49 protein-coding genes and 1 tRNA gene (2 of these 50 running past the window's edge) are annotated in these 56,937 nt (G+C 71.2%); 26 read left to right on the top strand and 24 right to left on the bottom strand.

The genetic code is table 11. The features are described 5' to 3' along the window. Positions 1 to 18 carry the final stretch of a hypothetical protein gene (locus ACFQQJ_RS02155; RefSeq protein WP_377103601.1) on the top strand. The gene continues 534 nt to the left of window position 1, outside the view, so the window shows 18 of its 552 coding nt (coding positions 535-552); its start codon lies beyond the left edge, outside the window; it ends in the stop codon at positions 16 to 18. A gap of 237 nt (positions 19 to 255) precedes the next feature. After that, positions 256 to 1,302: an NAD(P)-dependent alcohol dehydrogenase gene (locus ACFQQJ_RS02150; RefSeq protein WP_377103599.1), complete on the top strand. Its 1,047-nt coding sequence runs from the start codon at positions 256 to 258 to the stop codon at positions 1,300 to 1,302. A gap of 476 nt (positions 1,303 to 1,778) precedes the next feature. On the opposite strand, the gene ACFQQJ_RS02145 is transcribed toward ACFQQJ_RS02150, so the two are convergent. Both ACFQQJ_RS02145 and ACFQQJ_RS02140 read right to left on the bottom strand, forming a co-directional pair. Continuing rightward, the gene (locus tag ACFQQJ_RS02145) at positions 1,779 to 4,025 is read right to left on the bottom strand and encodes a 6-phosphofructokinase (protein ID WP_377103597.1); all 2,247 of its coding nucleotides are present in this window, start codon (positions 4,023 to 4,025) and stop codon (positions 1,779 to 1,781) included. A gap of 70 nt (positions 4,026 to 4,095) precedes the next feature. After that, positions 4,096 to 4,860 (bottom strand): M15 family metallopeptidase, encoded by a 765-nt coding sequence (locus ACFQQJ_RS02140; protein WP_377103595.1) that lies wholly within the window; start codon positions 4,858 to 4,860, stop codon positions 4,096 to 4,098. A 78-nt stretch (positions 4,861 to 4,938) separates the two neighbouring features. On the opposite strand from ACFQQJ_RS02140, the gene ACFQQJ_RS02135 reads away from it, so the two are divergent. Then, positions 4,939 to 6,120: a hypothetical protein gene (locus ACFQQJ_RS02135; RefSeq protein ID WP_377103593.1), complete on the top strand. Its 1,182-nt coding sequence runs from the start codon at positions 4,939 to 4,941 to the stop codon at positions 6,118 to 6,120. A gap of 7 nt (positions 6,121 to 6,127) precedes the next feature. On the opposite strand, the gene ACFQQJ_RS02130 is transcribed toward ACFQQJ_RS02135, so the two are convergent. Next, positions 6,128 to 7,033 (bottom strand): DUF4031 domain-containing protein, encoded by a 906-nt coding sequence (locus ACFQQJ_RS02130; protein WP_377103591.1) that lies wholly within the window; start codon positions 7,031 to 7,033, stop codon positions 6,128 to 6,130. Between the two features lie 7 nt (positions 7,034 to 7,040). Beyond that, on the bottom strand, positions 7,041 to 7,508 hold the full coding sequence (locus ACFQQJ_RS02125) for a YbhB/YbcL family Raf kinase inhibitor-like protein (protein WP_377103589.1): 468 nt from the start codon (positions 7,506 to 7,508) through the stop codon (positions 7,041 to 7,043). A gap of 83 nt (positions 7,509 to 7,591) precedes the next feature. Here ACFQQJ_RS02125 and ACFQQJ_RS02120 point away from each other — a divergent pair, with 83 nt between their 5' ends. Then, positions 7,592 to 8,194, top strand: coding sequence for a hypothetical protein (locus ACFQQJ_RS02120; protein ID WP_377103587.1), 603 nt, complete (start codon positions 7,592 to 7,594; stop codon positions 8,192 to 8,194). 24 nt (positions 8,195 to 8,218) lie between these two features. Here ACFQQJ_RS02120 and ACFQQJ_RS02115 read toward each other — a convergent pair whose 3' ends face one another. Beyond that, the gene (locus ACFQQJ_RS02115) at positions 8,219 to 8,545 is read right to left on the bottom strand and encodes a hypothetical protein (protein ID WP_377103585.1); all 327 of its coding nucleotides are present in this window, start codon (positions 8,543 to 8,545) and stop codon (positions 8,219 to 8,221) included. A 163-nt stretch (positions 8,546 to 8,708) separates the two neighbouring features. On the opposite strand from ACFQQJ_RS02115, the gene ACFQQJ_RS02110 reads away from it, so the two are divergent. The 6 genes from ACFQQJ_RS02110 (at position 8,709) to ACFQQJ_RS02085 (ending at position 16,898) form a co-directional block, all read left to right on the top strand. After that, positions 8,709 to 9,638, top strand: coding sequence for a hypothetical protein (locus ACFQQJ_RS02110; protein WP_377103583.1), 930 nt, complete (start codon positions 8,709 to 8,711; stop codon positions 9,636 to 9,638). A gap of 79 nt (positions 9,639 to 9,717) precedes the next feature. Next, complete coding sequence (locus ACFQQJ_RS02105) at positions 9,718 to 11,559, top strand: CDP-glycerol glycerophosphotransferase family protein (RefSeq protein WP_377103581.1); 1,842 nt, start codon at positions 9,718 to 9,720, stop codon at positions 11,557 to 11,559. 4 nt (positions 11,560 to 11,563) lie between these two features. Further along, on the top strand, positions 11,564 to 13,243 hold the full coding sequence (pgi, locus tag ACFQQJ_RS02100; protein WP_377103579.1) for a glucose-6-phosphate isomerase: 1,680 nt from the start codon (positions 11,564 to 11,566) through the stop codon (positions 13,241 to 13,243). Positions 13,244 to 13,334: 91 nt separating this feature from the next. Next, entirely contained in the window at positions 13,335 to 14,183 is an 849-nt protein-coding gene (locus ACFQQJ_RS02095; protein ID WP_377103577.1) for an ABC transporter permease, read from the top strand. Continuing rightward, entirely contained in the window at positions 14,176 to 14,991 is an 816-nt protein-coding gene (locus ACFQQJ_RS02090) for an ABC transporter ATP-binding protein (RefSeq protein ID WP_377103575.1), read from the top strand. The genes ACFQQJ_RS02095 and ACFQQJ_RS02090 overlap by 8 nt, the downstream gene beginning before the upstream one ends. Further along, a complete protein-coding gene (locus ACFQQJ_RS02085) occupies positions 14,988 to 16,898 on the top strand; it encodes a CDP-glycerol glycerophosphotransferase family protein (RefSeq protein ID WP_377103573.1) in 1,911 nt (636 codons plus the stop codon). The genes ACFQQJ_RS02090 and ACFQQJ_RS02085 overlap by 4 nt, the downstream gene beginning before the upstream one ends. Positions 16,899 to 16,924: 26 nt before the next feature. Here the strand turns inward: ACFQQJ_RS02085 and ACFQQJ_RS02080 are convergent, their stop codons facing one another. Genes ACFQQJ_RS02080 through ACFQQJ_RS02065 form a run of 4 tightly spaced genes read right to left on the bottom strand, consistent with a single transcriptional unit; the run spans position 16,925 to position 23,118 of the window. Further along, positions 16,925 to 17,599, bottom strand: coding sequence for a glycosyltransferase family 2 protein (locus tag ACFQQJ_RS02080; RefSeq protein WP_377103571.1), 675 nt, complete (start codon positions 17,597 to 17,599; stop codon positions 16,925 to 16,927). Between the two features lie 40 nt (positions 17,600 to 17,639). Then, positions 17,640 to 20,042 carry a hypothetical protein gene (locus tag ACFQQJ_RS02075; RefSeq protein ID WP_377103569.1) on the bottom strand — a complete coding sequence of 801 codons (2,403 nt, stop codon included), beginning with the start codon at positions 20,040 to 20,042 and terminating at the stop codon, positions 17,640 to 17,642. 26 nt (positions 20,043 to 20,068) lie between these two features. Next, the gene (locus tag ACFQQJ_RS02070) at positions 20,069 to 21,757 is read right to left on the bottom strand and encodes a fibronectin type III domain-containing protein (protein ID WP_377103567.1); all 1,689 of its coding nucleotides are present in this window, start codon (positions 21,755 to 21,757) and stop codon (positions 20,069 to 20,071) included. Continuing rightward, a complete protein-coding gene (locus ACFQQJ_RS02065; RefSeq protein ID WP_377103565.1) occupies positions 21,748 to 23,118 on the bottom strand; it encodes a phospholipase D-like domain-containing protein in 1,371 nt (456 codons plus the stop codon). The genes ACFQQJ_RS02070 and ACFQQJ_RS02065 overlap by 10 nt, the downstream gene beginning before the upstream one ends. 263 nt (positions 23,119 to 23,381) lie before the next feature. Here ACFQQJ_RS02065 and ACFQQJ_RS02060 point away from each other — a divergent pair, with 263 nt between their 5' ends. Then, the gene (locus tag ACFQQJ_RS02060) at positions 23,382 to 24,056 is read left to right on the top strand and encodes a copper resistance protein CopC (protein ID WP_377103563.1); all 675 of its coding nucleotides are present in this window, start codon (positions 23,382 to 23,384) and stop codon (positions 24,054 to 24,056) included. A 53-nt stretch (positions 24,057 to 24,109) separates the two neighbouring features. Here ACFQQJ_RS02060 and ACFQQJ_RS02055 read toward each other — a convergent pair whose 3' ends face one another. Next, positions 24,110 to 25,264: a hypothetical protein gene (locus ACFQQJ_RS02055; protein WP_377103561.1), complete on the bottom strand. Its 1,155-nt coding sequence runs from the start codon at positions 25,262 to 25,264 to the stop codon at positions 24,110 to 24,112. Between the two features lie 103 nt (positions 25,265 to 25,367). Then, positions 25,368 to 27,032 carry a glycosyltransferase gene (locus tag ACFQQJ_RS02050; RefSeq protein ID WP_377103559.1) on the bottom strand — a complete coding sequence of 555 codons (1,665 nt, stop codon included), beginning with the start codon at positions 27,030 to 27,032 and terminating at the stop codon, positions 25,368 to 25,370. A gap of 120 nt (positions 27,033 to 27,152) precedes the next feature. Between ACFQQJ_RS02050 and ACFQQJ_RS02045 the strand changes: the two genes are divergently transcribed. Next, on the top strand, positions 27,153 to 28,490 hold the full coding sequence (locus tag ACFQQJ_RS02045) for a Gfo/Idh/MocA family oxidoreductase (protein ID WP_377103557.1): 1,338 nt from the start codon (positions 27,153 to 27,155) through the stop codon (positions 28,488 to 28,490). Between the two features lie 53 nt (positions 28,491 to 28,543). After that, entirely contained in the window at positions 28,544 to 31,054 is a 2,511-nt protein-coding gene (locus ACFQQJ_RS02040) for a CDP-glycerol glycerophosphotransferase family protein (RefSeq protein WP_377103555.1), read from the top strand. Positions 31,055 to 31,078: 24 nt separating this feature from the next. On the opposite strand, the gene ACFQQJ_RS02035 is transcribed toward ACFQQJ_RS02040, so the two are convergent. Further along, entirely contained in the window at positions 31,079 to 32,974 is a 1,896-nt protein-coding gene (locus tag ACFQQJ_RS02035) for a fibronectin type III domain-containing protein (protein WP_377103553.1), read from the bottom strand. 145 nt (positions 32,975 to 33,119) lie between these two features. After that, on the bottom strand, positions 33,120 to 34,628 hold the full coding sequence (locus ACFQQJ_RS02030) for a fibronectin type III domain-containing protein (protein WP_377103551.1): 1,509 nt from the start codon (positions 34,626 to 34,628) through the stop codon (positions 33,120 to 33,122). A 208-nt stretch (positions 34,629 to 34,836) separates the two neighbouring features. Here ACFQQJ_RS02030 and ACFQQJ_RS02025 point away from each other — a divergent pair, with 208 nt between their 5' ends. Beyond that, positions 34,837 to 35,478 carry a vancomycin high temperature exclusion protein gene (locus ACFQQJ_RS02025; protein WP_377103952.1) on the top strand — a complete coding sequence of 214 codons (642 nt, stop codon included), beginning with the start codon at positions 34,837 to 34,839 and terminating at the stop codon, positions 35,476 to 35,478. 43 nt (positions 35,479 to 35,521) lie between these two features. Then, positions 35,522 to 37,156, top strand: a complete 1,635-nt coding sequence (gene argS / locus ACFQQJ_RS02020) for an arginine--tRNA ligase (RefSeq protein WP_377103549.1) — start codon at positions 35,522 to 35,524, stop codon at positions 37,154 to 37,156. Between the two features lie 25 nt (positions 37,157 to 37,181). Here the strand turns inward: argS and ppgK are convergent, their stop codons facing one another. After that, positions 37,182 to 37,958, bottom strand: a complete 777-nt coding sequence (gene ppgK, locus ACFQQJ_RS02015) for a polyphosphate--glucose phosphotransferase (RefSeq protein ID WP_377103547.1) — start codon at positions 37,956 to 37,958, stop codon at positions 37,182 to 37,184. 152 nt (positions 37,959 to 38,110) lie between these two features. On the opposite strand from ppgK, the gene galE reads away from it, so the two are divergent. After that, positions 38,111 to 39,088 (top strand): UDP-glucose 4-epimerase GalE, encoded by a 978-nt coding sequence (galE, locus tag ACFQQJ_RS02010; RefSeq protein WP_377103545.1) that lies wholly within the window; start codon positions 38,111 to 38,113, stop codon positions 39,086 to 39,088. Here the strand turns inward: galE and ACFQQJ_RS02005 are convergent. Genes ACFQQJ_RS02005 through ACFQQJ_RS01995 form a run of 3 tightly spaced genes read right to left on the bottom strand, consistent with a single transcriptional unit; the run spans position 39,022 to position 41,637 of the window. Then, the gene (locus tag ACFQQJ_RS02005; protein ID WP_377103543.1) at positions 39,022 to 40,521 is read right to left on the bottom strand and encodes a PH domain-containing protein; all 1,500 of its coding nucleotides are present in this window, start codon (positions 40,519 to 40,521) and stop codon (positions 39,022 to 39,024) included. The genes galE and ACFQQJ_RS02005 overlap by 67 nt on opposite strands. Next, positions 40,518 to 41,003 (bottom strand): PH domain-containing protein, encoded by a 486-nt coding sequence (locus ACFQQJ_RS02000; protein ID WP_377103541.1) that lies wholly within the window; start codon positions 41,001 to 41,003, stop codon positions 40,518 to 40,520. The genes ACFQQJ_RS02005 and ACFQQJ_RS02000 overlap by 4 nt, the downstream gene beginning before the upstream one ends. 10 nt (positions 41,004 to 41,013) lie before the next feature. After that, on the bottom strand, positions 41,014 to 41,637 hold the full coding sequence (locus ACFQQJ_RS01995) for a DUF1707 domain-containing protein (RefSeq protein ID WP_377103539.1): 624 nt from the start codon (positions 41,635 to 41,637) through the stop codon (positions 41,014 to 41,016). 142 nt (positions 41,638 to 41,779) lie between these two features. On the opposite strand from ACFQQJ_RS01995, the gene ACFQQJ_RS01990 reads away from it, so the two are divergent. After that, positions 41,780 to 42,169 (top strand): hypothetical protein, encoded by a 390-nt coding sequence (locus tag ACFQQJ_RS01990; protein WP_377103537.1) that lies wholly within the window; start codon positions 41,780 to 41,782, stop codon positions 42,167 to 42,169. 24 nt (positions 42,170 to 42,193) lie between these two features. Here ACFQQJ_RS01990 and ACFQQJ_RS01985 read toward each other — a convergent pair whose 3' ends face one another. Continuing rightward, the gene (locus ACFQQJ_RS01985) at positions 42,194 to 42,883 is read right to left on the bottom strand and encodes a response regulator transcription factor (protein ID WP_377103535.1); all 690 of its coding nucleotides are present in this window, start codon (positions 42,881 to 42,883) and stop codon (positions 42,194 to 42,196) included. Positions 42,884 to 43,077: 194 nt separating this feature from the next. Between ACFQQJ_RS01985 and ACFQQJ_RS01980 the strand changes: the two genes are divergently transcribed. From ACFQQJ_RS01980 to arr, 3 genes are all read left to right on the top strand, one after another. Next, positions 43,078 to 43,151: transfer RNA gene (locus ACFQQJ_RS01980), tRNA-Gly, on the top strand. A gap of 331 nt (positions 43,152 to 43,482) precedes the next feature. Further along, the gene (locus ACFQQJ_RS01975; RefSeq protein ID WP_377103533.1) at positions 43,483 to 46,428 is read left to right on the top strand and encodes a hypothetical protein; all 2,946 of its coding nucleotides are present in this window, start codon (positions 43,483 to 43,485) and stop codon (positions 46,426 to 46,428) included. A 334-nt stretch (positions 46,429 to 46,762) separates the two neighbouring features. Then, entirely contained in the window at positions 46,763 to 47,224 is a 462-nt protein-coding gene (arr, locus tag ACFQQJ_RS01970) for an NAD(+)--rifampin ADP-ribosyltransferase (RefSeq protein ID WP_377103531.1), read from the top strand. Here the strand turns inward: arr and ACFQQJ_RS01965 are convergent. Next, entirely contained in the window at positions 47,221 to 48,516 is a 1,296-nt protein-coding gene (locus ACFQQJ_RS01965; RefSeq protein WP_377103529.1) for an MFS transporter, read from the bottom strand. The genes arr and ACFQQJ_RS01965 overlap by 4 nt on opposite strands. An 86-nt stretch (positions 48,517 to 48,602) precedes the next feature. Here ACFQQJ_RS01965 and ACFQQJ_RS01960 point away from each other — a divergent pair, with 86 nt between their 5' ends. Both ACFQQJ_RS01960 and ACFQQJ_RS01955 read left to right on the top strand, forming a co-directional pair. Further along, positions 48,603 to 49,487, top strand: a complete 885-nt coding sequence (locus ACFQQJ_RS01960; RefSeq protein ID WP_377103527.1) for a LysR family transcriptional regulator — start codon at positions 48,603 to 48,605, stop codon at positions 49,485 to 49,487. A 90-nt stretch (positions 49,488 to 49,577) separates the two neighbouring features. Beyond that, positions 49,578 to 50,096, top strand: a complete 519-nt coding sequence (locus ACFQQJ_RS01955) for a hypothetical protein (RefSeq protein WP_377103525.1) — start codon at positions 49,578 to 49,580, stop codon at positions 50,094 to 50,096. Positions 50,097 to 50,103: 7 nt separating this feature from the next. Here ACFQQJ_RS01955 and ACFQQJ_RS01950 read toward each other — a convergent pair whose 3' ends face one another. Beyond that, positions 50,104 to 50,397: a putative quinol monooxygenase gene (locus ACFQQJ_RS01950; protein WP_377103523.1), complete on the bottom strand. Its 294-nt coding sequence runs from the start codon at positions 50,395 to 50,397 to the stop codon at positions 50,104 to 50,106. An 87-nt stretch (positions 50,398 to 50,484) separates the two neighbouring features. Continuing rightward, entirely contained in the window at positions 50,485 to 51,156 is a 672-nt protein-coding gene (locus tag ACFQQJ_RS01945) for a pentapeptide repeat-containing protein (protein WP_377103521.1), read from the bottom strand. Between the two features lie 59 nt (positions 51,157 to 51,215). On the opposite strand from ACFQQJ_RS01945, the gene ACFQQJ_RS01940 reads away from it, so the two are divergent. Then, the gene (locus ACFQQJ_RS01940; RefSeq protein ID WP_377103519.1) at positions 51,216 to 52,139 is read left to right on the top strand and encodes an NADP-dependent oxidoreductase; all 924 of its coding nucleotides are present in this window, start codon (positions 51,216 to 51,218) and stop codon (positions 52,137 to 52,139) included. Positions 52,140 to 52,145: 6 nt separating this feature from the next. On the opposite strand, the gene ACFQQJ_RS01935 is transcribed toward ACFQQJ_RS01940, so the two are convergent. Beyond that, the gene (locus ACFQQJ_RS01935; RefSeq protein WP_377103517.1) at positions 52,146 to 53,015 is read right to left on the bottom strand and encodes a 3-hydroxyacyl-CoA dehydrogenase; all 870 of its coding nucleotides are present in this window, start codon (positions 53,013 to 53,015) and stop codon (positions 52,146 to 52,148) included. 459 nt (positions 53,016 to 53,474) lie between these two features. On the opposite strand from ACFQQJ_RS01935, the gene ACFQQJ_RS01930 reads away from it, so the two are divergent. Both ACFQQJ_RS01930 and ACFQQJ_RS01925 read left to right on the top strand, forming a co-directional pair. Continuing rightward, positions 53,475 to 54,791, top strand: coding sequence for a PocR ligand-binding domain-containing protein (locus tag ACFQQJ_RS01930; RefSeq protein ID WP_377103515.1), 1,317 nt, complete (start codon positions 53,475 to 53,477; stop codon positions 54,789 to 54,791). Then, positions 54,748 to 55,878, top strand: a complete 1,131-nt coding sequence (locus ACFQQJ_RS01925; protein WP_377103513.1) for a 1-propanol dehydrogenase PduQ — start codon at positions 54,748 to 54,750, stop codon at positions 55,876 to 55,878. Before ACFQQJ_RS01930 ends, ACFQQJ_RS01925 begins: the two co-directional genes overlap by 44 nt. 9 nt (positions 55,879 to 55,887) lie before the next feature. On the opposite strand, the gene ACFQQJ_RS01920 is transcribed toward ACFQQJ_RS01925, so the two are convergent. Next, on the bottom strand, positions 55,888 to 56,313 hold the full coding sequence (locus tag ACFQQJ_RS01920; protein ID WP_377103511.1) for a EutP/PduV family microcompartment system protein: 426 nt from the start codon (positions 56,311 to 56,313) through the stop codon (positions 55,888 to 55,890). Beyond that, positions 56,310 to 56,651, bottom strand: a complete 342-nt coding sequence (locus ACFQQJ_RS01915; protein WP_377103509.1) for a BMC domain-containing protein — start codon at positions 56,649 to 56,651, stop codon at positions 56,310 to 56,312. The genes ACFQQJ_RS01920 and ACFQQJ_RS01915 overlap by 4 nt, the downstream gene beginning before the upstream one ends. A 278-nt stretch (positions 56,652 to 56,929) precedes the next feature. Here ACFQQJ_RS01915 and pduA point away from each other — a divergent pair, with 278 nt between their 5' ends. Further along, positions 56,930 to 56,937 carry the beginning of a propanediol utilization microcompartment protein PduA gene (pduA, locus tag ACFQQJ_RS01910; RefSeq protein WP_377103507.1) on the top strand. Its footprint extends 271 nt past the window's final position, so 8 of the gene's 279 nt are visible here — the first part of the coding sequence; its start codon is at positions 56,930 to 56,932; the stop codon falls past the right edge of the window.

Here is a 56,937-nt window from a genome sequence, read left to right as displayed (position 1 = left end):
GCGGGGGCGCGGGGATAGGACGCACGCAACGTCGGCGCCACACACTGTTCAAGCGATCGTGGCTGGTGGCAGAGTAGTCCCGCCAGGAAGCTCAGCGGGCGACCGTGACGGTCCCCATCCTGTCCGCTGCGGAGGCCCCGAAGAGGGGGCGGTCGGCCGTGTCCAGGGGAGCGGACGCGGCCGACCGTTTTTCGCCCCCGGGCCGGTGGCAGAATGCGCTACGGACACACACCCACCATCTCGAGGAGTTCCTCCATGCCCCACGCACTCGCGTACGCCATCGACGGGCCGACCGGCCGCTTCTCCCGCACCACGATCGAGCGCCGCGAGCCCGGGCCCACCGAGGTGCTGTTCGACGTCACCCACGCGGGCATCTGCCACTCCGACATCCACACCGCCCGCGGGGAGTGGGGGCCCGCGACCTACCCGCTCGTACCCGGCCACGAGCTGGCGGGCGTCGTCCGCGAGGTGGGTGCGCAGGTGACGAAGTTCTCCGTCGGCGACCGCGTCGGCGTCGGCTGCTTCGTCGACTCGTGCGGCACCTGCGACTCCTGCCGCGCGGGGGAGGAGCAGTTCTGTGACGGCCCCGGCGGCACCGTGTGGACCTACAACGCGACCGGCCGCGACGGGCTGCCGACCGCCGGCGGCTACTCGACCTGCATCACGGTCGAGCAGGACTACGTGTGCTCGATCCCCGACGCCATCGAGCTGGCCAACGCCGCGCCCCTGCTGTGCGCGGGCATCACGATGTACTCCCCGCTCAAGCGGTGGGGGGCCGGCCCGGGCAAGCGGGTGGCGATCGTCGGCATGGGCGGGCTGGGGCACATGGGCGTCCAGATCGCGGCGGCGATGGGCGCGGAGGTCGCGGTCATCAGCCAGACCCGGTCCAAGGAGGCGGACGGGCGCCGCTTCGGCGCGTCCGAGTACCACGCGATCTCCGAGCCGGGGACGCTGCGGTCTTTGCGCAAGCGCTTCGACCTCATTGTCAGCACGGTCTCCGGCGCCCAGGACCTCAACGGCCTCATCGGTTGCCTGCGGACCGGTGGCGCCCTCGTCGACGTCGGACTGCCCGAGCACCCAGTGACCCTCAGCCTGTCGGGGCTGGTCGGCCAGCGGCGCGTCCTCGCCGGTTCGCAGATCGGCGGCATCGCCGAGACCCAGGAGATGCTCGACTTCTGCGCCGAGCACGGCCTGGCCGCCGAGATCGAGCTGATCGGCGGGGAGGACATCAACGACGCCTATGACCGCGTCGTCGCCTCCGACGTCCGCTACCGCTTCGTGATCGACACGTCCACGTTCTGACGGCCCGCACGGGCCGAGGGCCAGCCCCCCACGTCGAGGGCCAGCCCCCCACGTCGAGGGCCAGCCCCCTACGGCGAGGGCCAGCCTTACGGCCGAGGGCCAGCACCAGCGGTCGAGCCCTCGGCCACAAGGCTGGCCCTCGCCGATGGAGGGTGGTCGCCGTCGGGCGTACGGCGACGGTCTCGTCCGCGCAAGGCGACGGCACGCGTCGCGGACGGGGCCGGCACTCGTGCTGGAGAGCGGCACCACGTGTGCTGGACGCGGGCCGCGTTCCGCCGCCGTCGAGCGGAGGCATTCGTCGTCGAGGGCCAGCGTTACGGCCGAGGGCCAGCACCAGGGGTCGAGCCCTCGGCGACAAGGCTGGCCCTCGACGCAGGGGGCTGGCCCTCGGTGTGGGGGCTGGCCCTCGGTGTGGGGGGCTGGCCCTCGACTGGGGTCGGCATCGGGACGACGAAGGCCGACCGGCGGGGACGCAGCTACACGGCGGCGTCCGCGACGGCCTTGAGGACGGGGCGGAGGGCGAGCCACCACTGGTCCTTGGGACGGCGGTAGCGCAGGTCCATCTCGGTCATCATCTGGCTCATCGGGAACGCGGTCACCTTCGACTGCACCAGGCCGAGGTAGTGGCTCTCGCCGGTCTCGGCGGCGAACTCCGTCCCGATCAGGTCGAGCGCCCGCGACACCAGCCGGACGGCGAGCAGCCGGTCGAACGGCGTGGGGCAGCCGCCCTGCTGGATGTGGCCGAGGATGTTCTGCCGCACGTCGTAGAGCCCGCCGCCCTCCTGCTCGAGCAGCCGGGCGAGGAAATCGGTGGAGTACAGCGGGTTGGCGTTCTCGTTGCGGATCGCCAGGAACAGCTTGCGGCCGGACGCGAAGCTGTGGCGCAGCCAGTCCAGGTCCTGCTCCAGCGCGCCCAGGCTGATGCCCTCCTCGTGGAGGTACACCCGCTCGGCGCCACCGGAGAGGGCGCTCATCAGGGCGAGGTAGCCGCAGTAGCGGCCCATCGTCTCGACCACGAACGCGCGCTTGGCCGCGCTGCCCGACATCTTGATCCGGTCCAGCGCCTCGGTGATCACGTTCAGGGCGGTGTCGGCGCCGATCGCCAGCTCCGACCCCGGCAGGTTGTTGTCGATGGACGCCGGGACGCAGACGATCGGCAGCCCGCACGCCGGGAAGCGCGTCCGCTCCCGGTGGAGCAGTTCGGCGGCCTGGTAGCCGTTCCAGCCGCCGATCATCAGCAACGCGTCGATGCGGTTGTCCTCGATCGAGCGGCTGATCCGGTACAGCTCCTCCTCGGTCGGGATGGTCCGCCGCACGCCCAGGTCGGCGCCGCCGTCGGTCAGCCAGCCCTCGACGTCGCTCCAGGTGAGTTCTGTCACCCGGCCGTCCCGCAGCCCGGGGAAGCCGTCCTGGACGCCCAGCATGATGTGGCCGCGGCTGATGCCGAGGCGGACGGCGTCCCGCGCGGCGGCGTTCATGCCCGGTGCGAGGCCTCCCGCGTGGATGATCGCGATCCGCTTCGCCTCCTCGGGCGCGTCGATGCGGCTGGGCTCGACCAGTTCGGCGAGGATCCGCGCGGCCTCGCGGAACGAGCCGCCCCGGATCGCCATCGCCGCCTCGTAGTCGCCGGCGGCGATCAGGTCGGGGACCGAGCGCGTCTGGGCCACGGCCTCCACCAGCGGAACCCGGGTCACCCGGTTGCCGCGGAAGCCGATCACCGGGCCCGCCGTGTCGGGCGTCGCGGCCAGCACCTCCTGCACGGCCTCGTACCCGAGCCAGGTGGACGCCCACCGGTCGTAGGCGCTGGGCGCCCCGCCGCGCTGCACGTGGCCGAGGATCGTCACCCGCGCGTCCTCGTGCAGCGTGTCCTCGATCACCTGCCGCACGTACGCCGACGTGATCGGACGGCCCTCGCGATCCTTCGCCCCCTCGGCCACCACCACGAGCGAGTCGCGGCGTCCGGCGGCCCGGCCCCGGCGCAGCGCGGTGCACATCCGCTCCTCCCAGCCGGCCTCGGGCGGGTTCTCCGGAAGCAGGACGTAGTCACAGCCGCCGGCGATCGCGCTCATCAGCGCGAGGTAGCCGCAGTGGCGTCCCATCACCTCGACGACGAAGCTGCGCTGGTGGCTGGCGGCCGTGCTGGCCAGCGCGTCGATCGCGTCCACGATGCGGTGCAGGGCGGTGTCGGCGCCGATGGTCATGTCGGTGCCGACGAGGTCGTTGTCGATGGAGCCGACCAGCCCGGCGAACATCAGGGCCGGGTGGGCGTTGGCCACGTCCTGGCCGATCTCCCCCGTCGCGACGAGCTCGGCGAGCAGTTCGGGCCACTCGGCGCGGAACTGGTCCAGTCCCGACAGCGACCCGTCCCCACCGATCACGATCAGCCGGTCGATGCCGTGCTCGAGCAGGTTGCGCGCCGCCTTCCTGCGGCCGTCCCGCTCGCGGAAGTCCTTGGACCGGAACGTGCCGATCATCGTCCCGCCCCTGTGCAGGATGCGGCCGACGTCCTCCCAGGCCAGCTCGCGGATCCCCGCCCCGCCGTCGACCATCCCCTGGTAGCCCTCGTAGACCGCGAAGACCCGGGCGCCGAGCGACACGGCCGTGCGGACCGCGGCGCGCACCGCGGCGTTCATCCCCTGGGCGTCGCCGCCGCTGGTCAGGATCCCGATCCTCTTGCCCAGGCCCGGAAGCGCGGCCGGCTCCACCTGCTGCTCGCTGGTCATGGCGACATTCTGTCGCGCCGGGTGGCCGCGCGGGGCGGGTCGCGGCGAAGCGCGGGGTGATCGCCCGGGCTCAGGCGAGGCCGAGGTACTCCTCGAGGGTCGTCGTGTTGCCCCGGAACTTCAGCGCGTCCTCGCGGCCGATCCAGCGGTAGTGCCAGGGCTCGTAGTGGTAGCCGGTGATCTTCGACTTCCCTTCGGGGTAGCGCAGGACGAACCCGTACTCGTGGGCGTGCCGGAACAGCCACTTGCCGGTCGCGGTTCTCGCCATCGGCAGGCTCCACGTGACCCCGTCCCAGAGGTCGACGGCCAGCCCGGTCTGGTGTTCGCTCGCGCCGGCGGGGGCGTAGAAGCTGATGCTCTGCGGGTAGTTGCGCAGGGCTCTCTGGTAGATCGCGTTCTGCGTCGCCCAGTTGCGGTAGCCGCTGCGCACGCGGATCCGGACGCCCGCCTTCGCCGCGGCGGACGTCATCTTCTTCAGCGCCGCCGCGACCGGCGCGTCCAGCCCATAGGGCCCGGTGGGCCGCGGGGGCGCGTAGCCGGCGGAGATCCGATGCTTCTTCGACACCACGATGATGCCGTCCACCTCGTACGGCGTGCGGAGTTGGCGCCCCTTGCGGGTGTCCTTCGGCGGCGTGGTTCGCGTCGGCTCCGCGGTGGTGGTGGGGGTCGGCGTCGGCGTGGCGCTGCTCGCGGCGGGCGTGGGCGTCGGTGTGGGCGTCGGCGTCGGGGCGGACGTGCTCGGGGCGGTCGGCACGGCCGCGGGCGGGGCGATGCTGCACCCGGCCAGCAGGGCCGCAGCGAGCGTCACGCAGGACAGCGCGTGGCGAACCCTCACGAGCGCGGCGATCCGGAGGCTTCGTGCTTCCCGTGGTGCCGGTCGCCCTCGTGCCGGTCGTCGTTGTTCCCCGCGGCGGTGGACGGGTTTCCCGCCGGCCGCTGCGACGACTGGACCGAGGTGGACGCCGTCCGGCCCTTCGCTCCGGACCCGGCGGCGCTCTCGCTGTGCCGGGTGGCCTCGGCGGATGCGCGCCGCGCGGGCTCGGCGGGCGGCTGCTCGGGCTTGCCCTGCTTCGGTGCCGGCGCCTTCCTGCCGTCGGAGGACGAGGTGGTGCTCACCACGGCGAGGGTCGTCGTCCCCCCTGTCGACCAGGGACGGATGGTCGGCCGGGTCGGCGAGGGCATGGGCTTCGGCGTGTGCGTCGGGGACGGCGTCGGCGTCGGGCTCTGCGTCGCCGTCGGGGTGCTGGACGGGGTCCCGCTGGCCGTGGCGGTCGGCGACTCCGTCGCGGTGGGCGTGCCCGTCGCCGTGGCCGTCGCCGTCGGAGTCCCGGTCGCGGTGGGCGTCCCCGTCGGCGTGGGGATGCCGGTCGGCGTGGTCGTCGGGCTCGGCGACTCGGTCGCGGTCGGCGTCGCCGTCGGACTCCCGGTCCCGGTGGGCGTCCGGGTGGGTGTGGCGGTTGCGGTGGGCGTCCCGGTCGGGGTCGCGGTTGCGGTCGGGGTGCCGGTGGGTGTGGCGGTTGCGGTAGGGGTGCCGGTGGGTGTGGCGGTTGCGGTAGGGGTGCCGGTGGGTGTGGCGGTTGCGGTAGGGGTGCCGGTGGGTGTGGCGGTTGCGGTAGGGGTGCCGGTGGGCGTCGCGGTCGCGGTGGGCGTCGCGGTCGCGGTCGGCGTCGCGGTGGGCGTCACCGTGGGCGTGGGCGACAGGGTGATCGTCGGCTTGCCCGTGGGCGGCTCGAACGGCGGAATCGTGTGCGTCGAGGTCGCCGTCGGGGTGGGCTCCGGAGCCGTGGTGGCCGTCGGCGTCGCGGTGGCCGTGCTGGTCGCCGTCGCGGTGGCGCTGGGCGTGGGCGCCGCGGTGGTCACGGTGACGGTCGGCGTCGGGCTCACCGTGGACGGGCTCTGCGTCGGTGCTGTCGGCCCCGCGGAGGGGCTGGACGCGCTCGCCGTGGGCTGCACCTGGTCGCCGGTGGTGATGAGGGGGGCGCCGGATCGCGGGGGCGCCACGAGGGCGCCGGCGGCAACGCATGCTGCCGCGGCAAGCCAGATACCTGCCTTCGCCATCGCGTACCCCCCGCAAGCAGTGGCTCGTGCTTCTTGAGACAACCTTACCTGTGCCGGTCGGCGATTCTCGACCAGCGTGTTCGCTCCACGGCGAGGTTCTGGTGGGCCTGCCGGGACCACGTCCGCTCGGCGACCGGCAGGCCGAAGAGCGGTGCCCTCGAGGATAGACCCTCCAGCGCCGCGGTGCGCCCCGCCGCGAACACGTCGTCCGGCAGTCCCGGGTACTCGAGCCGGACGCCGCGTGAGTACATGTGATAACGCCCCGGGGGCAGGCCGAGCACCGAGAGGTCGGCGTCCACCAGCAGCAGGCCGTCCGCGTCGTCGCCGGCCGGCGTGTGGGTGGCCGTCAGCCGCACGAGCCTCGCCACCTCGTCGGCCTCCGCCCGTCCGACTCCCGCCCCGGGGAGTTCCGCGGCGGCCAGCAGCGCCGACTGCTCCTCGTCCGCGCCGGCCCGCCCGTCGTGCACGGCGTCGTGAAACCACGCAGCGAGGGCCACTGGACGGGGCACGCGTCCGGCGGCGAGGAGGTCGAGGGCGTCCAGCATCTGCGCGAGGTGCCGCACGTCGTGGTAGTGGCGGTGGGGCTCGCGCCAGCGCCGCAGGAGGTCGCCGCCGAGGACAGGAGCCCGCGGCAGGAGGTCGTGCCACCGACCCTCCAGGACGCCCACCACCTGCTCCGGCTTCGGCGTCCGCAGCGGCGTCCGCACGCGCAGCCCGGACGCGACCAGCCGCCGCACCAGCTCCGTCCCCTCCACCGGCCGGGCGCCGGCCGCGACGAGGTCGTCCCACCGGCGCTCCGCCACGTCGTAGTGGTCGTGGTCGAAGGCGCGCAGCGGCACGTCGTTGGCGTCCGCGAACGCGAACAGTTCCGCCAGGCTTTGGTCGGAAACCAGGTGCGAGAAACGCGTCCCGTGGGCCGGCCAGCGGGGCGGGTCGATCAGCACCGCCACCGGGGGGCTAGCCCGCCGGGTTCTGGAACAGCGCCGTGAACGTGCCCGTCCCGAGCACGTGGAAGCTCAGGGTCAGCCGGGCCACCGCGCTGCTCGCCTCGTCGGGAACGTCCAGCCGGTCGACGCCGACGGCGAACACGGTGAACACGTAGTGGTGCGCCGGTCCGGGCGGCGGCCACGGCCCGCCCCAGCCCGGGTAGCCGTAGTCGTTGGTCCACGTGCGGGAGCCCGCGGGCAGTTCGGCCCCCTCGGCCAGCGCGGTGACGTCGGCCGGGATGTCGGTCACCACCCAGTGCCACCAGCCGCTGCCGGTCGGCGCGTCCGGGTCGAAACAGGTGATCGCGTAGCTGCGGGTGCCCTCCGGGGCTCCCGACCAGGCCAGCCCCGGGGAGATGTTCGTGCCCCCGACGCCCGGCTCGGCGAAGCGCTGGTCGATGTACGAGTCGGCAGGGATGCCGTCGCTGGTGATCTCCATCGGTCCTCCTCGGCGTGGCTGAGCCCAGCTAACCACTCGGCCCGTGCACGTGTCACCGGCTGCGATCGGGCAGGATGGGGCCCGTGGTTCCCCAGCTCCCCGACCTGGGCGTGCACGCCGTGGTGGTCAGCCTGCCCGACCTGGACGCCGACGAGCTCCTGCCTGCCTGCGAGGTGCTGTGCCAGGAGGGCTTCACGGCGTGGGGCGTACGGATGGTGCAGCTGCCGCAGCTGGCCGCGCTGCTGCGGGTGTTCGGACGCCGCGCCCGGATCGGCGTCCAGGACGCGACCACCCCGGACGACGCCACGGCCGCCGCGCGGGCGGGGGCGGCCTTCGTGGCGTCCCCGTACCTGCTGCCGGAGCTCGTGCCGGCGGCGCAGGGGCTGCCGGTCATCCTGGGCGGCATGACGCCCTCGGAGCTGCACGCCGGCATGGTGGCCGGGGCGGCCGCGGTGCAGCTCGTCCCGTCCGAGGCGTTCGGCACGAGCTACGCCCGCACCCTCCCCGCGCTCGTCGAGCACCCGCTGATCGCCAGCGGGCGCCTCGAGCGCTACCAGGCAGACCTGTGGCTGGAGTCGGGCGGGATCGCGGTGTGGCCGCGCCAGCTCGTCGAGCCCGACGCCGTGCTGGGCGACAGCCTGGACGAGCTGCGGGTCACGCTCCAGCAGTGGCGCCTGGGCGACTGAGCCGCCGGTCCGGGGCGGACGCGGTCACCGGCGACGCCGTGGACCCCGCCGCAGGAACGCCCCGAGCGCGAAGAACACGAGCACTGCGCCGAGGATCCCGCCTCCGGCGATGACCGCCAGCTGCACCCACCGCTCGCCCTCGAGCTGGGCGGCGGTCTTGGCCGTGGAGACCGGCGTCGGCGGGACGATGGTCTTCGACGGCGTCACGGTCGGCTTGGGCGTCTTCTTCTTCGTCGCCTCGGGGACGGGTTGCGCGCCGCCCGCGAACGCCGGCGTCGCGACGGCGGCTGCTCCGGCGACGGGCACCCCCAGGCACAGGGCGAACACGACCACCGCGACCAGTCCCGGCACCGACCTCATCGTCCCCCCGATCACCCACGCGCCCCGACGCGCTCCTGCCAGTATCGCCAGAGCCGGGCCGGAGCGCAGCCTTCAGGGGCGCAGAAGGGTTGTTCGTACGGCTTTCCTTAAGGTAGCCTGAGAATCCACCTCAGGATCTTCAGGACGGATGCGCATGTACCAGCCCCGACGGGTCGCTGACCCGGTCGCCCCGGCTGGCCCCGCCGTCCCCACGCCTGAAGCGCCGCACACGCCCCGTTACGCGGCCCCGACGCTGGCCGACCGCATGGTCTCCCGTGGTGGGATCGCCCTGGCCGTCGTGACGGCCACCGCGACGGCCGGAGCCGTGGTCGTCGGCAGCAGCGGTGGTTCCGCCGCCGCCCTCGGCACCTCACCGGCGGCAGCCCCCCTCGCTCGTGCCGCCGCCGCGCAGGAGGACGTCGCTCCCCCCACGCGCACGCTGCTCGCAGAGGAACTCGCCGTGCCGGCGGTCAGCAGGGCGAAGGAGGCCGTCGCGCTGGTCAGCCTGACGCCGCTGTACACGAAGGCTTCGCTCAACGTGCGCAAGAAGGCCGACGAGAAGTCGGCGCTGCTCGGTCGGCTCGAACTGGGCGTGCGGGTGAGCGCCACCTCCGACATCGAGGGCTCCTACCGCAAGGTCGAGTTCGACGACGGCTACGGCTGGGTCCTGGAGGACCAGCTCTCGGACGCGGCCCCGATCGAAGCCGCGGGCACCACCTGGAACCCCTGCAACCGGGGTTCCGCGGTCGAGAGCAAGCTGCGCAAGGACACCGTTCACATCTACCGCTCGGTGTGCGCGCTGTTCCCCGCGGTGAACTCCTACGGCGGCTGGCGGGCCGGTGGCCTTCCGTTCCACAAGAACGGCCGCGCCCTCGACATCATGCTCACCCCGCACGCGGAGAGCGCGCTGGGCCACCGGATCGCGAACTACCTGATCAAGCACGCCAAGGTGTTCAACATCGACCACATCATCTTCGAGCAGCACATCTGGACGCCGCGCACGCCGCACTGGCGCAAGATGGCCGATCGCGGCAGCCTGAACGCGAACCACTTCAACCACGTGCACGTGGCGATCCGCGCCTGATCCGTCCCGCGCCCGGCACGACCGGCGGCCGTCGCCGCGCGCCCGGAGCCGGCGCGCCCCGACCGTTAGGCTGAGCCGCGTGAAGCGTGGCGCAGGCATTCAGACGCTGGGCAGGGCGCCCGTCCCCGAGTGGGAGGAAGTGGCCAGGTCCGCCTGGCCCGGACGCCTGCCCGCCCCCCTCGCGTCCCTCGCCGCGCGCGCCTACCTGCCGGTGCTGGTCGGCTCCCTCCTCGTGGCCGTCGTCGCCGCCTGGCTCGGGTTGCCCTGGCTGGGGCTGGCCGCGTGGGTGCTCGGGGCGGGCACCGACTGGCTGGCCACCCCCGCAGACCCGGCCGTGACGCGGCTGCTCGACCTCGTCGGGTTGCGGGGCCAGGTGCGCGCGCTGCTCCGGACCCTCCCCTCCGTCGCGCTCGTCCTCTCCGCCGGCGGGGACGCCGTGTCGGTGCTCGCCTACGTCACCGCCGTCCTGTTCGTGCAGCTCGCCTGGACGGCGCAGCCGGTGCTCGCCACCTGGCTCTCCCGCTCGGCACCGCCGCTGCGCTACGTCCCCGGCGCGGCCGTCCAGCCGCGGCCCTTCGCCGACTCCGCCCGGGCCTACGCCCGCGCGGTCGGCACGCCGGGGACGGTGGTCGCCCTGGAGCTCGTGGCGCTGGCCGGAGCACTGGCCGCCGCCACCGGGACGGGCGGACCGGCCCTCGCGCTCGGCGCGGGCGCGGCCGGGGCTCTGGGCGCCCTGGCCTGGCTCGTCCGGTCCGGCCTCGCGGTCGTGGCACTGCGCCGCGCCCAGCCGGGCTGGGCCACCGACCTGCTCTCCGCCCTGGCCGGGGGCCGTCCGTCGTTCCTGGTGTACATCTCGCTGGCGGCCCGCCAGTCGAAGTACATCGCCAACCAGTGGCTGCCCGCCCTCGACGCGCTGCCCGCCGACGGCCTGCTGGTCGTGCGCGAGGCCAGCCAGCTCACCCCGCTCGCGGCGACGCGCCACCCGGTGGTCTACGCCCCGGGGCAGAGGGACGTGGAACGCCTGCTGCTGCCCGGCGTGCGCGCGGCGTTCTACCTCGCCTACGGCGAGCGGAACGGCCAGTTGCTGCGCGAGCCGCGCCTACGGCACGTGATGCTGCTGCACGGCGACTCCGACAAGGCGACCAGCGCCAACGGCATGGCCCGGGCGTTCGACGAGGTGTGGGTGGCCGGGCCGGCCGCCCGGGAGCGGTACCGGGCCGCAGGGGTGGACGTGCCGGACGAGGCTTTCGTCCACATCGGGCGCCCCCAGGTGGCCGGGCTGCCGGTCGGTCCGAGCGGCCACGAGCGTCCCGTCGTGCTGTACGCCCCGACGTTCGAGGGCTACTACGACCAGACCTCCCACAGCTCGCTGGACACGATGGGCGTCGACCTCGTCCGCCGGCTCCTCACGGACGGCCGGACGCAGGTCTGGTTCCGGCCGCACCCGGCCAGCGGGGTATCCCGCCCGGCCATGCTGGCGGCCATCGGCCAGATCGAGGCGCTCCTGCGCGGCACCCCCGGTGGGCACGTGGTCGCCGCCGACCGCGCCCTGACGCTGCCCGAGTGCCTGGCCGAGGCGGACGTCCTGGTCTCCGACATCTCCAGCGTGGCCACCGACTACCTGTTCACCGAGCGCCCCATCCTCACGTGCGACCCGGCCGGCCTGCCGCCGGCCGACTTCGTGGCGGCGTACCCCACCGCTGCGGCGTCCTACCTGCTCCGGCCCGGGCTGGCCGACCTGGACGCGGTGCTCGACGACGTCTTCGGCCCCGACCCGCTGCGCGCGGCGCGAGTGGCCATGAAGCGGTACGTGCTGGGCGACCCGCCCGGCGGCCCGCAGGCGGCGTTCGCGGCCAATGTCGCCCGTATCACTGCTGCGGCGGAAAGGGGGGCCAACCGCGGCGACGAACTCATAGGCTGACACCATGAGTGCACCCGTGGATCCCACCGCCACCGCTGCCTGGGAGCAGCTGACCGAGCTCGCCGCGTCCCTCGAACCCGACCTGCGGGGCTGGTTCGCCGACGACCCCGGACGGGCGGAGCGCTTCAGCTTCACCGCGGCCGACCTGTACGTCGACCTGTCCAAGAACCTCATCGACGACGACATCCTCGCCGCCCTCGTCGCGCTCGGCGAGGAGGTGGGCCTGGAGGCGAGGCGGGACGCGATGTACGCCGGCGAGCGCATCAACGTCACCGAGAACCGGTCGGTGCTGCACACCGCGCTGCGCCGTCCCCGGGGCGACAGCCTCGTGGTCGAGGGCACCGACGTGGTCGCCCAGGTGCACGAGGTGCTGGACAAGGTCTACGCCTTCGCCGACCGCGTCCGCAGCGGGGACTGGAAGGGCGTCACCGGCGCACCGATCACCACCGTGGTGAACATCGGCATCGGCGGCTCCGACCTCGGCCCGGTGATGGTCTACGAGGCGCTGAAGCCGTACGTGAAGCCCGGCCTGGAGTGCCGGTTCGTCTCGAACATCGACCCCACCGACGTCTACGAGAAGACCGTCGGGCTCGACCCGGCGACCACGCTGTTCATCGTCGCGTCCAAGACGTTCACCACGCTGGAGACCCTGACCAACGCCCGGATGGCCCGCGACTGGCTCCTCGCGCAGCTGCGAGCGTCGGGCGCGATCGACGCCTCCGACGAGCAGGCGAGGGACGCGATCAGCAAGCACTTCGTCGCGGTCTCGACCGCGCTGGACAAGGTCGCCGACTTCGGCATCGACCCCGCGAACGCCTTCGGCTTCTGGGACTGGGTGGGCGGACGCTACTCCGTCGACTCCGCGGTGGGCACCTCGCTGGCGGTCGCGCTCGGGCCGGACAGCTTCGCCGACTTCCTGGCCGGCTTCCACGCCATCGACCGGCACTTCGCCGAGGCGCCGCTGGCCGCGAACGTCCCGGCCCTGATGGGCCTGCTGAACGTCTGGTACGTGAACTTCCTGAAGGCCCGCAGCCACGCCGTCCTCCCGTACGCGCAGTACCTGCACCGCTTCGCGGCCTACCTCCAGCAGCTCACGATGGAGTCCAACGGCAAGGGCGTGCGCACCGACGGGTCGGACGTCGTGACAGACACCGGGGAGATCTTCTGGGGCGAGCCGGGCACCAACGGCCAGCACGCCTTCTACCAGCTGATCCACCAGGGCACCCAGCTGATCCCGGCCGACTTCATCGCCGTCGCCACCCCCGCCCACCCGATCACCGACGGCGAGGCGGACGTGCACGAGCTGTTCCTGTCGAACTTCTTCGCCCAGACCAAGGCGCTGGCGTTCGGCAAGACCGCGGACGAGGTGCGCGCGGAGGGCACGAGGGAGGAGATCGTCCCGGCGCGGGTGTTCCCGGGGAACCGGCCGACCACCTCGATCATGGCGCCGGCGCTGACGCCGTCGGTCGTCGGGCAGCTGATCGCCCTCTACGAGCACATCACCTTCACCCAGGGCGCGGTGTGGGGCATCAACAGCTTCGACCAGTGGGGCGTGGAACTGGGCAAGCAGCTGGCGCTGCAGATCGCGCCGGCCGTGGCCGGGGACGCCGCGGCCCTCGCCGCCCAGGACCCGTCCACGCGGGCGCTCGTCGGCTACTACCTGGCCAACCGAAAGCGCGCCTGACGTACCCGGTGCGGGCTGTGGACGGCGGGTCCGGTAGAATCTCGGCGTCCACAGGCCGCTCCGGCCGCGTAGCGATGGGAATGCACACCGCATGAGTCTGGCCGACCTGGCCGCCGAACACGGCCTGCACCGGGTGGGTGCGAGGCCACCCTTCTGGCAGTACCTGAAGCAGGCGTGGGGACGCCGGGAGTTCGTCTGGGCGATGTCCCGCTACCGCATGCGCGCGGACCTCGAGGGCAACCGGCTGGGCATCATCTGGCTGGTGCTCCAGCCGATGATCAACGCCCTGATCTACGGCGTCATCTTCTACTTCCTGGTGGGGGAGAGGGGCCGCGGAGCCGACTACCCCGCCCACGTCGTGATCGGCGTCTTCCTCTTCCAGTTCTTCTCCAAGAGCCTCTCCCAGGGCGCGAAGTCGATCACCGGCAACCAGGCGCTCGTGCAGTCGCTCGCCTTCCCGCGGGTCACGCTCCCTGTGGGGGAGGTGATCGAGCAGTTCCTCTCGCTGATGCCGTCGATGGCGCTCCTGGCGGTCGTGCTGCCGCTGATGGGTCACCTGCCGAGCGTGGAGTGGCTGCTGATGGTGCCGCTGCTGGTGCTGTTCACCCTGTTCAACACCGGGGTGGCGCTGATCGCCGCGCGGCTCACCGTCCACGTGCGCGACCTGACCCAGCTGCTGCCGTTCATCTCGCGCATCCTCTTCTACACCTCCGGCGTGCTGTTCAACGTGAACGGGGTCCTGGCCGGAAACCCGACGTTGCTGAGGCTCTACGACTTCCACCCGCTGTACCAGGTGCTCGAGATGGCCCGCGCCGCGCTGATGGGTGGCCACACCTACGACCCGATGTACTGGGTGTACTTCAGCGCGTGGGCGGTCGTCACCTTCGTCGTCGGCCTGCTGTTCTTCTGGGTGGCGGAGGAGAGGTACGGCCGTGACTGAGCAGACCCCGCCGATCGAGGAGATCACGCGTCCCCCCTACATCGCCGACGCCGCGGGACGGCGTCCGGTGGTGATCGTGGACGACCTGCACGTGAAGTACCGCGTGTTCGCCAGCGGCAAGGCCATCAAGCGCCGCGGCCGCAGCCTGTTCCAGAACAGTGGACGCGGCATCCGTGTCGTGCACGCCCTCAAGGGCGTCAGCTTCACCGCGTACGAGAACGAGTCGATCGGCGTGATCGGGGCCAACGGCTCCGGCAAGTCGACCATGATGCGCGCGATCACCGGCCTGACCCCGCCGGAGTCCGGCGCGGTCTACGCCGCCTCGCGCCCGAACCTCCTGGGCGTGGGCGCGGCCCTGATCCCCGACCTCTCCGGCGAGCGGAACATCGTGCTCGGCGGCCTGGCGCTGGGACTGTCCCGCAAGGAGGTCGAGGAGCTGCGCGACCCGATCGTCGAGTTCGCGGAGCTCCAGGAGTTCATCGACCTGCCGATGCGCACGTACTCCTCCGGCATGCAGGCCAGGCTGAAGTTCGCCATCGCCACGATCAAGCACCACGAGATCCTGATCGTCGACGAGGCGCTGTCGGTCGGCGACCGCCGCTTCCGGAGGCGCAGCGAGGACCGGATCCGGGAGATCCGCGACAACGCCGGCACCGTGTTCCTCGTCTCGCACTCGATGACCTCGATCCGGGACACCTGCTCGCGCACGATCTGGCTGAACAAGGGCGAGTTGATGATGGACGGTCCCACCGACGAGGTGGTCAGCGCCTATGAGGAGTCCCGCAGCGGAGGAGGGGTCGTCCGGTGAGTGACGAGGACCAGTTCGAGTCCGACAACGAGCCCGAGGACCCGAAGTCCGTCGACGCCGCGCAGGTCGTCCGGATGCCGCAGTCCTTCGACTTCGCCCGCGCGATCCTCGGCACGCCGCAGTCCCCGTCCTGGCTGGGCTGGCTCGACCGGCTGCTCGCGTCCCACTACCTGCTGGTCACCGGCGTGCTGTGGGGCGCGCTGTCGCTGTGCGTCCTCGCCGGCGCGGTCGAGGTGGGGGCCGCGATCTTCGTCCTCGCCGTCGTCGTCGACTGGCTGGCGTCGCGGGCCTGCGTCCGCGACACGCTGCTGCTGCGCCGCCTCGGCGCCCCGCCCCACGTCAGGCAGCTGATTCGCGGCGTGCTGCTGATCAGCCTCCTGGTCCGCGGCGAGATCACCAACCTGGCCGTGTCGGTGGCCGCGGCGGTGCTCGCGCTCCAGCTGGCGCAGCAGGTGCTGTGGGTGGGCACCGCGTGGCTGGGCAGCCGCCAGCCGGCGCTGGCCTACCGCACCGACGGCTCGCCCCAGCCGGCGGCGAGCGTGTCCTACGCGAAGGCCTACCGGGCGTCCGCCTGGCCCACACCGGTGATCGTCCTCGCCGAGAGCCTGCTCGGCGTGTGGGGGGCCCTCGGGCACGCCCTCGGCTGGCCCTTGTGGGGGAACGTCGCCGTCGGGGCGACCTTCGTGCTGTGGCTGGGCGTGCTGGCCGCCCGGTACGCCCTCAGCCTGCGCCGGCTGGGTTCCGAGCGGACGGTGGATCGCATCCAGTCCGAGATCACCGGCGAGCTCGACGAGCTCGCCCCCGAGGCCGTGGTGTACATGTCCGCGGACGCGGGCCAGTCGCTGTACATCCTCAACCAGTGGGTGCCGCCGATCGAGGCGCTGCACCAGAAGTCCTTCATCATGGTGCGCGAGGCCAGCCACCTCGCCCCGATCGCTCCGACGCCGATCCCGGTGGTGTACGCGCCGAAGACCCGGCACGTCGAGGAACTGATCCGCCCCACCACCCGCGTGGCGTACTACCTGGCCAACGCCGGCAAGAACGTCCACCTGCTGCGCGAGGCGCGCATCCGCCACGTCTTCCTCAACCACGGCGACTCCGACAAGTCCACCTCCGCCAACCCGGTCTCGCGGGTGTACGACGGGGTGTGGGTGGCCGGGCAGGCGGCGATCGACCGCTACGAGGCCGCCGGCATCCACATGCCGACGAGCCAGTACGCGATCATCGGACGCCCCCAGGTGGAGGCCCTCACGGTGGGCCCGATCGCGGGAGACCACCGGCAGACGATCCTCTACGCCCCGACCTTCGAGGGCTACTACGAGGAGTCCAACTACTCCTCGCTGGAGCGGATGGGCCCGGACATGATCCGCAGCATCCTCCAGGCGCTGCCGGACGTCCGGATCATCTTCAAGCCGCACCCCGCCAGTGGCGTCCAGCGCCCGGGCATGGCGGCGGCACGGGTCGAGATCGTCGAGATGCTGGCCGCGGCCGAGGGCGGCCACCTCTACGTCGGGCCCGAGTCGACAATGACGCTGTACGAGTGCTTCGACGCCGCGGACGTGCTGATCTCCGACATCTCCAGCGTGGTCACCGACTTCCTCTACACCGAGCGCCCGCTGGTCACGTCCAACCCGCGCGAGCTCGACGCCGAGACCTACTTCAACACGTTCCCGACCCAGCGGGCGTCCTACATCCTCGAGCGCGACCTGTCCAACCTCGCCGCGATCCTCGACGACGCCCTCGGGCAGGACAGCCTGCGGGACGAGCGGCTCGCGATGAAGAAGTACGTGCTGGGTGACCTCCCTGCCGGGCCGGTGGCGGCATTCGTCGCCGAGGGCGACCGGATCACCGCGGAGGCGATCACGCACGCTGCGTCGATCGTCAACGAGTTCCGCGTGAAGTCCTGACCGCGGCTGCACCGGCCGCGGAGTACTCAGACCTTCGGCAGGCTGTCGATGACCGTGACGTGGTGGCCCTCGAACCACCCGGCGACCGTCTCGCGGCTTGCATCGCCCGAGCGTGCCTTCTTGAAGGCCTTGCCACTCTTTCCGCCGTGGTGCACCAGCACGTCCTCGTAGTCGCGCACGGCGGCAACCCGGTGGCCCTGGCGCAGCAGGCGGGCTTCGAGGGCCGTGACGGACCACCACCACTGGAACGACTCGTCCAGCCCGTCCTCCCAGGCGTCGCGATCAACGAGCAGGCAGAACCCGTCGGCGCGCGGCCAGGGGCCGCTGGTGATGTACCGCAGGCCGGTCGCACCGCCGGCGTGCGCAGCCATCAGACGGGCCAGCCAGTCCGGGCTCAGCGCCTCGCAGTCGGTGTTGAGCAGAAGGATGTGCGTGGCGTCCCGGGGAGCCATCGACACCCCGATGTTGCAGCCCTCGGCGAAGAAGGTGTTGCGGTCGAGCAGCGCGAGGCGATTGATCCGACCACGGAAGCGCTGAAGAGTCCACCACAGCTTGGTCGCCCGGGTGCTGTTGTTGTCGACGACGACGATCTCGTAGTCGACACCGCGCGTGGCGCGCACCGATGCCAGCATCTTGCGGGCGTAGTCGAGAGCGTTGTAGCTGACCACCACGACGGCAACCTTGGGCGGGGTGTTGTCCATGCGCCCAAAGCTAGCGGACGCCCGATCGGGAGCGAGCCAGTCAGGCGCGGGTGAACATGGCCGCAGGCAGCCGGGACTGGCTGAGGCCGATGACCACCGCGGCCGTGCCCTCGACGTCCTCGAGCGCAGCGTTCCCGACCATCTGCGGGGAGAGCGGCTCGCTCGCTCCGGCGAGCAGCACGTTCATCGCCTCGACCCAGCTGGCGCCGTAGGTCTCGATCAGCGGACGGGCGAGGCGTCCCCAGTCGGAGCCCGCGAGAGCCGAGATGTCCAGCACCGCGACGCGCGGGTCGAAGGGCGCCTGCCCGTGGCCGATCCGACGATGGCCCTCGGCGATCAGCGTCAGCGCATCGCGCCACGCCGGCCCCTGCCGGGAGCTGATCCTGCGCAGCAGGACCGCGACGTTGCGCCGATTGCGGCGGACGTCGGCACGGGCTGCGACCACAGCCCCTCCGAGGTCGGTCTCGAAAAGGGTCTCGAGGGGACCGCGCACGAGCGCGTCCGGCGGCAGCGTGAGTACCCGGGTTCCCTCGGGGAGCGAGTCCAGGACCGATGCCACCAGGAGGTTGTGGCGTTGTGCAGCGGAGCCGCGTTCGACCAGGGGGAGATCCGTCACGCAATGCACCCGCGCGGGGAGCCGGGTCGCGGCGGCGCCGACCGCCACTACCGGCACCCCGGGCGCCCAGCGCTCGAGGCCGGCCACGGCGCGGGCGACAGCCGGCTGGTTGCGGCCGGCATCGATCACGACGACCCGGTCGGCGCGGGGGAGGCCCTCCGAGACGTCCGGGAGAGCCTCAGCGGCAATGGTGAGGGATCCGAGGTACTCCTGGGCCCGTGCCACGTCCGGCGCGCACAGCTCGTGCCAGCGGCGGTACACGTCGGCCTCGTTCGCGCCGGAGGAGAGCAGCGCGACCATGGCGGCCAGCTTGGACAGGATTCCCTGGCGGATCGCCTCGTAGGCGGCATCGTCGATGTCGATCAGGCCGCCGAAGCGTGGGTCCGACCTGTTCGCCGGGTCGAAGGTCACCTGGCATCCCACCGATCGAGCCGGAAGGTAGCTGTGCAGCCGACTGGTGACGACCTCCCGGTAGTCATCGGCGTAGCGGCTGACCCACTCATGGGCGAGCCGCAGGTTGGTGGGAAGCGGGTCGCGTCGGATGTCGCCCACGGACTGCTCGATGTTGTCGTCGCCCTCGACCTCCTCGCGGGCGTCCACGTATCCGGTCGCTGTGCGCGTGTCCGGGCCTGTGCGTGCGAAGACGGTGTCGACCGTGGTGGTGATGCACCCGGAGAAGAACGCCGGAATGCCGGCCCCGGCCAGCAGCGCCACCGTTTGCCAGTCCCGACACCCCACCGGCCCGTACCGGCGCAGGTAGGCGACGGCCTCGGGGGTGAGGGCTTCGGGCTTGTTCAGGTGGAAGCTGATGAACAACGGGCGGATGGCGGGGTTGAAGGGAAGGTTGTAGCCGCCGGCGAACGTCGGGTGCAGGTACCAGCCGAACATCACCGCCCAGGTCGGCTCCGGGAGGGTCTGGTACACGTTGCCGTCACGCTGGACCTCGACCAGGTGGACGACAGCGGCGGTGTCGGTGATCAGGCGCTCGGGCTTGACCGACGTGCGCAGGTCCTCGACGAACGCGAGCAATTCGGGTTCGCCGACGAACGTCAGGTTCGCATGGCGCACCAGGTGCCCCAGGGAGGCCAGGGTCTGGATGAAGTCACCGACGTTCCGCGAACTGTTGTCCGGCTGCTTGTAGTCGATCACGCCGAAGCGGAGGTCGGCGTCCGGAAGCTCGGGCGGACGCCGACGCACCCCGTCGGGCAGCCAGGTTGCGAGCCGGTCGAACTCGTAGGCCTGGTACGGGGTGAGGGGACCGAAGGTCCCGGAGAGCCCATCGGCGATCAGCATGCCGGCGCAGTCGTCTCGGCCCACGGAGAAGGCGGTTCGCGCCACCTTCAGCACCCCGGACGGTGTCGGCCGGTCGGCGTTGCGCAGGCCGGGGAGCGCACGCGCCTCCCTCTCAGCAGCCGAGGCATCCATCACGAAGCCCGCTTCGAAGTACTCGGGTGCCGCCGCGGCCACGACAACAGGGTCCGTGATGCCCGCGAACCGCAGCCAGGCCTGCTCCGGCCCCGAGGTGTGCAGTCTGCAGAGCCCGATCACGGCCGCACCCACCTGCCCCGTGTCACGACCCCCGACCAACTCGTGACCCAGGCGCAGCGCGGCCGGCAGATTGTCCTGCGCAAGGCACTCGCGCGCCGCAGCGAGTGCTGCCGCAGTGACGGCCTCTCCGGCTTCGACCCGTGCAGCGAACGACGTCGTCCCGATCAGCAGGTGATTCGCCGCGGGCAGATCCGAGGAGGGAACGCCGCGTCCGGCCAGTCGCCCGGCGAGGCGTCGGGCACGGCGGTACTGGCGTCGGAGCCAGGTGCGGGGGGTCACCCGGCGATCCTACCCACGCCCATCGGTCAGGCCGGCACCATGGTCGTGTCGAGGTCCCTGGAGCCATTCGCGGCCGGAGTGGTCAGAGCACTCAGGTCCTTCGTCCTGTGGACGCCGGTCGAGCTGTTGAACCGCACGATCACGGAGGTGGACGGCGGGAGCCCCTTCAGCGTGTAGGTGCCCGTGGAGTTGGTCGACGCCTGGCCGACGACCTCCTTGTTGGAGCTGAGGCGGGCGGAGACGTTCACGTCGCGGATCGGATTGCCGGTCGCGGAACTCGTCACGGTCCCGGTGATGGTCGCGCCTGTCCCGACAGGAACGGTGCCCGCGGCCGTCGTGGCGTCCAGCGTCACCGTCTCGGCGTCGGCATCGGCGCTCGAATAGGCCGTCGACCCATCGTTGGTGAGCCAGACGGTGGTGAAGTTGCCCGTCCCCACGTAGGCCAGCTGGATCAGGTACGTCCCTGGTCGCAGCTCCAGCTTGAACGTCCCGGAGCCGGACACGTTCGCCGTGCCCTTCACATCGTTGGGAACGCCGGTGCTTGAGCGCCCGTACGCGGTCGCGACGTAGTCGTTCAGGTCGCTGGACCCCAGACCCGTGATGGCTCCGGTGAGGAATCCCTTCGGTGAGCGGGTCTTCACCATGATCGCCTGGGTGCGGTCGGAGATCGCGGTGACCACCGTCACGCCGTTCACGATGGTCTCGCGCACCATCCGGATGCGCACGTAGTAGTTGGTGTTGGACTCCAGGCCAGTGACCTTGCCACTCGTGCCGGTCAGGCTGGTCTTGGTGTACCCGTCGTTGTCGGTCATCTCCTGGTCCTCGGCCCAGTAGACCCGGAACTTGTCGGTCGCGGGGTCGTAGCCGGCCGGAGGCGTCCAGGACAGGGAGACACTGCTCGAGTCGCGATCGGTCATCGCCAGGTCGGTGGGAACGTCGCGCATGGGGGACGTCGTCGCGTCGGGGAGGGTCACGGTCGTGGGGTTGGTCGACTTCGTCGAGCTTGCCGAGGACCACCCGCTGACCCGCACGCCGGGGACGGTGTCGTAGCCGCTGATCAGGAGGCGGTTCGCCACCGTGAATTTGTACTTCGTGTTCGGCGTGAGCCCGGTGAAGATGGCGCTGCCGTCATACCCGATCTGGTAGGAGTACTTGCCGGTCGTGTAGTTGTACGCGCGCAGCACGTAGCCTGGCGAGCCGGTGACGGTTCGCCAGGTGATCTCCATGGAGGTCTTCGTCGGGTTCACCGCATGGATCTCGAGCGGTGCCTTGTAGGCGTACCCGGAGGTGGTGACCTTGTCGGCGGAGCTGATGGCGCCCGTGGCCGTCCCGCTGCTCTTCGCCTCGCTCCACGGCGTGACCCACACGTAGTAGGCCGTCTTCGTGAGCATGCTCGCCGAGGAGAGCGTGGCGGAGGTGCCGGTCACGTAGGTGTTGAACGACGCGCTGGTGGCCTTCGAGCTCGTGCCCCACGACACCTTGTAGGCCGCGGGTGCGGGAGTTCCGCTCGGGGCCTTCCAGGTGACCTTGATGCCGTTGGAGCCGGAGATCTTCACCGCGCTCACGCTGGTCGGCTTGCCGTAGGTGAGCTCGGCGCGTGCCGCGGAGACCGGAACGAGCAGTCCGGCGAGGAGGGCGATGGCGGCCAGGAGCCCGGAGAGGTGCCGCAGGCCGCGCGGGCGGGACTTCATGGTGTTGCTGGTCGTCAGTGGCATGCCCGGTTCCCCTGGTTGAGTTCGTTCCAGCCGGCCTGGTACACCGCGATGACCCGCTCGATGTCGGCCGACGTTGCCGCGTCGGCCCGCCTGCTGTCCACGGTGATCACGTGCTCCTCGCTGTAGCGAAGGCCGGAGGTGGTCATGTTCGCCGTGCCGAACAGCGCACGTCCGGCGCTGCTGGTCGACGGAGTGATCAGGATCATCTTCGTGTGGATCGGGATGCGCGTGCAGCGGACCATGGTGGTCGCGTTGTACTTCTTCAGCACCTTGACCACGTCCTTGGAGACCGTCTGGGCCCCACCCTTCTGCGACAGCAGGATCTTCACGTCACACCCGCGGTTCTTCAGGCTGGCGAGCGCCTTCACGAAGATCGTCGCGCGCGTGATCGTGAGTCGGTACATCGCGACCCGGATCTTGCTGTCGACCGCGCAGTCCACATCGTTGAACTGCGCGGTGTAGTAGTCGTCCACGCCCTGGGGCTGCGGGCTGAACGAGACGAAGGTGCCGCGCCCGGAATCAGTCCCGTGGCGGTACAGGCTGTCCACCCAGATGCCGCGAGCCTTGCGCAGGGTGGGCACCACGTCGCCCGAACCGGACCAGGCACTGCCGGCCTTGCAGTCCGAACCGCCGGAGTAGGACCCCGTGCAGACCCTCATGTTCTTGTAGCGGGAGACGAAGTAGTCGTACAGCTTCTGGTCACCGTAGATCAGCGACGCCTCCTGCCAGTAGGTGCGCACCTGGCTGCGGGCGAACTGGCCGGACGAGGAAAAGACCACGGGGTGCGTCTTGCCGTCGTTCTGCCAGATGGTGTCGGAGATCGTCAGGAACTTCTCGTGGTTGATGGCGTAGGGGAACACACTCTTTGAGTTGGTGTTGAAACAGCCGTTGTAGCACCAGTAGACCTTGGCGATACCGGAATCGACGAGGCGCTTGTAGATGTTGGACTTTGCCGAGGAGGGGGTGATGCTCCCGCCGTCCATGACGAAGCCGATGCTCACGCCCCGCTTGCTGCGCACGTAGTCCATGGCCCGCCAGATGATCTCTGCGTCGGACTCGGGACGGGCCGTGGTGCCGATGGCCCGGATGAAGTACATCCCGATCATGATCGAGGAGCCCTGCTTCGCGCCGCAGATGACCTGGGCCATCTTGTTGGCGTAGCTCCAGGGGGACTGGTTGTTCGCGTCCAGGTAGCCGCGGTACTCCATGTCGTCGGTGTTGAACCACGCCTCGAATGCCCGCGGGGTGGACGTGAGCGTCGGACATGCACTCAGGTCTTGGGGAACGGCCTGCGCCTCCTCGGTGGTGCCGTCGATCGTGAAGCTGATCGCGGATGCCGGGGAGATGGAGAGTCCCGTCACCAGCGCCAGTGTCCCCACCGCCGCGATTGCGCGCTGGAGCCAACTCGTCTTCCGGGCCGTATTCGGCATCCGTCCCCCTGCTGTCGACGCGGCTCACGCAGGGTCCTTCTCTGCGCCGCGACGGGCGGGCGGGTCCTGGGAGACAGCGTTTTTCTTAAGGATTTCCTCAGGGATCATAACCCACGAACCTGAGAGGAATGGCCTTCCTGGGGTGCAGGGGTAGGGTTGGCAGCGGATTTCGTAGGGAAGGTCGTGGCTGGGGAATGCTGTGGACGCGGATCGTCGCCGGTGTCGGCGCTGCCCTGATGATGGCCCTCGCCGTGCCCACTCCGGCCGCCGCCGTCGATGACTACCTCGTGGCGAGCGAGCCTGCCGCGCGACAGGAACTGAAGGCCGAGCCGGGCTGGGTCACGCTCGCGTTTCGCACCAAGGCGAACGCCAAACTGGCGAAGATCCTGGTGCTGGACGCCGACGGTCGGAACGTCACTTCTGGTGCTCTCATCGTCGAGGGAACAAACGTGACCACCCAGCTCGCGTTCGACCTGCCCAAGGGCACCTATACCGTGATGTACCGCACGAGCGGCGCCGATGGGCGCGTCCGGGGTGGCTCCTTCCAGTTCGCCTACGGAAAGGGCACGTGGAGCCAGTCACAGAAGGAGGTCTGGATCGGCGAGGAGGAGCAGCCACCCGTGCTGGCCAACCCCGATCCGAATGCCACTTCCACGCCGACGGCAACCCCCACGACGTCGGCCAGCGAGATGCCGACCCCGTCCACCGGGGGGAGCGGTACTCCTGGGGGGCCGTCGTTCAGCACCACGCCGGAGCCCACCGGCAGCGGTGACGGGTCCGTGGCCGTGGGATGGTTCGTCGCGGGCGGCGTGCTGCTGCTCGGTGCGGCCGGCGCCGGCGTCTGGCTCGCCCGGCGACGCCGGTCCTGAGACGGCTCTCCCCGGCTCCGCTCGCCAGGAGCCGGCGGTACGGGGAACTCCGCCTATACCGGGGCGGCCGACTGCCCGGGGCGCAGGCGGCGTCCGAGCCCGCGTCGCACGCGGCCGGTCCATCGGCGTATCGCCTGGAGTGAGCGGCGCAGCGATCTCCTCCACGTCCGCAACCCTCCGCGAAGGGGAGCAAGGGCGAGGGCGAGCGCGAGCGCCCATTCGACCGGGCGGTTGCGGACGGGCATTGCCCGCAGCTTCGCGAGATTCTCACGCGCGAAGACGATTCCCCCGGCCTTGATCTCCAGCCGCGCGATGGCTCGGGGGCTGACTGTGTGGGGGAAGGTGTGCGATCGCTCGAGTGCGCCGACGGAGTAGAGGGCGATCATCGTCCGCAGGCACTTCTCGCAGCGCCCGCAGTTGTACTCGCCGGGATGGGTGCAGTAGCAGACCCGGAGGTGGCGCATGGCGAGATCGGAGTCCGCGACACGGGCCGTCTTGGCCAGCCGACTGGCCGGTCGATCGTGGACGATGCGCACCGTGCTGGACCACAGGGGATCGAGTTCAGGATCGGAGCCCCACGGGTGGGCGTGGCTGGACGGGATGATCGCCGTCCCGATCACCGGAGAGAAGAGGTGGGCGATTCCCGCCAGCGCGGCCCCGTGGTACTGCTTGCCCCAGCTGCACCAGCGGTTCGAGAGTCGTCGAAGGTTCGTGCGCGCGGTGAGGAGTTCCACCCCGAGTTCCTCGGCGATCTCGCCCACTGCCGCACGCGCGCGCTCATCCAGCCAGTCCTTCCTGAGGCCGATGTCGAAGCCGGTGACGAAGATCAGGTGCGTGACTTCGCTGCTGTGGTCGAGCGCGCTGTAGAACGAGTCGACGCCCCCGGAGAAGAACAGCCCCACCCCCGTGCCGCGGGGCGCCGGGTCCACCCAGGTCGCCTCGACGTCGACCTCCGTGAGGTTGGCGTGCCATTCGGCGAGGATCGCCTGGGCGGCGCGGCTCGCGGGCAAGGCATCGGTGGCGACCGGGCCGTCGAACCGGAGGCGGGCGCCGCGGCGCATCGCGATCGGGGTGAGCAACGGCACCCACGGCGTGAGCGAGGTGTCAATCGGGGCGTCGGTCTCGATGAAGAGGTGCCCGCCAGGAAGGACGTCCACGGCGTTCCGCCCGGGTTCGGCCCGTGTCCGGACGATCAGTTCCTCGACCACGCGACCCTCCCCGAGACGTGCGGGCACCCGCCTGTGGAGCCACGCCCGGGCGCCCACCCTAGTGCGGGGGCGCGGCAGGGTGGAAGGGCCACCCTGCGTGGGACTACTCCCAGCCCTTCGCGTCGAGCTCGGTGAACAGGGCCCCCCACCGCGCGGCGAAGGCCTCCTCGCTGAAGTCCGCGGCACGCACGCGGGCTGCCGCCGACAGCCGCTGGAGCAGCGCCGGGTCCTGGAGCGTCGCGACGATCCGTTCGGCGAGCGCCTTGCGGTTTCCGTAGGGCACGAGGAGGCCGTTCACGCCGTCGTCGATGATGTCCGCCGGGCCGTAGCGCAGGTCGTAGCTGATCACCGGGCAGCCGTAGCTCATCGACTCCTGGAGCGTCAGTGGTGCCCCCTCGTAGCGGCTGCTCATGATGCACAGGGACGCCCGCTGGTAGGCCAGGTTCGGCTGCTTCGTGAACCCCATCAGCTTCACCTGCCGGCCCAGGCCGAGATCGGAGACCAGGTTCTTCAGCGCGGGCAGGTCGGGGCCCTTGCCGTAGATCTCCAGCCGGGCCTTCGGCAGCTTCGCCACCACCATGGCGAACGCCTCGATCGCGTGGTCGACCTGCTTCTGGCGGTCGAGCCGGGCCATCATCACGACCAGGTTCGGGTCGCGTTCGATCCCGGGCTCCTCCTTCGGGGGGCGCACCGAGTGGGGCAGCACCTTGAAGGAGTCGGCGCGCCCGTACCTCGCCTCGGCCTCCGCCCGCTGGGTGGCGGTGAGGAAGACCACGGCGTCCACGCGGTCGCGAGCCTCCAGCACCGGACGGAAGCCGGGGCGGATGGCGGTGATGTCGTTGTACGGCTCCTTGATGTGCGCGTTGTGGAACACGTAGATGGGCTTGGCGTTCGCCCGGGAGTAACTGAGCAGGTAGCGGTCCAGGTAGCGGTCCTCGCACATGATGAAGGCGTGGTCGTCGCCGATCAGGCGGTCCAGGCACAGGTGGTTGATCGGGTCGAGGCTGTCGTGCACCTCCACCGGACGGGCCTCGCGGTCGAACACCGTCACCCGCTCCACGCTGCGCTGCTGGGTCTCCGGGTCGATCACCCACCACACCGTGAAGGACGGCGTCTGGTCGGCCCGGTAGTGGATCTCCTGCCGTGGCAGGTTGTGGTGGAGGTCCATGTACACCCGCCGGCGCAGCGTGCCGTTGGGGCGGAACTCCTCCCGCAGCGTCCGGGCCCGGTTCGGGCTGAAGAAGTCCCGGACGATCATCCGTCCGGCGTAGTCGTAGCGCTTGTAGAAGCGGTAGACGCCCTCGGCGTCGAAGAACCGGTAGATCTCCCAGTCCGGGTCCTTCACCCAGTGCAGGCCCGGCTCCTCCAGGGGGTGCTCGACGTCCGGGCCGTCCCAGGTGGTGTCGTCGGGGTAGTAGTCGTGCAGGCACTCCAGCCGCAGGGTGTCCCCGATCACCCCGCGCTCCCGCAGGTCGTGCTCGATGTCCGCGAGTTCCGTCGAGTGCAGGAACGTCACCAACCGTGACTCCACGCCCGCCTGCTCGGCGAAGATGCGGGCCTTGGCGATGATCGACGCGCTGCGTCCGGCGTAGGCGCGGGGGAGGGCGTTGACCGCGTAGAGGTAGAGCGCCTTCGGGAACGGCGTGAGCTCCGGCACCGGCTCCAGTGGACGGACGGCGGGCTTCGGCGCGACCTTCTTCGCGGGCGGTCCCTGCACAACGGTGCGGGCCTTGCGGGCGAGACGGCGCAGGGGGCCGGGCAGCTTCACGTCGCAACTCCTCGGGTGCGGATCTGCGACAATCTAAGCATGGCGGCCCCCGCGCCACGGGGGCTCCGACTCCACAGGCCGGGGCGGGGCCGGGCGACGACGACCAGCGGGAGGACGCGCATGCGGGTGATCACGTACGGAACCTTCGACCTGTTCCACGAAGGGCACCGGCGCCTGCTGGAACGTGCGAAGGCGCTGGGCGACTACCTGATCGTCGGCGTCACGACCGAGAACTACGACGACTCCCGCGGCAAGCTGAACGTGCGGCAGAGCCTGATGGACCGCATCCGCAACGTGCAGGACAGCGGCCTGGCCGACGAGATCATCATCGAGGAGTACGAGGGCCAGAAGGTCCAGGACATCCAGAAGCACGGCGTCGACATCTTCGCCATCGGCTCGGACTGGCTGGGCAAGTTCGACTACCTCAACGACTACTGCAAGGTCATCTACCTCGACCGCACCAAGGGCGTGTCCAGCACCCAGCTCCGCAACGAGAGCGCGGGCGTGATCCGGCTGGGCGTCATCGGTTCCGGGCGCATCGCCGCCCGCTTCGTCGCCGAGGCGCGCTACGTGTCCGGGGTCTCGGTGGAGGCCGTGTACAGCCGCCGCTTCGAGTCGGCGAAGGCGTTCGCCGAGCGTCTCGAGCTGGAGTGGGCCAACGAGAACGTCGAGGACCTGCTCAAGCACGTGGACGCGGTGTACGTCGCCACCCCGCACGACACCCACTACGCCTACGCACGGCAGGCGATCGAGGCCGGCGTCCACGTGTTGTGCGAGAAGCCGATGACGCTGACCAAGGCGCAGACCACCGAGCTGTTCGAGCTGGCGACCCGGCACGAGGTCGTGCTGCTGGAGGCAGTGAAGACCGCCTTCGCCCCCGGCTTCCAGCGCATGGTCGCGGTCGCCCGCAGCGGCTCGATCGGCCAGGTGCGCTCGGTCGACGCCACCTTCACCAAGATCGTTAAGTCCGGCCGCGAGCTGGAGGGTCCGGACGGGGGCAGCATCTCCGAGCTGGCCACCTACCCGTTGCTGGCCGTGGTCAAGCTGCTGGGCACCGACTTCACCAAGGTCACCACGCGGTCGCTGAAGCCGGCCGGCGCTCCGGTGGAGGTCTTCAGCCGCATCGACGTGGACTACCCGCACGGGACCGCGTCCGCCCGGACGGGGATCGGCGTCAAGGCCGAGGGCGAGCTGATCGTCGCCGGCTCGGCCGGCTACGTCTACGTCCCTGCGCCGTGGTGGCTCACCGAGTACTTCGAGACCCGTTTCGAGGACCAGTCGAAGAACAAGAAGTACTACTACAAGTTCGACGGCGACGGCCTGCGCTACGAACTGGCCGAGTTCGCCTTCATGATCCGCAACCGCACTCCCGAGTCGTTCAAGCTGAGGGCCGCCGAATCGATCGCCATGGCGGACATCATCGAGCAGGCGAGGGCCGGCGCGGCTATCTTCGAGTGAGCAGCCCGGTCACAAGGGACCGGGCAGGACACCGCTGAATCGACGAGGAACGCATGGCGCAGAAGTTCAACCGGGTCGAGACGCTGGTTCGCAAGGCGAAACGGTCCCGGTTCTCCTTCCTCTACTCGGGCTACCTGCTGGGCCGGCGCGCCTACCGCAGCGTGGTCAACCGCTTCACCGACCAGCAGGTCGGCTGGGTGGCGCGCCTCCAGTCCGGACGGTGGGTGGACGAGACCCGCTTCGAGCTGTCCGGCTGGGCCTTCGAGCGCGGGACGGGCAGCAACGACGTCGCGCCCACGATCACGCTCGTCCTCCGCAACCACCGCACGGGGCGCAGGACCGAGGTGCCCGCCACCCTGCGCTACGACAGCGCGGCCAACATCGGTGCCCGGCTGATGCCCGTGGACTACGGCGAGTTCGCCTTCGTCGCCACCCTCGACCTCGCGCCGCTGCTGGCCGGCCGGGCCGGTGACGCGTGGACGGTCTCGGTGCGCGTCGACAGCGGCGACCGCGTGGTCACCGGCACCTTCCGCACCCGGGCGAAGACCGGCACCGCCGGCTACCTGGTCGCCCGGACCGCCGGCGATCGTCAGGTGCTGCCGGTGTGGGACGCGAAGACCGGGCTGGGCTTCCAGCTGCGGGTGCCCGAGGCGCTGGGCCTGTCGACCAGCTTCGCCGGCGACCGGGTCGAGGTGCTCGTGCGGGCGCCGCAGTTCCCGGTCGCGCACGCCGCCCTGGTGTCCGAGGGGGGACGGGTGGCCCTCGCGGTGGCGGCGGAGGCCGACGGCACCTACCGGCTGGCGGGCGAGCTGCCCGCGCCCGGGCTCCCCGCGATCAGCGAGTACCCGGAGGAGGAGCGCGAGGAGGCGAACAACCCCGAGGACCTCGGAGCGTCCCTCGCCGTTGCCGACCACCGCATCGAGGTGACCGACACCGCCGGCAACAGGGCGGTGGTGGCCAGCGGGCTCGACGAGCACGACGCCGCGCCGGCGGCCGGGGAGGTCCGCTACGCCTACACCGGTGAGGGCGGCGCGCTGTGCGTGCGCGACACCACGGCGATGCTGCTGGTCGAGGACGTCGAGCTCACCGACGAGCCGTTCGGACTGCGCTACCGCGGGCGGGTGCTCGGCGACCTGGACGGCGCGAGCCTGGTGCTCACCGGCCCCCGGCAGGACCTCGAGGTCGCCCTCACGCTGGACGGTGACCGCTTCGAGGCGTTCGCGCCGCTGCTGATCAGCACCTGGGGCCAGCCCGAGCTGCCGCCGCAGACGGGTTCCTACGTGCTGCGCGGGCGTACCGCCGGCGGCGCCTGGTTCCGCGTCGGGGCCGCGTCCGGCCTGATCCAGCGCACGCCGATCCGCACGACCGGGACGTGGCTCAAGGTGCGCATCGGCGTCACCACCGGACGCCGCGTCACCTGCCTGCTGAGCGCTCCGCTGGAGGACAAGCTGGTCGGCGACTACCAGCAGGCCCGGCTGAAGGCCGAGTACCACGCGCGCACGTTCGAGCCGCAGGAGGCCATCTACTTCGAGAGCTTCAACGGCCGCGCCGCCACCTGCAACACCTACGCCCTCGACCGCGAGGTCGCCCGGCGGTTCCCGGAGATGACGCGGTACTGGGGGGTGCTCGACCTGTCGGTCGCCGTCCCCGAGGGCGCGGTGCCGGTGCTCAAGGGCACCCTCGAGTGGTGGGACGCCCGCAGCACCTGCCGCTACGTGATCATCAACGAGTGGATCCGGCAGAAGTTCCGGCACCAGCCGTTCCAGGTGGTGCTCCAGACCTGGCACGGGTCGATGTTCAAGCGGATCGGCCTCGACCGTCCGAACTTCAGCAAGGACGAGCAGCACTTCCTGGCCCTCGAGCGCGCGAAGTGGGACATCCTGCTGAGCCAGAACGCGCACAGCACCGAGATCTTCCGCTCCGCCTACGCGTGGGACAAGCCGATCTGGGAGGAGGGCTACCCGCGCAACGACGCCATGTCGACCTCGTCGGGCGAGGCGATCCGGGAGCTGCTCGGCATCCGTCCCGACCAGAAGGCCGTGCTCTACGCGCCGACGTGGCGGGACGACCACGAGGAGACGATGGTCGACTTCCTCGACCTGCCCGAGATGGCGCGGTTGCTGGGCGGCGACTACGTCCTGCTGCTGCGGGGGCACTCGCGGACGCTGCGCAGCGGGTCGAACGTCCGGGTGCCCGGCGTGATCGACGTCACCAGCTACCCGCACGTGACCGACCTGTTCCTGGCGGCGGATGCCATGATCACCGACTACTCGTCGGTGATGTTCGACTACTCGGTGACCGGCCGGCCGATGATCTTCTTCGTGCCGGACCTCGAGAAGTACCGCGACAAGACCCGCGGGGTGTACTTCGACCTGGAGGAGCTGGCCCCCGGCCCGGTGCTGTTCACCCAGGACGCGGTGGTCGCCGCCGTCCGGGCGCTCGACGCCGAGGCGCCGGGCTATGCCGCGAAGTACGCCGCCTGGCAGCAGATGTTCAACGCGCACGACGACGGGCACTCCGCCGAGCGCGTCATCGACCGGCTGTTCGCCCTGCCCCGGCGGTAGCGGCCGCAGGGAGGCCGTGCGGGCTCAGGGCAGCCAGACCGTGGCCCGGATCAGGTTGTGGTCGGACGGGATCACGCCGACGAAGTTGTTGCTCGCGTCGACGTCGACGACCGTCTCCCACTCCGAGACCCGCATCGGCGTGGTGAAGATGTAGTCGGTGTAGCTGCCGTTGACGCTGCCGGAGCGCCGCGCGTACCGCTCGAAGTTGTTGTAGCTGTAGTAGTTGGTGTTGATCCGCTTCTCCACGGTCGCGCCCACCGCGGTGGACGACCGGTAGGTGTTCCCCAGGGGGTCGACCAGCCCGGACGCCACGAAGGTGTCGTAGGGCACGTTGCTCGGCACGTCCCACTTGCTGGAGTTGGCGTCGCCGACCAGCACCACGGGCAGCTTGCCGGTGTTGAGCCGGGCGATCGCCGCCACCACGGTCTCCGCCTCCTGCTTGCGCACCGTGTAGTAGGTGGTGGAGCCGCTGGTGTCGTTGTTCGGCTCGAAGTGGATGTTGCCGAAGAAGAAGCTGCGTCCCGAACTCTTCTGGGTGAAGGTGGCCCAGGCCAGCCAGCGCGGGTAGTCGTGGAGCGGGCTCACCGGCAGCGAGACAGAGCCGTGGGCGAGCATCGTGAGCCGGTCGGTGCGGTACATGATCCGGGTGCCGTTCGTCGCTCCGCGGTCCTTGTACTCGCAGTTGGTCGGCGTCGTGCTCTTCACGCAGTTGTTGCGGTAGCCGTTGGTGATCGCCCACGGCTCGCCGAGGCGCTTGAGCAGGTCCTCGAACTGGGCGAGGTTGAGCAACGTCCCGTCCTCGGTGAGCCAGGACTGCTGGGCCTCCTGGAACCCGATGACGTCGGGGTCGGCCCCGTTGACGGTCGCCACGACCGCGCCCCTGCGCTCGGACCAGGGCAGCTCGTCGATGCGGCTGGACGAGCAGGTCGCGCAGCGCACGTTGTAGCTGGCCACCCGCAGCGGCTTGGCCACCGACGGGGTGGTGATGGTCACGGTCGGGGAGTAGTCGGACGCGAAGTCGCCGTTGGTGTCCAGGACCCGCACCTTCACCGAGTACGTGGTCTGGGGCGCGAGGCCGCTGAGCACGGCGCTGTTCGAGGTGGCCGAGACGTACTCGGCGTCCGTCCACGGGGTGGCCGCGTACTTCACCCGGTACCGCGTCGCTCCCGGCGTCGCCGTCCAGCTCACGCTCGCCGTGGTGGTGCTGGTCGCCGACGCGGACAGGCCGGACGGCGGGCTGAAGCTGGCCTTCCCGGTCGTCTTCACCGCGAGCATCGGGGAGTACTGGCTGAGATTGGTGCCCTCGGGGGTGATCACCCGGACACTCACGTAGTAGGTGACGCCGGGGCTGAGGTCGGTGAGCTCCGCGCCGGGGCCGGTGACCCGGACGAACGACTCGTCGGTGAGCTTCGAGCTGGTCGCCCAGCGCACCCGGTAGTTGTCGGTGTCCCCCCGGGGCGCCCAGGCCAGGGTGAGGGTCGAGTCGCCGACGGCGGTGGCGGCCAGCCCGGAGGGGCTGAGCAGCCCGAAGTCGCCGGTCTTGCGGGTGGTGACCTTGATGGTGGAGCTGTAGGAGCTGAGGCTCGCGGACTTCGCGCTGATCACGCGCACCTTGAACCAGTAGGTCCGGCCCGGCGTGAGGCCGGTGACCTCGATCCCCGCGCTGGTCGCCTTGAGGTAGGCGGGGGAGCGCATCGAGGAGTTGTCGTCGTACTTCACGCGGTAGGCCGGCGCCTTGCTCACGGCCTTCCACGCCAGCCGTGCCGACGTGGTCGCGGTGCTGGTGGCGGTCAGCCCGGTGGGGCGTGACCAGGCCGCCTGCGCGGGGGCCGGGTTGGCGAGGGCGCCGGTCAGGGCGAGCAGGACGGCGAGCACCGTCGCCACGGCGTTCCGGACGAAGGTCGGACGCACACGTGACATGGGGGGACTCCTGGGACGGATGCTGCGGGCGTGACGGACGCTAGCAGCGTGCCCGCCGAACCCGGGAGTTACAGGAGTGGAACTCTCAAGGCACGCTCAAGGGGAGCGTGTTGCCTTGTCGCAGCGTTGTGCGGGCGGCGCGCGCCTATGGCAGGTAGGCGGTGGCCCGGATCAGGTTGTGGTCGGACGGGATGACACCGATGAACCGCCCGGCCGAATCCACCCGCACGACGACCTCGTACTCGCTGACCCGCATCTTGGTCATGAAGATGTAGTCGGTGTTGGAGCCGTTCACGTCGCCGGGGAAGTTGCGGGCCTTGCGCTTGTACATGTTCAGGCTCGCGTAGGAGGTGTTGATCCGCTTCTCGACGAACGCGCCCGGCGCGGAGTTGTGGGACCGGTAGGCGTTGCCCAGGGGATCGAGGTAGCCCGCGCGCTGCATGATGTCGTAGGGCGCGTTGCCCCACTTCTCCCACTTGGTGCTGGCGTAGTCGCCGACGGCGATCACCGGCAGGCCGTCCCGCAACCGGGCGGTCGCAGCAACGATGGCGTTCGCCTGGCGCTTGCGCGCCGTCCAGCCCTTGCGCCCGTCATTGGGCTCGAGGTGGGTGTTGGAGAAGAAGAACCGCTTGCCGGTGGACTTCTGCTCGAAGATGGCCCAGCCGAGGAACCGCTTCGACGCGCCGCGGGGGAGCGCGATGGTGCCCTGCTTGATGAGCTTGAGGCGGTCGGAGTTGTAGATCGTCCGCACGTCGGGGGACGCGCCCCTGCGGTACTCGGTGAGCTTGTACGGGCTGCCGAGTCGTCGGATCAGGTCCATGTACTGGGTGCCGCCGCCGGGGATCCCGCCGATCGAGGCCTCCTGGACGCCGAGGACGTCGAGGTCCTCCGCGCGGATCTGGGCCACCAGCGGGCCGCGCCGCTTCGCCCACGTCGCCTTCCCCCGCGAGCAGTTCTCGCACAGGATGTTGTAGCTGCCCACGCGCAGCGGCAGCGACTCGGGGGTGGTCAGGGACGTCGGCTCCGACCACGCCGACACGGGGTTGGCGGCCGTGTCGACCGCACGCACGCTCACGTAGTACTTCGTCGTACGTTCGAGCTTCTTGAAGGTGACGTGGGTGCCGTCCACGTCCGTCTGCCCGGACAGGTTCGCCGGGTCGGTGCCCATGATCACCTGGTAGTTCAGATCGGGCTCGGGCTCCGTCCAGTCGGCACTGATCGAGGTGCTGGTCTGCGCGGAGAGGTTCACCAGCGGGGCGGCGAGCGGATACTCCCGGTCGCCCGTGGTGAAGGTGATCGTGGAGCCCCAGTCCCCGGTCGTGTTGGTCGAGGGATCCCAGGCCGCGACGCGGACGAAGTAGGGGGTGTCCGGGATCAGCCCGGTGAGCACGGCGACGGTGTCGTCGGACGTCGCCCGCGCGGCCGTGAGGAAGCTCGGGGAGGTGTCGTAGTCGACGGCGTAGCCGGCGGCGTGCTCCGCGGCGGGCCAGGTGAGGATCGCCATGGTCGAGCGCTGGCTGACGCTCACGGCCGGAGGCGGCGCGGGAAGGACGGGCTCGGCGATCGCTGCGTCCGTCGGGCCGCTGCCCACCAGAAGGCCGACGCCGGCGAGCATGGCGAGCAGCCGGACGAACCGACCCCTCCGCGTGCCCACGCGACCTCCCAGCACTTCCGGCGGCCGTCAACCCCTCCGTTGTGGCCTCGCCAGCCCGCGTTGCGGACGCGTGAAATCTACCATGGCGAGCCAGTCCTGCCGAGGGTGTCACCGGCCGTCGGAGCTCCCCCCGCGCACCCGCCGGGGTGACCTTCTCCGGCGTCGTGGAAGGGCTCCGCGAGGGCCGTCCTACGCTGGCCCCGTGACGATGAACCTCCTGTGCCGCTCAGGCGTGCGCGGCCCGCTGGCTGCGCTGGCCGCCGTGGCGGCCGGCGGCCTCGGTGGCGTCCTCGCCCTCGGGCTGGCCGTCCGCCTGCTCACCCGCGGGCGGATCGTCACGCCCGACCGGCTCCCGCCGCTGCCGGTGGCGCTCGTGCTGGGGGCGGAGGTCTACTCCGACGGGCGCCCGTCCCGCTTCCTGCGGGCACGGCTGGACGTGGCGGCGGACCTGTACCGCCGCGGCCTGGTCGGCCGCGTCCTGCTGTCCGGCGACGGGCTGTCGCCGTTCTACGACGAGACCGCTGGCATGCGCGACTACCTGCTCGACGCCGGCGTGCCCGCCGCCCACCTCGTGCTCGACCCGGCCGGCTTCGACACCTACGACTCCTGCCTGCGGGCACGGGATGTCTTCGGGCTGCGGCGCGTGGTCGTGGTGAGCCAGGCCTACCACCTGCCCCGGGCGCTCGCGATCTGCCGGGCCCTCGGCCTCGATGCCTGGGGGGTGGGCGACGACTCCGTCCGTCCCCACTCGCGCACCTGGGCGCACGGGGTACGCCGGGAGCTCGCGGCCAACCTCAAGCTCGTCTGGGACGTGGCCACGCGCCGTCCCCCTCGGGCGCACACCCACTGACGCCGGGACGGGAGCGCGCCGCGGGCGTGGGAGGATAGCGGCCATGCTGTCGCTGCCGTCCCTGCTGAGTGAACGCATCCGGTCCGTCGCCGGAGTCGACCCGGAGCTGCGTCCGGCCACCCGTCCGCAGTTCGGCCACTTCCAGACGAACGTGGCGCTGCGCCTGGCCAACGCGGAGGGACGCCCGCCGCGGGAGGTCGCGACCCGGCTCGTGGAGCAGCTCGACCTGTCCGACCTGTGCGAGCCTCTGGAGGTGGCCGGTCCCGGCTTCATCAACCTGCGGCTGCGCGCCGACGTGCTCGCGCGGGTGGCCAGCGAGGTGCTGGCCGAGCCCGGTGCCGGCATCGCCGCCGCGGCCGAGCCGCGGACGGTCGTGATCGACTACTCCTCGCCCAACGTCGCCAAGCAGATGCACGTCGGGCACCTGCGCTCGACCATCATCGGCGACTGCTTCACCCGCGTGCTGCGCGCCCAGGGCCACCGGGTGATCCCGCAGAACCACATCGGCGACTGGGGACGCCAGTTCGGCATGCTCGTCGAGCAGATCCTCGAGGAGGGCCTGGACGCGGCGTCGCTCGACCTTCCGGCGGCGGAGGCCCTCTACCAGCGGGCCAACACCCACCTGAAGGAGTCGGAGGAGTTCGCCGCGCGGTCGCGCGACCGGGTTGTCCTGCTCCAGTCCGGCGACGCGGAGACCCGGCGCATCTGGCAGCAGCTGATCGACATCTCCCTGGCCGGCTTCAACGCCACCTACGCGCGGATGAACGTCCTGCTGTCCAACACCGACCTGGCCGGGGAGTCGATCTACAACGCCGACCTCCCGGTGGTCGCCGCGGACCTCGCCGACCGCGGGATCGCCGTGGTGGACGACGGCGCGCTGGTCGTGTTCGTCGAGGGGTTCACCGCGCCGGCGATCATCCGCAACGCCCAGGGCGGTTTCGGCTACACCTGCACCGACCTCGCCGCGATCCGGCACCGGGTCGGCGACCTGCGTGCCGACCGGCTGGTCTACGTCGTCGGCGCCCCGCAGACGTTCCACTTCGAGCAGGTGTTCGCGGTCGCGCGGATGGCGGGCTACCTTCCCGACACCGTCAGCGCGGAGCACGTGGGCTTCGGCCAGGTGCTCGGGGCGGACGGCAAGAAGTTCTCCACCCGCGAGGGCACGGCGGTCACGCTGAACTCGCTGCTGGACGCCGCGGAGGCGGAGGCGGCCCCGTCCATCGCGCTGGCCGCCATCAAGTACGCCGACCTCTCGAACGGCCTCCAGAAGGACTACACCTTCGATGCCGAGCGCATGGTGGCCACCACGGGCGACACCGGCCCGTACCTCCAGTACGCGCACGCCCGGGTGAACCAGATCCTGCGCAAGGCCGAGGCCGAGGGGTTCGCCTTCGACGCCGTCACGGTGCTCGCCGAGCCCACCGAGCAGGCGCTCGCCCTGCAGCTGAGCCGCTTCGGGGAGGTCGTCGCCGCCGTCGGCGACACGCTGCAGCCGCACCGGTTGTGCGGCTACCTCTACGAGACCGCCGGAGCGCTCAGCTCGTTCTACGAGCAGTGCCCGGTGCTGAAGAGCGAGGGCGACGTGCGCGCGTCCCGCCTGGCGCTGTGCGCCGCCACCCGCAAGGTGCTGGCGATCGGCCTCGACCTGCTCGGTATCGAGGCCCCCGAGCGCATGTGACGCCGCGGGGGCCCGCTGCCCGGGGTCAGGACGGACGGTCGGGGTTCTCGACCTTGTCCACGGCCAGCCAGGCGGCACCGATGATGCCGGCGCGGTTGCGCAGGTGGGCCGGGACGATCGGGGTCTTGAGGTTCAGCTTCGGCAGGAACTTGTCGGACGCCTTGGAGACGCCGCCGCCCACCACGAGCAGGTCGGGCCAGAACAGCGCCTCGAGCGTCTCGTAGTAGCGCTGGAGCCGCGGCACGTACTCCTCGTAGGAGAGCCCGAGCGCCGTCTTCACCGACGCGGCGGCCTGGGTCTCCGCGTCGTGCCCGTCGATCTCGAGGTGCCCCAGCTCGGTGTTCGGGATGAGCACGCCGCGGTAGATCAGGGCGCTGCCGATGCCGGTGCCCAGCGTGGTCACCAGGACGAGGCCCTCGTTGCCCTTGGCCGCGCCGAACTTCACCTCCGCGACGCCGGCGGCGTCCGCATCGTTGACCAGCACGACCTGGCGTCCGAGGTGGTCGCTGAAAATCTGCTCCGCGGGCGCGTCGATCCACGACTTGTGAATGTTGGCCGCGGACCGGCTGATGCCGTGGGTGACCACGGCGGGGATGGTGATGCCGATCGGCCCGTCGCCCATCTGGTCGGCGAACCCGGACACGATCTCGGCGACGATGGCCGCGACGTTGGCCGGGGTTGACTCCTCGGGGGTGGCGATCCGCACGCGGTCGGTCACGAAGTCTCCGGCGGCCAGGTCGACCAACGCGCCCTTGATCCCGGATCCGCCGATGTCGATGCCCAGCACGGGTTGGTTCTGCATGGCACCACCCTAGAGGTCGAGCGCCACGGGCGCGTCCGTGACCGTGAAGCGCGAAGTCGTGGCCGGGCCGCCGACACCCGCGGGAAGCCGCGCCGGCCCTCGCCGGCGGAACCGGCAGGCGCGCCGACCCCGTCCGCCTAGACTCGACGACTGTGACGACATGGCTGGTGACGGGCGGGGCGGGCTACATCGGGGCGCACGTGGTGCGGGCGCTGCAGGCGAAAGGCCTGCAACCGGTGGTGCTGGACGACCTGTCCTCCGGGATGGCGTCCTTCGTGCCCGAGGGCGTGCCGTTCGTGCGGGCGAGCATCCTCGACACCGCGACCGTCACCGACGTCCTGCGCGACCACGACTGCCTGGGCGTCATCCACGTGGCGGGGTTCAAGTACGCGGGCGTCTCGGTGCAGCGGCCCCTGCACACCTACGCGCAGAACGTCACCGGGACGGCCAGCGTGCTCTCGGCCATGGTGGACGCGGGGGTCTCGAACATCGTCTTCTCCTCCTCGGCCGCCGTCTACGGCACGCCCGACACCGAACTGGTCACCGAGGCGTCCCCGAACGCGCCCGAGTCTCCGTACGGGGAGTCGAAGCTCATCGGTGAGTGGCTGATCAACGACGTGGCGCGCGCCACCGAGGGCTTCCGCGGCGTGAGCCTGCGCTACTTCAACGTGGTGGGCTCTGCGACCGACGAGGTGTACGACGCCAGCCCGCACAACCTCTTCCCGCTGGTGATCGAGGCCCTCCTCGCCGGGCGGACGCCGCGGATCAACGGCGACGACTACCCGACCGAGGACGGGACGTGCGTGCGCGATTACGTCCACGTCGGCGACCTCGCCGACACCCACGTCGCCGCGGCGCTCGCCCTGGCCGAAGGACGCGAGCTGCGCACGGCGTACAACCTGGGCAGCGGCCTGGGCCTGAGCATCCGGCAGATCATGGACGCCATGGCGCGGGTCACCGGCATCGACTTCGTCCCCCAGATCGCGCCGCGCCGCGCCGGCGACCCCGCGCGGATCGTCGCCGACGGCACGGCTGCCGCCGCCGACCTCGGCTGGCGGATGAGCTACTCGGTGGACGAGATGGTCTCCTCCGCCTGGTCGGCGCGCAGGGTCTCCGGCCCCGCAGCCTGAGTCTCCCCGCCCTTCGCTGCGGCGTCCTCGTCTCCGGCCGGCAGCGGGTCCTGCTCGGACAGGTCACGGACGGGCAGGTGGTGCACCAGCCGCAACAGTTCCGCCTGGCGCTGGAGCACCTGGCCTGCGTCCAGCCCCGCGGCGTGGGCGTCGATCTGTGCGCCGGCGGTGTGGAACTCGAGGTCGGCCAGGCCCAGGCGCCGGGAGACCGGCCCCTGGGTGATCCGCACCGACTGGACGCGGGCGTGCGGCACGAGCTGCCAGCGACGCACCAGCCACCCGTGGCGTGACACCACGAGGAGCTCGTCGTGGCCCCAGCGCAGGAACGGCTGGGCGAGGGGGTGCAGCCAGCGGGCCCGGGACGGCGCCCGGTGCAGTTCGACCGACTCGAAGTCCGCGCGCGGCCAGATCGCGCCGAGCGCAACACGCACCTGCTCGATCGTCCCAGCGGGCATGAGGATCGTCGAGACGCCGGTCTTGTTCTCGTCGTCGGTGACTGCCCCCCAGCCGATCACCTCGATGTCGATGCGGTAGAGGCCGAGCCTGCGCCACACCGGCGACTGGCTGAGCTGGACGGCCTGGATGCGCCGCGGCGGCAGCGACTGGCTGGTGAGGCTGGTGAGCCCGCGTGAGACCCTCAGCCCGTGGGCGCGGCGCGACAGCGTGTAGTTGAACTGCCCGGCCACCCGGCGGACCGTGAAGCCGAACAGCATGCTGACGGTCGGGATCGCCAGGGCGAAGAGCACCCACGGCTGGCGGAACACCAGCCCGGCGACGGCGGAGACCACGCCGAGCGCGACGATGCCGAAGAACTCGTGGGAGGTGACCGCGGCCAGCACCAGCGTCTGCGGGGAGACGCGCACCAGCACCTCGTCGTCGGCGCCGAGGTCGACCAGCAGGGAGTCCGTGGGCGCGTTGGCCACCGCCTCGGCCTGCACCCCGCGCGCCCGAGCCAGCAGGTAGTCGCGCAGCGCGTAGGCGCGGCCGCGCGGGAGGTAGCGCAGCGTGGACCGCTCGGAGGCGCCGACGTCGATCTGCAGTTCGGCCAGCCCGAACATGCGGGCGGCGAAGGGCTGGACGACGTCGATCGACTGCACCTTGTCGAAGGCGATCCGGGCCGAGCGGCGGAACAGGGCGCCGGTGTCGATGCGCAGCTCGTCCGCGTCGATCACGAAGCGGGTGAAGCGCCACGACACGAAGCCCACGGCGCCGCTGATGGCGGCGATGGCGGCAACCCCGAGGGCGATCCACTCCAGCGGGGGCAGTGGACGCGGTTCCTGCCCGATCGGCAGGTAGTCGCGCCCGAAGCTGAACGCGACGGCCAGGAGCACGATCCACCCGCGGATGAACGGGGTCAGCGGGTGGGGTCGCTCGGTGAGCTTCTGCCCCGGCGGCGGACCGCCCGGCGGCAGGGTGGCGGCGGGCTCGCTCATAGGGGCAGCGCCTGTGCCTCCCCGGCGGTGATCAGCCGGTCGCGCAGTGCCGCAGCCTCTGACGCGGTCAGGCCCGGGATGCTCCCGCTCGACTGGACGCTCGCGGTGACCAGTTCGACCCGCGCGAAGCCCCAGGCCCGGTCGATCGGCCCGGACTCCACGGTCACAGAGAGCATCCGGCCGTACGGGATCGCGGTGAGCTGCTTGTGCCACAGCCCGTGGGTGATCAGCAGGTCCTGCTCGCGCTCGGCGTAGCCGAAGGAGCGCACCCAGCGTCCGGCGCGCACCACCCGCCAGGTCGTCCAGGCCAGGCCGGCGGCCGCGGCCGCCGCCGCCCAGGCCCAGTCCACGAACAGGCCGACGCCGACCGTGACCACGATCGTGGCCGCGACGTTGTACAGCAGCGCGCCCAGGCGGCGGACCACGGCGTAGCGGTCGGGCAGCCGCCGCCACTCGGCCGTCGGGGTGAACAGGTCGCTCATACCGACGAATCTAGTGGCGCCGGTCGCGAGCCTTCGGGTTGCGCACCTCGACCCCGCCGAATCCGCAGAAGCCCTTCACCACCAGGCGCGGCGCGGAGCCGTCCGGAGGGGTGAGCTTGCGGACGTCCGCTCCGCCGAACACGGCCATCACCTGGCTGTCGACCTCGGTGCCGGGCGGGACGACGACCTCCACCCCGCCGAAGAGGCAGAACACGTTGAAGGTCAGCTCGTGCGCCTCGAAGGTGGCCTTGGTCAGGTCGAGTTCGACGCCGCCGAACATGGCCAGGATCGAGGTGTTCCGGCGCACCCGCCACGTGTGCTTGCGGGTGGTGCCGGCGAAGATCGCGACGATCTGGTCGGCGGCGTCGGTGGCGTTGGCCTCGTCGTAGGTGACGACCGGGCGCGCGGCCGGGCCGGTCGGGCTGACCAGGTCACGGGTGAGCGGCACGAGGTCGTCGAAGGTCTCGGCCAGGCGGGCGGCGGCGATCCGCTGGTCGCGCTCGACGGGAGTGAGCCGGCCCTCGGCCTGGGCGGCGTTCAACAGGGAGATCACGTGGCCGCGGTCGGCGTCCGACGCGGTGAGGTCGCCACCGGCGGCCGGGCCGACATCGCTGGGCTCAAGGGGATTGGACATGGGAAGAACCTAAGCCCGGCGGGTGCCCCGAGACACCCCGGACGGGGGCCGATGGGGGTGCAGTGGGTGCCAACCCTTAGCGGGTCGACGCCGGGTGGACGCGGACGCCGCCGGCGGTGCGGGGAGGCGCTAGCCTTCGGGGATGCGGAAGATCCTCATCCTCGCCGCGATCTTCTTCGGCTCCTCGGTCGTCGGCCTCTTGCTCGCCGGCCTGCTGGTTCCCGGCATCGGCGTCGGGATCGGGGGCTTCATCGTGGCCGTTGCCGTGTTCACCATCACCCAGAGCCTGCTCACCCCCCTGACCACCAAGCTCGCCGCGAAGTTCTCGCCGCCGCTGGTCGGTGGGGTCGGGCTCCTGTCGACCGGCCTCGCCCTCGCGATCGCCAGCTCCTTCGAGGGTGGCATCACCATCCAGGGGCCGACGGCCTGGGTCCTGGGCACGCTGGTCGTGTGGCTGGTCACGGCACTGGGCAGCTGGCTGCTTCCGCTGTGGCTTCTGAAGAAGACGGCGAAGAAGGTCCGCACGCGCTGACGGCGGGGGACGGGTCCCGTCGGCTCAGGCTGCGATCAGGCCCTGGGCGCGGGCGATGCTGACCGCGACCAGCCGGTCGTGCACCCCGAGCTTGCTGTAGACGTTGCTCAGGTGCTTGTGCACCGTGCGCGGCGACAGCCCGAGCCGGGCGGCGATCGTCCGGGCCAGGAGGCCCTCGGACAGCAACTGGAGCACCTCGACCTCGCGCGCGGTGAGGTTGAGCGCTGCGGCGGCGTCGGCCGCGGACCGGGCGCGCTGCTCCCGGCGGCACGACTCCGCGACGTGCGGCATGAGCAGCGTCAGTGCGGTGGCCGACTCGGCGAAAAGGGCGTGCGCCTCCGGGCTGAAGCCACCGCGCCGCGACAGCGCGAGCACCCTGCCCAGGTCGTGCACCTGGTGCTGCTCGAGGTCCGGCCCGATGGTGACGATCTCGCCGAGGACGGGATGCTGCGCCAGGTGGACGTTGCCCTCCGAGTGCCGGCCGCCGTGGGCGGCGGCCTCGGCCAGGACGCCCGCCCTCCGCTGGTCGGGGAAGCCGGCGTGCACGTGCAGGCGGCGTCCCACGTCGAGCCCGATGAGCACAGCGGTCTCGGCGTTCCCGGCCTTGGCCAACGTGGTGCACACCAGCTGCTCGGCGCGCTCGCCGCCGTCGATGGCGGCCATGGCCTGCGTCATCAGCTCAACGATGGTGATGGCCCGATCCTGTCTGGTCACCCGCCTCCGCTCCTCAATGCCCCAACGCACGGTCTTCCGCCACGTACCTGTCCAGCAGCAGTCTGTCAGACGCGCGGCGCGGACTGGCGCGGTTTCGTCCGAGTCGCCGTCGCGTCGCGCTCCCCGCAGCGAGTTCGCGAGCCGTGTCGGGCTGCGGCTAGACTGCTCCACGCACGCTCGTCAGAGGGTGCCCTGCGGATGTAGTTCAATGGCAGAACATCAGCTTCCCAAGCTGACAGTGCGGGTTCGATTCCCGTCATCCGCTCCATGTGTGGTTCCTTCTCGGGATCGCATTCGGAGTCGACAAGGCACGTCCCGGTTCCCGGAACGTCGTGTCCGGCTCGGGCTGATCCAGCTCGTCCCCATCGCGCATCGTTGTCACCCGCAGGGGGGCACGAAGTGTGCACATCGATCCGGAATTCACGGCTGACGTGGGTATTGCGGCGGTTCGCGCCGTCGTCGGGCAGCGACGCGCAATCCCTGTTCCCGCGTCGACGTTTCGGTGAGAATCGCGGATCGTCGCTCCCACTCCTGGATCGCTGGAAGAATGCTCGGGGGTTCACGCGGGTGGGCCCATATCGAACGAAGGCTCTCCCTTGATGCGCATCGTCCGGCCGGCGTGGTCGACGTGGGTCTTGTCCGTGGTGTTCGGGCTTCTGGTTTCCGTCGTCGGCGCTCCCGCCGCCCGGGCGGCGGGAGACATGGGGTTCGACATCGCCGAGTGGCCGTCGGTCTCCGGTGTTGCGAAGGTTGGCGCGACGGTGACCGCTGACCCGGGCGTCTGGGTTCCCGAGCCTTCGCGACTGGAGCTCCAGTGGTTGCGCAACGGTGCGGTGGTCGCCGGCGCGACGGGGCCCTCGTACGTGGTCACGGCTGCCGACCTGGGCTACAAGCTGACGGTGAAGGTGACGGCGTATGGGGATGGGGTCGCCACGACGACCGCCTCGGCCCCGCCGACGGCGCTGGTCACCTCCGACGAGCCCATGCCCGGCACGATCACCGGACGGGTCACCAACCGCGGCGGGGTTCCCCTGACCGCCGCAGCGGTACGGGTGGAGCTCTCCGCCGTGGGCGCTGACGGTCCTGGTCAACCCACTGTTCGCTACCCGGATCAAGACGGCCGCTACTCCTTCGCCAACGTCCCCGCCGGTTCGTACCGGCTCTTGTTCCAGGCGGTCCAGACCTACGAGTACGCATCCGAGTGGTGGGACGACGAGCCGGATCGGTCCCTGGCAAGGACCATCACCCTGGGGACGGACGACTGGGCCGTCGCGGACGCCGTGATGGGCTCGCTGGGCGTCGTCCAGGGCTCCCTCACCGGGCTCGCGGGAAGGACGCTCGAGCCGTACTGGATCAAGGTCCTGCGCGTTCAGGGCGCGGAAGAGACGGAAGTCACACCGGCCGTGGGACGCCCGGGTGGCGGGAAGTTCCGTATCTCCGGCCTGCACCCCGGTGAGTACCGGGTGGTGTTCTCACACACCGGCTACGCCCCCGGAGCCCTCCGTTTCACGATCGGGCTCGACGAGACGTTGGACCGGAGCCTCCGTCTCGAGCCCCGTAGTACCGGCGATCTGGGTTCGGTGGCCGCCGCGCCGGTGGTCTTCCACGGTGAGGGCCCGAGCACGATCAGGATCGGGATCCGGGTCCTCCCGCGAGTGTTCGCCGACGCGAAGGCGTTGGACGACGCGGCCTGTGAAGCAGCCAGCCTCTCGTGGAGGGCGTCGATGGACGTGTACGACCCCCGCGGGGGAGCCTTCACCTCCACCGTCTACGAGGGCAGCCAGGCGGACGACGGCGCCAGCCGTCCGGACATCACCCGGGTCTTCGAGATGAACGCGTTCAAGTCGCTCCTGGGAACCCACGAGGTGCGGGTGCGCCTCGACTCGACCGTGAGCTACGCCGGCTGCGGCGGTGGCGAGCCGCTCAGCCACAGCTGGCACGACACGGTCATGACGGGGCTGGATGTGCTGGACACCTTCACCGCGCCGGCCCCGGTCATCCACGGAACCCCGGTGAAGGGCGAGACGCTCACCGCGGTCGCCGGCGAGTGGACGCCGACCCCGAGCACCGTCACCTGGACCTGGCTGCGGGACGGGACGCCGATCCCGGACCAGACCCGGGCGACCTATCAGCTCACGGCAGACGACGTCGGCAAGCGGATCAGCGTCCAGGTGACCGGCCGGCGTGTGGACTGCGTCGACCTCACCGCCGACTCCGCGCCGACCCCGGTGGTGAAGCTCGCCCCCTGGCCTTCTCCGCCCACTCCCAGGATCACCGGCACTCCCAGGGTCGGGGAGACGCTCACGGCAGCCCCCGGCACCTGGAGCGAGCCCACCCCCACGGAGCTGACGTACCAGTGGCGACGCAGCGGCGTCGCGATCCCGCTGGCAACCGGCGAGGGCTACACCCTGGGCGCGGCCGATCTCGGCAAGCGGATCTCCGTGACCGTGACGGCCGGCGCGCCGAACACCGACGCAGTCACTGTCGAATCGGCACGAACGGGCGCCGTCGCGAGCGGCCTGCTCGTTGCCCCGACCCCGACCATCGCCGGTTCACTCGCCGTCGGCCAGACCCTGAGTGCCCAGGCCGGCAGCTGGACCTCCGGCGCATCGCTCAGCTTTCGCTGGCTGCGGGACGGCTCGCCGATCAAGAGGGCGACGGGCACCGACTACACGCTCAGCTCCGCCGACGCCGGCCGCAAGATCAGCGTGCGCGTCACCGGAACGCTGCCGGGCTACACGACGGCGGTGAAGACCTCCGCGAAGTCACGCAGGGTCATGCGCGCCGGGACGCCACGGATTGCCGGGGTATTGGCGGTCGGCACGACCCTGTCCGCGGGTCGAGGGACCTGGACGTCGCACGTGTCCTTCTCCTACCAGTGGTTGCGGGACGGGGTCGAGATCGCCGGAGCGACACGGTCGTCCTACACGCTCGTACCCGACGACGCGGACCGGACGCTCACGGTGACCGTGACGGGCCGCCGCGCCGGGTACGCGACGGCTACCCGGACCTCCGCTCAAACGCTACGGGTGATGCTGGCCGGTTCCCCCACGGTCGCCGGCACGCTGGCCACGGGGTCCCTGCTCTCGGCCACCCCTGGTGTCTGGACGGCCGGGACCAGCCTCTCCTACCAGTGGAGTCGCTCGGGCGAGAACATCCCCGGCGCCACCGGCCCGACCTACGGGCTGACCCCCGGCGACGCCGGACAGCGCATCAGCGTGCGGGTCGTCGGTGGGCAGCCGGGATACGCGACCATCGCCAGAAGCGGGGCTGCAAGCCTCAGGGTGATGAAGGCCGGGACCCCATCGATCGCCGGAACCCCAGCGGTCGGCTCGGACCTGAAGGCTGTGCGTGGGTCGTGGACGTCGTCCGTGACGTTCCGCTACGCGTGGCTGAGGGACGGAGTCCCGATCCCGGGCGCCACCGCCTCGTCCCTGCACCTGACCAGTGCCGACGCCGGTCGGGACATCACCGTGCAGGTCATCGGCCGCCGATCGGGTTACGCCACCATCGCCAGGACCAGCGCGGCCGTGAACGTCCCCTGACCCACCGGGTCGCCGAGGCGCCGGATCGGGTGCCATGGCGACGGCCAAGTCACCCTCACGGGGTCTTGGCCCGGTTCGATCGCGCCCGATACCTTCTGCACCTGGCCTCCTGCAGAGTTCCGCCAAGCTCTGCAGGCGCAACTCATGCCGAACACCGGGGGGCGTCGGCAGGCGGGTTGTGTGCTGGCAGCTACCTCCAGGAGGGATAGCCTGCGAGGCGCTCCCAGCAGGTCTTGGCGGACCCCAGCCGCGCCGGGCGGGAGTGCGTCCGTCGTACGGTGGCGGGTGCAGGGCAGCGAGCAGCCGCAGCCCCCGAGCACCAAGGACGGTCACCATGATCGAGCACCCGGGACCCCACACGCCGGTCACCGTCGACAACTTCGCCCAGGTCGAGGGCCCGTTCTACCACGGCACGCAGGCCGTCCTCGAGGCGGGGGCGGAGCTCGTCCCGGGCCGCGGCTCCAACTTCCAGCAGGGACGGGTCTCCAACCACCTCTACTTCACCACGCTCGTGGAGACGGCGGCGTGGGGAGCGCAGCTGGCGGCCGCCCTCGCGGGCAGCAGCGAGCGGGGCCACATCTACCTCGTGGAGCCCGCCGGGCCCTTCGAGGACGACCCCAACGTGACGAACAAGCGGTTCCCCGGCAACCCCACACGGTCGTACCGCACCCGCCACCCCCTCCGCGTCCTCGCCGAGCACGAGGGCTGGGAGGGCCATTCCCCGGAGGCCGTCAGGACCATGCTCGACCACCTGGCGCAGCTCCGTGAGCAGGGCCTCGACGTGATCGAGGACTAGGGCGTTCCGCGTCCCACAGGCTGCACCGTTGTGAACCGAACTCGGTCAACAACGGTGCTCGTTGTCGGGTCCGTGCGTGCGGCGGCGACGGTGGCCAGGAGCGCTACCAGCGTCAGGGGGCCGGCCAGCAGTGCCACCCCGGCCCAGCCGACGGCCTGCCAGAGCAGGGTGGCGAGCGCCCCCGCGATCGTGCTGCCCAGGTAGTACGTGCCGAGGTAGGCGCTGGACGCCTGCGCGGTGCCGCGGCCGCGGCGGAGCGCGCGGTCGACCACCCAGCCGCTGAGCAGCGAGTGGACGCCGAGAAAGGCGAAGCCCACCAGGGCCAGCCCGGCGACGACGGCGGCCACGTCGGGTACCGACAGCAGCGCGAGGCTGCCGGCCAGCAGGAGCAGTCCCCCGCCCACGGCGCGACCCCGTCCGGCGCGTGCGGCCAGTGCCCGCGCCACGAGTGGTGCGGCGATCCCCACCGGGTAGGCGAGGTACACGAGAGAGGCCCGGGCGCCCAGCTGGAACGGTGGCGCCTGGAGGCGGAATCCGACGGCGTTGTACGTGCCGACGAACGCACCCATCGCGGCGAAGCCGGCCACGCAGAGCAGCGCGACCACACGGTCGCCGAGTGCCGCGAGCGTGCCGAGGACGGCCTCGCGCAGCTCCACGGGCCCGGGAGCGAAGCCGGCCGACGAGGGCAGCAGGACCGACATCAACGCGCCGGCGACCACGGTGACCAGGGCGACGACGCCGGCGGCCAGCGGCCAGCCGCCGAGGGCCTCCAGAGGCCCGGGCAGCAGGCGGGCGGCGGCCCCGCCCGCGGCCGTCCCTGCGATGTAGGCGGCGTTGGCCCGGGCATGGGAGCCGGCGGCTACCTCCTCCCTGAGGTAGGCCAGCGCGGCGGCGGGCAGGCCGGCGAGGGCGAACCCGAGCAACCCGCGGGTGACCAGCAGCGTCGTCCAGTCCGGGGCCAGCGCGGACGCGATCCCGAGGACGCCGGAGGCGAGCAGGCTCCAGCGCATCACCGGCACGCGCCCCACCCGGTCGGCGAGCGGCCCGGTGACCAGCAGCCCGGCGATGATCGTGAGCGTGGTCACCGAGAGCGCGTGGGACGATTCCGCTGCGCTCACCCGGTAGTGCGCGGCCAGGGCGGGCAGGAGCGGCTGCACGAAGTACATCAGCGAGAAGTTGGCGAGCCCGCCGGCCATCAGGGCGACCACGATCCGCCGGTAGGACGCGCTGCCGGCCATGTGGCCGGTGTGCGCCCCGACCGGCCCGGGCGCGGGGAGTCCGACGGTGGTCACCCCGGCAGTCTCGCGCGCAGCCGTCGATGCGGGAAATGATCGAGACCCCATACCTGATGCGATTCATGCATCAGTAGGGTGGGCTCGTGGACGAGCAGACGTTGCAGGTCTTCCTCACCCTCGCCGACACCGAGAACACCAGGGACGCGGCCGCCCTGCTGCGCGTGAACCAGTCGAACGTGTCCCGGGCCCTCGCCCGGCTGGAGGCCGAGCTGGGCGCGGAGCTCTTCACCCGCCGCGGACGCCGGGTCGAGCTGAACCGGGCGGGCGAGGTGTTCCGTGCGGACGCGCTGCGCCTGCGGGAAGGCTTCGAGACCGGGCGCCGGCACGTCCGGCAGCTCACCGGCCCGCTGGCGACCGTCCGGCTGGGCTTCCTCCAGTCCGCCGCGCTGTGGGCGGTCCCGCGCCTGGTCGGCAGCTTCCGGTCCGGTGCCCCCGAGTGCCGCTTCGAACTGCGCCAGGGGTTCGCCCGCGACCTCTACGGCTGGATCGCCACCGATGCGCTCGACGTGGCCTTCGTCACCGCTCCCGGCCCGGCGCGCGTCGGCTTCGACTGGCGGCAGCTGGTCGAGCAGCGCCTCACGGTCGCCGTGCCGAGCGGTCACCGGTTCGCTGGCCTGGCGAGCGTCTCCGCGTCCGACCTCGACGGGGAGGACGTCGTCGCGTTCGCCCACAGCACCGAGCTGCGCACGGTGATCGACCCGTTGCTGGCCGAGGCGGGGGCCCGCGTCCGGATCGCGTTCGAGTCGAGCGAGATCGACACCATCCGCGGGCTGGTCGGTGTGGGCCTCGGCATCGCGATCATCCCCGAGCCGACCCGCCCGGCCGATACCGACATCACTTATGTGCCGCTGGAGCCACGCCGCTCGCGTGCGCTCGGGCTGGCCTGGAGCACCGAACGGGCGCTGCCGCGCAGTGTCACGGACTTCCTGGACCACAACACGGAGGAACGGTTCGCCGCGCCGTCGTGAGTCGCGGGCGCGTCCTCGCCGCGCGGCGCCCGCGGACCGGGAGGATGGACGGGTGAGGCGAGCGGCCCGGCGTCCGGCAGGGGGTTCGGCGTGGCGTACGTGAACGAGCACCACGCGTATGGCGAGCTGCGCAAGCCCGACCGGCGAGCCCTGCGCGACATCCTCAAGACGGCATTCCCGATCGGTGGGTCGTCGCACACACTGTGGAGCGACTTCGTCGACACCACGGCGTTCCTGAGGCGGTCCACGGACGCGGACGCCCTCGGGCTCCCCGAAGGGATCATCGGCGGCGCGATCGTGATGAGCCACCCCGAGGACCAGTACGACTACCTCGCCTACATCGCCATCCACCCCGATCACCGGTACCGACGGCGGCTCTTCGGACGGGCGGACGAGCCGCACCACGGTACGGAGCTGCTCCACGACGTCTACGACGTCATGCGCAGCCGGGTCGGTCCCTCCCGGCTTCAGCGCTACCTGATGATCGAGCCGGCTGGCAACGACGCGCTGCGGTTCTACCTGCGGGCACTGCCGTCGAGCGAGTACCCCGTCCGGTTCGACGAGATCGACCGGGTCATCGCGGTCAGCTACGACGGCCTGGCCCTGTGAGCGGGACTCAGCCCAGGGGCTCCAGCATCCGGAGGCTCGAGCCGCCTCCGTCCAGCACCTCGGCGAGCTTTCCGTTGAACTCCGCGTTGGCCGGATTGGTCAGGTGGGCGTCGAAAGCCGCCTGGTCGCGGTACCGCTCGACGACGACCATGGCGCCGCTGTCGCGGTCGCGGTAGGCCTCGAAGCGGAGGTTGCCGGGCTCGGCGCGCACCAGGTCGCCGTAGGCCAGCAGCAACGCGGACGCGGCCGGCAGCCGGTCCGCCGGAACCGGGATGGTGGCGATCAGGTCGATCTCGGACATGGCGTCCCTCCTCGTGGTGGCCCGCTCGGGAGTCTAGTGACGCCGGGTGCCCCCGCGGGCGGACGGCGTCCGATCGCCCCGCCGGCCTCAGTCGACCCGGATGCCCAGGCGCGCGGCGAGGGCCGGCGCGAGGTCGAGCAGCTGCGTCGTGGTGATCGTCGCCCCGCGCAGACCCTCTGCGTCGCCGACGTCGTCCACGGCGGCGCCGCGGAGGTCGACGTCGACGAGCCTCGCCCCGGTCGGCTCGAGGCGTCCGATGCGGGTCCCGGGGAACGCCACCCGGGTGGCGCTCGCGCGGGCGAGGTCGAGGTCGGTGATGACGCAGTCGGCGAACTCGACGTCGGTGAGCCGGGCGCCCCTGAGGTTCAGGTAGCCGAGCTTGCACCGGCGGAACCGCACGCCGCGCCACGTGCTGTCGTACAGCTCCGCCGAGCCGATCCGGCTCGCGGTCACCGTGACGTTCCACCAGCTCGAGCCGCTCGCGTCCAGTGCGGTCACCTCGAGCCCTTCGAGGAACGAGTCGACGAAGGACGCGGCGGGGGCGCTCCAGCTGGCCGTGCCCAGGTCCTCCACCCGGGAGGACCCGAGCCGGCGTCGCCCCGTCCAGCTCAGCGACTCCGCCCGCACCCCGGCGACCGAGACCGCGTCGAGGTCGGTGTCGCCGTCCACCACGTCCGCGAGCCCCGCCTGGGCCAGCGCGCCGAGCCGCACGCGCGGGAAGCGCGGGGGTGCGGGCTCGGGGTCGGGGACGGTCGGCACTCCCGCACCCTAGCCCCGGGGGAGGGAATGCCGCGCGCGGGCGAACGGTTGGCCTTGGGGTGAGAGCACTGCACTACAACGAATTCGGTGGGCCCGGCGTGATGACGGTGGGCGAGGTCCCCGACCCCCACATCGGCCCGGACACCATGCTGGTCAAGGTGCTCGCCGCGGGCATCAACCCGGTCGACTACAAGGTGCGCGAGGGCTACCTCGCCGGGCTGATCGACACGATCTTCCCCGCCGTCCCGGGGTGGGACGTCGCCGGAGTGGTGGTGAGGCCGGGGCTCGACACCCCGGAGTTCGTCGCAGGAGACGAGGTCCTCGCCTACGCCCGCGCGGACGTCGTGCACTCCGGCACGCTCGCCGAGCTGGTCGCCGTGCCGGTGCGGACGGCGACCCGCAAGCCCGCCACCGTGAGCTTCGAGGACGCGGCCGCCCTCCCGCTCACCGGGCTCACCGCCCTGCAGAGCATCCGCCGCTCCGGGCTCCGCGAGGGCGACACGGTGCTGGTGCACGCCGCGGCCGGCGGCGTCGGGGCGTTCGCCACGCAGCTCGCCGTGCTGGCCGGCGCCAGGGTGGTCGGCACGGCCGGCCCGGCCAACCACGAGTTCCTCCGCAGCCTGGGCGCCGAGCCGGTCGCCTACGGGGAGGGTCTGGTGGCCGCCGCGCGCGCCGTCGCTCCGGACGGCTTCGACGTCGTTCTCGACTGCGTCGGCGGCGCGGCCCTCGACGTCACGCCCGACCTGCTCAGGCCCGGCGGATCTGTCGTGTCGATCGCCGACGGGCGGGCGGCGTCGGAGTTCGGCGGGCAGTACGTGTGGGTCCGCCCCGATCGGGACGACCTCGCGGAGCTTGCCGGCCTGGTCGCCGACGGTCGACTGCGCGTCCACGTGTCCGCGGTGTACGACCTCGAGCATGCGGTGGACGCCTACCGCGCGCTCGAATCCGGGCACACGCGGGGCAAGATCGTCGTCACCCCCTAGTCGCGGCTAGCGGTAGTCGTAGAACCCCCGGCCGCTCTTCACCCCTGCCCGGCCCTGGTCGAGGTAGCCCTTGAGGAAGGCGGCGTTGCGGGTGAGCTGCGGGTCGCCCAGCGTGCGAGCCCAGTAGTCGGTGATGTGCCACGCGGTGTCGATCCCCACGTGGTCGAGCATGCCGAACGGTCCGTTCGGCATCTTCGTCACAGTCGTCCACGCGCGGTCGATGTCCTCCACCGTGGCCACCCCGTTGGCTGCGAGGGTGATCGCCTCGCGGTTGAGGGCGTTGTACATCGCGTTGAACACGTAGCCCGGACTCTCGCGCAGGAGGCGGATCGGGACCTGGCCGATTCTCCCGGCGAACCCGACCAGGGTCTCGACGGTCTCCGGGGAGGTGCCCGGGTGAGGCATGACGTCCACGATGGTGGCCGACCACACCGGCTGGTGGAAGTGCAGCGCAGCGAGGCGGTCCGGCCGGCCGGTGGCGTCCGCGAACAGCGACGGCACCAGCGAGGACGTGTTCGTGGCGAAGATCGTGCGCGCAGGGCAGAGCCGGTCGAGTTCGGCGAACACACGGCCCTTCAGCGCCGGGTCCTCCGGCACCGACTCCGAGACCAGGTCGGCCTCGTGCGCGGCCTCCGCCGGGTCGGTCGTCGCGCTGATGCGGGCCACGTCGGCCACCACGTCGGTGTGGGCGAAGGCGGGGTCGGACGCGACGTGCCCGGCGAGCGCGTCCAGGCGGGCACGGGCCCGGTCGAGGGCGGCCCGTTCGGTGTCCAGCAGCGTCACGGCGAAGCCGTGCGCCGCGCACTGCAGGGCGATCTGCTGTCCCATCGTCCCGGCCCCCACAACCAGCACGGTGCGGATGTCGTCGGCGTCCATCTCGGCGTCCCTCTCCTCTGCCCAGGGCCATGATGCACCCGCCGCGGCGACGGGTGGGGCGGGAGTGGAGGAGGCGCGCGACAGGACCCCAGAAAAGGGTTCAGCCCCGCCTTGGATGGAGGCGGGGCTTGCGTCCCCTATCCCTAAAGGACTGCTGTGAAGCAAAACACCTGTCGGCGATTGTAGTCCCCACGGCGGGGGACACCACGCTGATTTCCTGAGAGTTGGCTTTGGATTTCGTCGGTTCGGACGAGTTCGTACACCTTTCCGGCGCCGGTCCGCCGATGTCGCGCAAGGCCCCGGAACGGCGTCCCTGGCGAGGGGGCGGGGAGTGTACTGCGCTCGCGCTCCCAGCGGAAGGGGGAGCGCCGGACGGCACCGAAACCGATCGGTGGGACCGTCCCTTCACAGCCCGTCCCGGCAGGACTAGTGTCGGCACCGATCCAACCGGAGGCATCAATGGCTGAGCTTGGGATTGGGGCGGTGCTGGACCTCGGCCAGCTCCAGAAAGTACTTGAGGACTTCTCAGAGGCAACGGGCCTCGCGACTGTCGCCGTGGACACGCGCGGGGTCCCCGTGACCAGCGTCTACGCGTTCACGGACTTCTGCCGCCTCATGCGGAGCGACCCTGTCCGCAGCAAACTGTGCTACGGGTGCGACGCCCACGGCGGCCTGCAGTCGCTGATCGAGGGCGCGCCGCACATCTACCGGTGCCACTCGGGCCTGGTCGACTTCTCGGTGCCGGTCACCGACGGCGACAAGTACGTCGGCGCCATCCTGTGCGGGCAGGTGCGCGTGCCCGAGGCCGAGCAACCGGGCTACCTCACCGGCCTCTCCTCCTGGCACGGCGACGGCCAGCTCGAGGAGCTGTACAAGCAGGTGCCCGAGTCGAACCTGCGGCGCGTCGCCGCGGCGGCCAAGACGTTGCTCGGCCTCAGCGAGAGCATCGAGGGCGTCCGGCTGCCGAAGCGCCTCGGCCCGCAGCACCCGCTGCCCGCCTCCGGGACGCCCGAACGGCCGCTGCCGCGGATCGTCCCCGTCCAGGTGGTGCCCAGCCCGAACGCGCACCGTCCGGCGCCGGCACGGCCGCACGGGGCCCTGCAGGCGGCGCTGGAGTCCGAGGACCTCGCCGGCGCCTACGCCGAGGTGAGCCAGCTGCTGGACACCGTCTACGCCGAGGCCGAAGACCTGAGGGAGGGGATCGCCCGGCTGGAGGACCAGGTCGTCGACATCGCCAGGGACTGCGCGCCGAGGCTCGTCCCGCACCTGTCACAGATGGTGGAGCGCTACCGGGAACGCAGGGCGGCGTCGGTCAACCGGTACCAGATGCAGCTCTACTTCGAGCGCCTGCTGGGCACGGTCCTGGACGAGATCCTGCGCGGACGGCCCCACCGCAACCGCGACCTGCGCGACCTGCTCAACGACATCGCGCGGCACCCGAACCGGGCGCTGTCGCTCACCGAGGCGGCCGCGGCCACGCACTGGTCGCCCGGCCACCTGTCGAAGTTGTTCAAATCGGTCACCGGCTACACATTCGTGTCGTATGTCACAGCGTGGCGGATCTCGCGTGCGGAGCTGATGTTAGCTTGCACGCAGATGCCGGTTCAGAGGATCGCAACGGAGCTCGACTTCAACCAGGTGAACTACTTCTCCAGGGTGTTCCGGGCGCACACCGGTGTGTCTCCCAGCGAGTACCGGCGTCGGGCTTCTACGCGCGACGGGAGACCGACCGGTGTTTCGCTTCCAGCTCACCACAACGCTCTGCTACGGGCCTGATTCGCTGTCGGCACTGTCCGACCTCGACGGGCGCCGGGTCCTGATCATCACCGACTCGTTCATGGCGACGACGCCGTTGATGGGCCAGGTGCGCAACGCGCTGTCTGCGGCGACCGTCGAGGTGTTCGACCAGGTCATCCCGAATCCCGACATCACGGCCGTCGCCGCGGGATTGCGGGCGTTCCTCGCCTTCGGGCCCGAGGCGATGGTGGCGCTCGGCGGCGGGTCGCCGATCGACACGGCCAAGGCGGTCCGCAAGCTCGCGCTCGAGCAGGGCCACCGCACGGACGCCGGCTTCTACGTGATCCCCACCACGAGCGGCACCGGTTCGGAGGTGACGTCGTTCTCCGTCGTCACCGACCCGCACAGCCACGTGAAGCTCCCGCTGTTCTCCGACGACATGCTGCCCGACGTGGCCATCCTCGATCCCGAGGCCGTCGCGACGGCACCGCCGCGGCTGGTCGCCGACTCCGGCATGGACGCGGTCAGCCACGCCATCGAGGCCTACGTCGCGCTGGGGCACAACGACTTCTCCGACGCCCTGGCCGAGAAGGCGCTCCGGATCGCCGACACCTACCTGGTGCGCAGCTTCCGCAGCAATACCGACCTGAAGGCCCGCGAGCACCAGCACACCGGGGCGACGATGGCCGGGATCGCCTTCCAGAACGCCGGGCTCGGAATCGTGCACAGCCTGTCGCACTCCATCGGCGGGTCGTTCAAGGTGGCCCACGGCCGGCTCAACGGCATCCTGCTGCCGCACGTGATCGAGTACAACGCCGGCGTGCTCGGTGTCCGCCCGAGCTACGTCTCCGACGTCGGCCGCCGCTACGTCAGCCTGGCGAAGGCGATCGGCCTCACCGCGTCCAGTGACCGCAACGTCGTGTTCGGCCTGGTGGGCTGGCTGGAGCGGCTGCGCCGCGAGCTCGAGATGCCGGGCAGCATCACCGAGGCCGGCATCGACGCCAACGAGTTCCGCGCAGCGATCCCGACGCTGGCCGCGACGGCCCGCAAGGACTTCTGCACGTCCGGCAACCCCGTCCCGGCGACCGAGGGCGACCTGGCCGGCATCCTCCACGCCATCGTCTGACGGACGCGGTCAGGCGAGCCGCTCGGTGAGGGCCGCCATGCCGTCCCCGGTGAGGGCGGAGACCGACAGCGTCTCGGTGACCCCGGCGAGCCGCAGGTAGTCGCCGGCGATCGAGACCTGCTCGGGGGTGGCGATGTCGGTCTTGGTCACGACGCCGATCGAGGGCGGCATGAAGAAGGTCGTGAAGCCGGGCGGGAACTTCGCCTCGTAGACCGTCGCGGAGGCGAGCAGCACCACCAGCTCCACCTCGAAGGACGCCAGCCGCAGCGCGTGCTTGAACCACGGCAGTTCGAGGTACTCCCCCGGGGTGTCGACCACCTGGCCCTCCGCGTAGATCGACTCGGTCTTGGAGTACACCAGGTCGTCGCCGTGCAGCCGCTGGAGCAGGGTGGTCTTGCCGCAACCGACGCTGCCGACGAGGAGGATCCGCTTCACGTGTGCGTCAACGGCGGACGCGCGAAGCCGAGCTCGTCGCACAGCGTGCTGACCACGCTCTCCACCGCCGACTGGACGTCGGTGAGCCGGCCGATCACGACCAGGGAGCCGGAGAAGCGGTCGACGAAGCCGAGCTCGACGGCCGCGGCCTTGGTGGCGACGTCCGCGGCGATGATCGAGGCCTCGCTGGGCGTGATGGTCATCACCCCGATCGCACCGCCGCCGGGCGGCAGGCCGATCTTCGGGTACAGCCGCGCGTCGGGGTTCGCCACGACGTGGGCCAGCGTCACCTGCTTGCCCGGGACGAACTCCTGGATGATGCGCTGCTTCTCCGACATGACACCTCTCCTCGGGGCCGGAGCGGGGGCAGCGGCGCCCGTCCCGACGAGCCCATCGTGAGCAGCAGGGGCGGCAGTGTCAACCGCCCGGACCGTCCTGTGCTGACCTGCACGAATTGGTCGCGGCAGGTGCAATTTTTGGTCGTCCTTGGGTCAGGAAAGCGACCCGAAAGGGATCGCCCGAGGTCCGTTTCGTGCCGTGCCCGCGACCTAGCCTCAACAACGACCGGGGCCAGTGTCGGCTCCGGTGAAGCACCGACCCAACGGAGGAGTCTGGAATGCAAGA

Origin of the sequence: Propionicimonas sp. T2.31MG-18 (assembly GCF_964266745.1) — a bacterium.
In the GTDB taxonomy this organism is placed as follows: Bacteria; Actinomycetota; Actinomycetes; order Propionibacteriales; family Propionibacteriaceae; genus Propionicimonas.
The sequence above is the reverse complement of the archived record's forward strand: the minus strand, read 5'-3'. Positions and strand labels throughout refer to the sequence as shown.

Excerpts from the sequence above, each read along its gene's own strand:
- ACFQQJ_RS02150 (WP_377103599.1), top strand. The coding sequence starts at position 256 with ATGCCCCACGCACTCGCGTACGCCATCGACGGGCCGACCGGCCGCTTC.
- ACFQQJ_RS02145 (WP_377103597.1), bottom strand. The coding sequence starts at position 4,025 with ATGACCAGCGAGCAGCAGGTGGAGCCGGCCGCGCTTCCGGGCCTGGGC.
- ACFQQJ_RS02125 (WP_377103589.1), bottom strand. The coding sequence starts at position 7,508 with ATGGAGATCACCAGCGACGGCATCCCTGCCGACTCGTACATCGACCAG.
- ACFQQJ_RS02110 (WP_377103583.1), top strand. The coding sequence starts at position 8,709 with ATGTACCAGCCCCGACGGGTCGCTGACCCGGTCGCCCCGGCTGGCCCC.
- pgi (WP_377103579.1), top strand. The coding sequence starts at position 11,564 with ATGAGTGCACCCGTGGATCCCACCGCCACCGCTGCCTGGGAGCAGCTG.
- ACFQQJ_RS02095 (WP_377103577.1), top strand. The coding sequence starts at position 13,335 with ATGAGTCTGGCCGACCTGGCCGCCGAACACGGCCTGCACCGGGTGGGT.
- ACFQQJ_RS02080 (WP_377103571.1), bottom strand. The coding sequence starts at position 17,599 with ATGGACAACACCCCGCCCAAGGTTGCCGTCGTGGTGGTCAGCTACAAC.
- ACFQQJ_RS02070 (WP_377103567.1), bottom strand. The coding sequence starts at position 21,757 with ATGCCACTGACGACCAGCAACACCATGAAGTCCCGCCCGCGCGGCCTG.
- ACFQQJ_RS02060 (WP_377103563.1), top strand. The coding sequence starts at position 23,382 with ATGCTGTGGACGCGGATCGTCGCCGGTGTCGGCGCTGCCCTGATGATG.
- ACFQQJ_RS02045 (WP_377103557.1), top strand. The coding sequence starts at position 27,153 with ATGCGGGTGATCACGTACGGAACCTTCGACCTGTTCCACGAAGGGCAC.
- ACFQQJ_RS02040 (WP_377103555.1), top strand. The coding sequence starts at position 28,544 with ATGGCGCAGAAGTTCAACCGGGTCGAGACGCTGGTTCGCAAGGCGAAA.
- ACFQQJ_RS02035 (WP_377103553.1), bottom strand. The coding sequence starts at position 32,974 with ATGTCACGTGTGCGTCCGACCTTCGTCCGGAACGCCGTGGCGACGGTG.
- ACFQQJ_RS02025 (WP_377103952.1), top strand. The coding sequence starts at position 34,837 with ATGAACCTCCTGTGCCGCTCAGGCGTGCGCGGCCCGCTGGCTGCGCTG.
- argS (WP_377103549.1), top strand. The coding sequence starts at position 35,522 with ATGCTGTCGCTGCCGTCCCTGCTGAGTGAACGCATCCGGTCCGTCGCC.
- ppgK (WP_377103547.1), bottom strand. The coding sequence starts at position 37,958 with ATGCAGAACCAACCCGTGCTGGGCATCGACATCGGCGGATCCGGGATC.
- ACFQQJ_RS02005 (WP_377103543.1), bottom strand. The coding sequence starts at position 40,521 with ATGAGCGAGCCCGCCGCCACCCTGCCGCCGGGCGGTCCGCCGCCGGGG.
- ACFQQJ_RS02000 (WP_377103541.1), bottom strand. The coding sequence starts at position 41,003 with ATGAGCGACCTGTTCACCCCGACGGCCGAGTGGCGGCGGCTGCCCGAC.
- ACFQQJ_RS01995 (WP_377103539.1), bottom strand. The coding sequence starts at position 41,637 with ATGTCCAATCCCCTTGAGCCCAGCGATGTCGGCCCGGCCGCCGGTGGC.
- ACFQQJ_RS01990 (WP_377103537.1), top strand. The coding sequence starts at position 41,780 with ATGCGGAAGATCCTCATCCTCGCCGCGATCTTCTTCGGCTCCTCGGTC.
- ACFQQJ_RS01975 (WP_377103533.1), top strand. The coding sequence starts at position 43,483 with ATGCGCATCGTCCGGCCGGCGTGGTCGACGTGGGTCTTGTCCGTGGTG.
- arr (WP_377103531.1), top strand. The coding sequence starts at position 46,763 with ATGATCGAGCACCCGGGACCCCACACGCCGGTCACCGTCGACAACTTC.
- ACFQQJ_RS01950 (WP_377103523.1), bottom strand. The coding sequence starts at position 50,397 with ATGTCCGAGATCGACCTGATCGCCACCATCCCGGTTCCGGCGGACCGG.
- ACFQQJ_RS01935 (WP_377103517.1), bottom strand. The coding sequence starts at position 53,015 with ATGGACGCCGACGACATCCGCACCGTGCTGGTTGTGGGGGCCGGGACG.
- ACFQQJ_RS01930 (WP_377103515.1), top strand. The coding sequence starts at position 53,475 with ATGGCTGAGCTTGGGATTGGGGCGGTGCTGGACCTCGGCCAGCTCCAG.
- ACFQQJ_RS01915 (WP_377103509.1), bottom strand. The coding sequence starts at position 56,651 with ATGTCGGAGAAGCAGCGCATCATCCAGGAGTTCGTCCCGGGCAAGCAG.